The organism is Streptomyces sp. NBC_00057, from assembly GCF_045041165.1.
GTDB lineage: Bacteria > Actinomycetota > Actinomycetes > Streptomycetales > Streptomycetaceae > Streptomyces.
This window is the reverse complement of sequence record NZ_CP108256.1, coordinates 512,920-569,810: the sequence shown is the minus strand read 5'-3', so window position 1 is coordinate 569,810 and position 56,891 is coordinate 512,920. Positions and strand designations below refer to the sequence as shown.

The following is a 56,891-nucleotide window of genomic DNA, read 5'->3' as shown; positions in this document are numbered from 1 at the left end:
GTCGAGCCGATGTACGACCACGAACGGGCCGCACTGCTGGCCGGACTCGACAGGCCGTAGCCGCGCCCTTGCGGGACGGCTACGGGCCGGCTTCGGGTTCTACGGGCGGGCGTTCAGGGGCAGGGCGGGCAGGCCAGATCAGGTCGGATCAGGTCGGGTCGGGTCACATGAGCTTCCGGCGGCCGGTCTCCTTTTTGAGACGGCCCACGTTGATCGGCTGGAGGATGACGGTGATCGCGCCGACCGAGAAGTGCTGCACCGGAGCGCCGGTGTTTCGCCCGTGGAAACTGTGCGGCAGCGCCTGCCCGTTGGTCGGGTCCGTGCCCGCCGTATACATGTCGACGATGCCCTCGTGCCCCTGGCGGGCCTTTGCGTCGGTGCCGTCCGCGGCCTGCTCCACGGTGATGCGGTCATCGCCGTCCACGGCGACCACGGCCGCCACGTGGTAGGGCCACCCGCTGGTGTTGGCGGGCAGCTCGTAATCCTCGTCCCACGCGGTCTCCACGATGGCGAACGCCTGTCCGGGGTCCGGCCGTTCCTCGCCGTTCGCGTGCGGGCCGCCGGGCCTGGCATGCGCGTAGGCCAGGGCGCCCTCCACGTTTTCCCTTTCGCCCAAGCCGAACTGGCCGCCGCCCAAGGCGAATTCGCTGGCATCCTGCCCCAGGGCCAGTCGCTGCTGGTGCATGATCTCCTCGGCGGTGTGGGCACAGTCCGCGAGGAAGGTCGTCGACGGCTCGTACTCCGCGTACGTGCGCCCCCCGATGTCCCCGCTCTGCCCGGTCGGCGTGCAGTACCGAGGCGCTGGGGCGTCCTCCGCAACCCAGATAACGGTGGTGTCCGCCCCGGGAGTGACGGTCATGAGGTAGAGGCGGTTCTGCGAGACCCGTGCGGGCCCCAACTCCACGGTGGTGACCTGGGAAAAGCGCTGGAGGACCGTCGCGTCGGTGCCGCGCGCCGTGCTCCGGGCCATGGCGTCGGCTTCCCGCTGTACGGGGGCACCTTGGGGGCCCTGGTCGCTCTGCTCGGGCGTCCGCCTCATCACCCGGACCGCGTTGGCCTCGGCCTCGCGCTCGAAGCGGTCGCCGGGGTCGGAGACGCTCAGTCCCGACCCGTTGTCCGTACCGGCCACCGGACCCTGGCGCTGCTGGATGACGTGCGTCAGCTCATGGGCGAGGGTGTGCTTGTCGCCGCCCCCGTCGCCGATGACGACATGGCTGCCGGAGGTGTAGGCACGGGCACCCACCTCGGCGGCGGAGTCGCGGGCCGCGGAGTCGGTGTGCAGGCGGACGTCGGAGAAGTCGGCGCCGAGGCGGGATTCCATTTCCTGGCGCAGCGGTTCGTCCAGCGGCTTGCCCGGCGCGCGCAGCACGTCGTGCACGGTGGAGCGCTGCACCGGCTCCGCCGTGGGCTGCTGGTGGCCGCAGCCTGCGCCGTGCTGGTGCCGGTCCCGCTGGAGCATACGGACGACGGCCTCGTTGCCGACGGTGCGCTGCAGCTCGAGAAGCGCATCGGGCACCCGACTGCTCGGGGCCTCCCCCGGCCGCGCGGCCGTGCTCTTGACGGGGCGCTGCGGCTGCTTTTCGTTCTTTTTCGGCTCTTGCGCGTGCATGGACTTCCGCTCGTAGGGCTGGCAGTTTCGCTGTGCTCTCCCTACCTACCTGGTGCAGCGGTCGCGGATAAGGGGTGTACGGGCACCATGCGGTAGCCCGTATGGGCAGCGCGTCCGCCTGGCGGGTATAACCGGATCGCCGCCGGCACGCCGTACTACTTCGGCAAACACAAGCGGCACGGCATGAATATCCAAGCCCTCACCGACCCGTTCGGGCGGCTGCTGTGGGCCTCGCCCGCACTCCCCGGGGCGACCCACGAGGTGACCGCCGCCCGCACCCACGGCGTCATCGACGCGCTCGTTGGTATGGAACTCAAGTGCTGGGCCGACAAGGCGTACCAGGGTGCCGGCCGCCCGATCCGAGTACCCTTCCGAGGCCGCCGGCTCAAGTGGTGGAAGCGCCGGCACAACAGCACCCACGCCGAGATCCGCTGCCTTGGCGAACAGGCCATGGCCACCCTCAAAGGCTGGCGAGTCCTGCGAAAGCTCCGCTGCAGCACAACCGCATCACCGACCTCGTCAAGGCCGTCCTCTTCCTTCACCGCGCATCAACGTGAGGATGGAAACGGCTCACAGATAAACCGTGCCCGGGAGCTGGGTACTGCAAGTTCCGGCCGGTGTTCAGCGTGGCGAGGAGGTGGGCGGGCCAGCGCACTGTCAGTGCAGGCGGGGTCATGTGCCCGTGCACTCTCGGAACAGCACGGGGATGCGGCCGGAGCTACCGTCCTTGGGGCAGGTCGGCGACATCGGGAATGAGGTCAGCAATGCTCTGGAACAGGAACAATCCTCGGTTCAATTCCACCGGGCTACGCGCCTCGATCGGAGTACTGACGGGGGCCGCCCTGCTCGTCGGCGTGGCCGCGTCTCCGGCCTCCGCGGACCGGGCCGAGTCGTCCTGGAAGCTGGTCGGCAAGGCGGCCCGCGCCAAGGACACGCCTGACAAGCTGTCGTACGCGGGCACCACGTACGGCGTGGTCGACGGCCTCGACGACCACATCTGGTGGAACTATGACGACGGCGACTACCGGCAGCACCCGGTGCCTAACACGACCTACGTCGCGCCGGTCATCGTCTCCATCCGCGGCCGCATCACCATCTTCCACACCGGGACCGACGGTGGCAGTCGGCGTGGGAAGGCTCGACGATCCGCTCTTCACTGCTCTCGATGTCTCGCTCCCAAGCACCGTGACGTGGTCCAAGTTCCCCGGCGACGCGCTCTGCGAGTCCAGCGTCGAGATCGCCCGCGGCGGCTCGGTCACCATCACCGAACAGCCCGGCGACCCCGAATACGCCCAGCAGGCCCACGAGGCCGTCGCCTGCCTTGGCACCGACGGCTATGCCTGGATCAGCCAGTCCAGCGATTTCGGGCGGACCTGGGAGGGCTGGCACCGCCCAACCGACGGCGTGGGCGCCTCCGGCTCCGCTCCCTCTCTCAACGCCAACGGAAGCACCATCGACTTGCGCTTGCGGTGGAACTACTACGGCGACAGCCGCTTCCCCGACAACGCCGTCGTGGAGAAGTCGCTCTACTGGTACTCCAGCCGGACTTCGGTGTATGCCCAGGTCAACGGCTTGGGTGTGGGGATTGTAGTGGGGTGGCATCGAGTGCGGGGCGGGTTCGCCCGGCCTGTCCCGCGAAGGATCGAGACCGGCATCCCGGTCTACTTCGCCGACCCGCACAGCCCCTGGCAGCGCGGCACCAACGAGAACACGAACGGCCTGTTGCGCCAATACTTCCCGAAGGGAACTGACCTTTCTCGATGGGCGGCTGAGGATATCGAGGCGGTCGCTGCCACGCTCAACAGCCGGCCCCGGAAGAGCCTCGGTTGGAAGACGCCCGCCGAGGCCCTCAACGACCATCTACTATCGATGAAATAAGCCGGTGTTGCATCCACTGGTTGAACCTGGTCAGTACTGCTCGAAGGACTTCGCGAAGGTCTGCCGCGAGCTCGGCGTGACCCGATCGCGCGGGGCCGTCGGCACCTCGGCGGACAACGCCGCCGCCGAGGCGTTCAACGCGAGCCTGAAGCGGGAGACGCTCCAGGGCGCGAAGCGCCGGCCGGGAGCTCGCGCGGCCCGGCTCGCGGTGTTCCGGTGGATCAACCGCTACAACACCTGGAGGCGGCACTCCGCCCTCGACCACATGACCCCGATCGCCTACGAGCAGAGATCAGTTACCCTGGCCACGGCCGCATAGCACCCGGTGTCCACGCTCCCGGGGGAAGCCCCGTGTCCCTGGCAGTCGGCGAACCGGGCCGCCCGCTCGGGCGAATCCTGCCAGGCCCGGCAGGCCTCCGCGTCCCGGAAACGGTGGACGAGGAACCAGGGGCGTCGCCACCGAAAGGGAGTGAAGAGTCCGTATCCCCGGTGGCCGGGGAAGGTGGCCGCGCTGTCGAGGATGCCCTTCGCCCACGAATCGGAGGCGGCTTCGTGACCGGGCTCCACCCGGCGGGCCATCACAAGGGTCACCTCGCCGGTGCCGGCGGGGACATTGGTGTGCTCAAGGCTGACCGTGGTCGCACATACTCCTCGTGATCACACCGCGCCCGTCCACACTTTGCGCCTGGCTCGGTCAGCTCGAGCTGTCTGTTCGGTGGTGTCAGCGTCCCAGCTGGGCGTCGAGCCACGTGAGGACCTCGGGGGTCACGGGGTCGGTGATGTCCGTGAACTCCTGGTGCTTCTTGAGGAACTTGGCCACGTACGGGCAGACGGGGACGATCCGCATCCCGGAGGCGCGGACGTCGGTCAGGGCCTGCTCGACGAGGATCGCGGCGAGTCCCTGGCCGGCGTGGGCGTCGTCGATCTCGGTGTGGAAGAAGACCCGCCGGTCGTCGCGGTCGCGGTAGGCGGTCAGGCCGGCGCGCTTGTCGTCGACGAGGATCTCGTAGCGGTGGCGGGCGTCGACGCGTCGGACGAGGGGGGTGGTGGTCGGCTCGCTCATGACGGTCCTTTCGGTGGGGGGTTCAGTGGTGGGAGGGGTTCTTGCGGGGTGCGATGACGGCGTTCGGCAGGGCGGGGGCGGTCAGCCGGTCGCCGGGGTAGCCGTCGACGCTGCCGAAACGGTCGGAGGCCCGCTCCCATTCCTCCCGCGCCTCGACGATGTCCTGGTGGCTGCGGCCGATGAAGTTCCACCACATGACGATCTCTTCCCCGAACGGCGTGCCGCCGAGCAGGACCGCTCGTGCGCGGTGGTCGGAGGCGTTGGTGAGGGTGAGCGTCGTCCGCCCCGTGGCCACGTAGCCGAGTTCGGCGGGGTGGAGGACCGTGCCGGCGAGGTGGACGTTGCCTTCGTCGACGAGCAGGCCGTGTTCGAAGGCCGGGTCGACGTCGAGGGTGACGGTGGCGCCGGGGTCGAGGAGGAGTTCGGCGCCGAGGAGTGGGGTGAAGGTGCGGATGGGGGAGGTCGCGCCGGCCAGTGTGCCCAGGAAGACCCTGAGTTCGGCGCCGTCGACGCGGAGCGGCTCAGGGGCGTGGTGCTGGAAGTCGCGGGGGGCGTGGCGGTGTTCGTCGGGGAGGGCAAGCCAGAGCTGGACGCCGTGCAGGACGGCGGTGTCGGGTGTGGAGACCTCCGTGTGGCTGATGCCGTGTCCGCCGGTCATGAGGTTGATCTCTCCGGGCCGTACGAAGGCATGGGTGCCCAGGCTGTCGCGGTGCTCGATCTCGCCGGTGAAGAGCCAGCTCACGGTCTGCAGTCCGGTGTGCGGGTGAGGGGCGACGTCCATGCCGCCGGAGTCGGCGACCAGGTCGGGGCCGTAGTGGTCGGCGAAGCACCAGGCCCCGATGAGCGTCCGGGCCCGCTGGGGCAGTGTGCGGCGTACGGTCATGGCGCGCGGGCCGCCCAGCGGGACGTCCCGGGCCGTGAGGACCTCGACCTCCGTGTCACCCATCTCCCGACCCCTCCCAATGTAGTTTTGATTTCAACAATTATGGAGGATGATAGCCGTGACGACAACGCCCGGCAACAGACGAAGGAGTACAGGGTGAGCGAGACGGCACAGGTCACGGCAGCCCTCCGGTCCACCGGACGGATCCACCTCGACAAGCAGAGCCCCACCGCGTACCAGGCACTGGTGAAGACGGCCGACGTCGTCCGTACCACCGCCGCCGATGCGGGTCTCGACCGGATCCTGGTCGAGCTGGTCAACCTCCGCGTCTCCCAGCTCAACGGCTGCGCCTACTGCCTCGACGTGCACACCCGGGCCGCGCTGCGGGCCGGTGAGACCACCCGGCGCCTCGGCGTGCTCGCCGCCTGGCGCGACACCGAACTCTTCACCGCCCGCGAGCGCGCCGCCCTCGCTCTCGCCGAGGCCACCACCCACCCCGCCGACGCCCTCGCCCAGGAGCGGGCGTACGCCGAGGCCCACGAGGCGCTGAGCGACGACGAGCTGTCCGCGGTGATCTGGGTGGCCATCGCCATCAACGCCTTCAACCGGGTCTCGATCCTGAGCAAGCACCCGGTACGGGAGAATCCCTCCCGCTGAAGCGCATGACCCGGCTCACGGCGCGGCGGCCCATCCCGCACCCGGGACCGAGAGTCGCCACAGAACGGCCGCGCCCGTGGCGAGCAGTGCCAGCGCCACCGCCAGGACGAGGGAGATCCCGATCTTCAGGAGTACGGCTCCGGCGAGGGCGCTGAGGAACATCGCCAGCACGGACAGGATCCGTCGGCCGGGCCGGGCCGGGGCGCCGCTCCGCCGACCGGGCCGGAGTCGGCGGCGAGCCCGGTGAGGGTGAGGGTGAGCACGGTCGTCGTCAGGTCGGGGACGCCGAGCCGCCGGGCGACCGCGTTCTGCAGCCCCATCGCGAGGCCGAGGAGCACGATCAGGGTGTACTGGACGGTGGTCCCCACCTTGTCGTGCCCCGCGACGGTCGTGCCGAGCGCCCCGGCGAACAGCACCGCCTGTACGGCCATGGCCGAGGCGAGCAACCGGCCTCGGTGCACGGCGATCCGGACGCCGAAGCGGCCGCCGGCCAGCGCACCGGTGAGAAAGGCCACCAGGGAGACGACGGAGGCGAGTGCGGACAGGCCGTCGGCTCCCGCCAGGGCGAAGCCGAGGAAGACCACGTTGCCCGTCATGTTGGCGACGAAGACATGTCCGAGCCCCAGAAAGCTCACCGCGTCCACCAGACCGGTCACCACCGTGAGGGCCAGCATCAGCGGCGGCAGCGGGCCGTGCCGGTCCAGGAGGCGCTGACCAACGTACGCAAGCACGCCCCCGGCGCCACCGCGGCGGTTCACATCTGCCACGAGGGCGGCGCCGTCCGTGTCACAGTCACCAATACCGCACCGACCCGGCCCGCTCTCCCTCTGCCCAGTGCGCACTACGGCCTGGTCGGCCTGCGTCAGCGCGCCGCGCTCCTCGGCGGCACTGTCACGTCCGGCCCGACGGCCGACGGCGGCTACGAACTGCGCCTGGAGCTTCCAGCCATGGGCACGTCGTGACCAGGTGGCACGACCTGTAAGCATTGGCATTGACGGACTGCTCGGGACCGCTGGTCATCGTAGCCTGGAAGGGGTTACCTCACGCTCCAGCCGCCATCTCGACCTGGGCTTGTCCGTCCCCTCTGCTGCGTCGCTCCATGATGCGGGGCTGTTCACGGGCCTGATCCAGCGGTGTGCTGGCCGGGCCGGACGGTGTCAGTCGGGGAGTGTGAGGCGAAAGGTGGTGTGTCCGGGGCTGCTGGTGACGGTGGCGGTTCCGCCGTGGGCGGTGATGACGGCGTGGACGATGGAGAGGCCCAGACCGGTGCTCCCCGTGCTACGGGAGCGGGCGTGGTCGGCGCGGACGAAGCGGCCGAAGATTTCGGGCTGGAGCTCTTCGGGGATGCCGGGCCCGTTGTCGCTCACGACCACGGAGACGCTGGTCTGATCGGTGGTGAGGGTGATGGCCACGTTGGTGCCGGGCGGGGTGTGGGTTCGGGCGTTGGCGAGGAGGTTGCCGATGGCCTGTTGGAGGCGGTGGGCGTCGCCGGTGACGGTGACGGGTTCTTCGGGGAGGTCGAGGAGCCAGTGGTGGGCGGGACCTGCGGCGCGTGCGTCGTCCGTCGCGTTCAGGATCAGCAGGGTCAGGTCGACCGGTTCGTGGTCGAGGGGGCGTCCGGCATCGAGGCGGGCGAGGAGGAGCAGGTCGTCGACGAGACGGGTCATGCGCTGTGATTCGCCGTTGATCCGTTCCAGAGCGTGGCGGACTTCGGCGGGGACGGGGCCGTGGTGGCGCAGGGCGAGTTCGGCGTGGCCTCGGATGTTGGCGACGGGGGTGCGCAGTTCGTGGCTGGCGTCGGCGGCGAAGTGCCGCAGGCGTTCCTCGCTGGCTTGGCGGCGGGTGAGGGCGTCCTCGACGTGGCCGAGCATGTGGTTGAGGGCGGTGCCGACCTGGCCGACCTCGGTGCGCGGGTCGGTGTCGGGAAGGGGCCCGGGCATGGCGACCTCGCCGCTGGCGAGCGGCAGCCCGGCGACCTCCGCCGCCCGGGCGGTGACTTTCTGAAGGGGGCGCAGGGAGATCCGCACCCAGAGGGCTGCGGCGGTGCCGGTGGCCACGAGGGCGGCGCCGAACAGGACGGCTTCGACTGCTTCGAGGCGGTGCACGGTCTCTTCGACCGGGTGCAGGGGCAGGCCGGTGATCAGGATGTCCTGGTCGTCGCCCTCGACTGCCGTGACGCGGTACTTGCCCAGAGCGGAGAGGAGGATGCTGTGTCCGTGTCCGTCAGCGGGGATCCCCGCCAGGGCGCGCCGGTCCCCGGGGGTGAGCGGGAGGGAGCGGTGGGTGGCTTGATCGACGACGGCTGCCTGGGTGACGGTGCCGTTCAGGAGGCGGGCACCGAAGGTCGCCTCGGCCTGACCGCGGGTGTCGGGGCGGTTGTCGGCGTCGGGCGTGGCTTCGTGTTCGAGGCTGGCGGCGAACCGGCCGCCGGAGGCGGAGAGCTGTTCGTCGAGACGCCCCATCAGGAAGCCGCGCAGGGCGAGGGCGGTGGTGATGCCGACGGCGAGGCAGGCGAGGGCGAGCAGCGCGACGAGTCCGGCGGTGAGCTGGCCTCGCAGGGTGCGCGGCGGCGGAGGCCTCATGGGGCTTCCGGCTTGAGGACGTAGCCGACGCCGCGCACGGTGTGGATCAGTGGGGTGCGTCCGGCGTCGATCTTCTTGCGCAGGTAGCTGATGTAGAGCTCGACGATGTGGGCGCGTCCGCCGAAGTCGTAGGCCCAGACGCGGTCGAGGATCTGGTCCTTGGACAGGACCCGGCGCGGGTTGCGCATGAGGAAGCGCAGGAGTTCGAACTCGGTCCGGGACAGATCGACGGTGGCCCCGCCGCGGCTGACCTCCCTGGCTTCCTCGTCCATGCTGAGGTCCCCGACGGTGAGCCGGTTCGTGCCCGGCTCGGCGGTCATGCCGGCCCGCCGGAGCAGCCCGCGCAGCCGGGCCAGGACTTCTTCCAGGCTGTAGGGCTTGGTGACGTAGTCGTCGCCGCCCGCGGAGATGCCGGCGATGCGGTCCTCGACGGCGTCGCGGGCCGTCAGGAACAGCACGCACACGCGGGGTGCCTCACGCCGCAGGGCGCGGAGGATCTGCAGGCCGTCGAGGTCGGGCAGCATCCAGTCCAGGACCACCGCGTCGGGCCGGAAGGCGCGGGCGGTCGTGAGCGCGGTCGCGCCGTCGGCGGCGGTGCGGACCTGCCAGCCCTCGCCGGTCATGACTCCGGCCAGGACGTCGGTGACGTCGGGTTCGTCGTCGACGACGAGGATCCGCACGGGTTCTCCGTCGGGGCGGTGCAGAAGCGAGGTGGTACGCGGCTCGTTCATGGTTCCTTCAGCATCCCCCGGCCCGGGCCGGGGCGGGGCGAGCCGTGTCTCTGAGTTTCCTCTGAATCTGCGCTGAGGGTGGCCGACGGGGCGGTTTCAGAAGGTACTCAGAAGTTGGGCTGTGAGGCTGGCCGCCCATCGCCGGAGCGAGTCCCATCCGGAGGAGCCCCATGACTACCACGTTCACCGGCACCTGTGCGAGCCGCGGGATGCGCCACCGGCGCCCGCGTCACAGCGCCGTGCCCTTCCTGGCTCCGCTGGTGATCTGGGCCGGCGCCGCTGGTGTGCTCGCACTGTGGTGGAGCGACACGACGTCGGTCGTCGGCCCGGCGGGCTGGCTCACCGACGCGGGGCGCATCACCGGGCTCCTGGCCGGCTACGCCTGCGCGGTCCTGCTGGCGCTCATGGCCCGCGTGCCGCTCCTGGACCACACCATCGGCACCGACCGCCTCGCCCGCTGGCACGCCTGGGGCGGCCGCTGCACCGTGTCCCTGGCCCTCGCCCACACCCTGCTGATCATCTGGGGATACTCGCTGACCTCCCACACGAACGTGGTGAGTCAGACCTCCGCGCTCGTGCTGCACTACCCCGGCCTCCTCAAGGGCACGGCCGGGTTCCTGCTGTTCCTGGCCACCGGAATCCTCTCGGCCCGCGCGGCGCGCCGCAGGCTGAGTTACGAGACCTGGCACTACCTGCACTTTGCCACCTACCTGGCGGTCTTCCTCACCTTCGGCCACCAGCTCTCCAACGGAGCCGACTTCGTGGGCAACCGCTCCGCGCAGGCGGCCTGGTACACACTTTTCCTCGGCGTCGCCGCGCTGGTCGCGTGGTACCGGTTCGCCGTCCCACTGCGGCGCGGACTGCGCCACCGCCTGCGCGTTACGGCGGTCCGTCCCGAGGCACCCGGCGTGGTCTCCGTCCACCTCACCGGCGAGCACCTGGACGAGCTGGGCGGCCGGCCGGGACAGTTCCTGCGCTGGCGCTTCCTGGCCCGCGGACTGTGGTGGACCGCCAACCCCTACTCCCTCTCCGCCCCCGCGCACCCGCACCACCTGCGCATCACGGTCAAGACCGCCGGCGGCCACAGCGCCGCGCTCGCCCGCCTGGCACCCGGCACCCGCGTGTGGGCCGAGGGACCGTACGGAGGCCTTACCGCGAACCGCCGCACCGCCCCCAAGGTCCTGCTCCTGGCAGGCGGCGTCGGCATCACCCCCCTGCGCACGCTCTTCGAGACACTGCCGGGTCAGGTCACCTTCGTCTACCGGGCCCGCCGCCCCGCCGACCTCGCCCTGCGCGCTGAACTCGACGCGATCGCCGCCCACCGACGGGCCACCGTGCACTACGTCGTCGACGAACCGGCCGCATACTCCTCACCGCTCACCGCCCGGGGCCTGACCGCCCTGGTGCCGGATCTCGCCGCGCACGACGTCTATCTCTGCGGCCCTCCCGGCATGACACACGCCGCGATCCAGGCCCTGCGCGATGCCGGCGTCCCGGCACGACGCATCCACCACGAGTCGTTCGCGTTCTGAGGAGAACCACCATGCGCCGAGCCGTCCTAGCCACCACCGGGATCAGCTCCCTCGTCGTCACGCTGCTCGCCCTCAAACCCCACCAGCCTCCCGCCCTCGCCGGGATGACCCCCCGTTCCCCCGCCGTCTCCTCGGCCCCGCATACCACCGCCGGCACCGCGCCGGGCACGCCCACCGGAACGGGCACGTTCACCGGGGATCCCATCGACACCCGGTACGGGACCGTGCAGGTCGCCGCCACCCTCACCCAGGGAAAGATCACCTCGATCAAGGTCCTCCAGGCCCCGGACCGCAACGGCCGCGACCAGGAGATTGCCTCCTACGCCCTGCCCCGCCTCACCCAGGAAGCGATCGGCGCCCAGAGCGCGCACATCGACGCCGTCTCCGGCGCCAGCTACACCAGCCAGGGCTACATCCAGTCCCTGCAGAGCGCCCTGGACCAGGCCCATGCCTGACACCGCACACGGACTGCGCCACGCCGAGCACGTCATGGGCACCGTCTTCTCCTTCGACATCCGGGACAAGCCGACCCCCGCCATCCACCGCGCCCTCGCCGAGGCCGTGCAAAACCTCCACCGGGTCGACGCTGTGTTCTCCACCTACCGGCCCGACAGCCACATCAGCCGCCTCGACCGCGGCGAGATCCGTCTTGAGGACTGCCCGCCCGAAGTCCACGAAGTCCTGTCCCTCTGCGCACAGGCCACCCATGCCAGCGACGGCTGGTTCAGCATCGTCCCCGCGGGGACCCTCGACCCCTCAGGGCTCGTCAAAGGCTGGGCCACCGAAGCCGCATCCCAACTCCTCTACGACGCGGGCGCGCACCACACCTGCGTCAACGGCGGCGGCGACCTCCAGCTCCGCGGCAAGGCAGCCCCCGGCACCCCGTGGCGCATCGGCATCGCCCACCCTCTGCGCCCCGGCGAACTGGCCACCGTCATCACTGCCCACCACGACCTGGCCGTCGCCACCTCAGGTACCGCCGAACGCGGCGCCCACATCCTCAACCCGCACCGTGGCACACCCGCCACAGCGTTCGCCTCCCTCACCCTCGTCGGGCCCCGCCTGACGCTGACCGACACCTACGCCACCGCCGCGTTCGCCAGAGGCGACGGCGCGCAGGACTGGGTAGAAGCACTGGACGGCTACGAAGCCCACGCGGTCCTGCCCGACGGCCAGGAATGGCGCACACCAGGATTCCGCCGGTATGGGTCATGAGACGGGAAACGGCCTCATTGCCGGCCGCAGGGAACGGGCGCCCCCGCATCACGCCGCAGCTTGCCCCACCGAAGGTGCCGCACGAGCAAACGGAAGAGCGCCTGGGCCCTGGCCGACTGCGGGAGATTCCGAGAGTGACAATTGTGGGTGGGTGCCGTGCTGGTCGGTTCATGGAGTCAGGTCGCGAGGTCCTGCCCATGGACCGGGTGCCGAGCCGGCGGGAGACGACGATGAACTCGATCCGTGTCGGACAAGTTGTCGGGGTAGCACTGCGGATGCACTGGAGCGTGCCGCTGCTGGTGGTCTGTTCGCGTACGGTCTTGGCCGCCACGCTGCAGGGCTGTTCACGGACCTGATCCAGCGGTGTGCTGGCCGGGCCGGACGGTGTTGAAGCTAGTCAGCAGTTCCGTGGTGTCCTGAAGATGGGGATGCAGCTTTGCCAAGACGTTGCCATCTTTGATGCCCAACGTGATGAGGGCGTCGTTGAGGAAGACGGCATGCAGACCGAGGGCGTCCTTGGTGATTTCGTCGAGGAGCAAAGCACAGACGGCCTCTTCGGACGCACGATCCCGCGCTGTCGGTGAACCGAAGCGTCTCGCGGGGGACGGGCCGCTGTCAACGTCGTTTCCCGGTAGGCGAGTTCATTTCTGGTGGTGGCGGGGACCGCGTACGACGACGACGGGACACGAGGCGTGCTGGACGCAGTGCTGGCTGACCGAGCCGAGCAGTGCCTCGGCGAATCCGCCGTGGCCTCGGTTGCCCACGACGAGCAGCCGTGCCCCGGCAGCGGCATCCAGCAAGACGGCGGCTGGGTGCCCTTGGGCAGAGCGGGGACGGATCTCGACGGGTTGTTCCGGCCCGAGGACCTCGTCGATCACCTGGTCGAGGAGCTTGCGCGCCTGCTCCTGGTAGTCGGCCGGCTTCGTGTCCGCCGGCGGTGCCAGGCCGTACCAGCTCGTCGGGAACTCCCAGGCGAAGATCGCGTCGACCACACCATCCATCAGCTCAGCCTGGTCGGCCGCCCACCGCAGTGCAGTCTTCGACGGCTCGGAGCCGTCGACGCCCACCACGATCCGCAGAGCGGACGTTGCGTTGTTACTCATTCGCCCACCTGCCCGGACGGCCGCATCGCGGTGCTCTCCAACGCGGGCGACGACGTGGAGGCAAGGCAAAGGGGGCCGCCCATGGACCCGCCATCGAGTTGATCACCACTGGGACGACCACCACGGGATGAGCGGCAGGAGCTGGTTCGGCATGTCGATGGACATGCTCCTCGTCCCGGCTCGGCGTCCTGTTCCTCCGCACCCTGGACTACTCCACCACCCGGCCCTCGCCGCCGCCCCACGCGGGCCCTTCCTACCAGGACGGCATGGAGGACCAGACCGGCGCCCTCGGCCTGGACCTCAACGCACTCGTACTGTCCAAGACACGGCACATGCACGCCGCGGTCAACCAACTGCGTGCGGACGGGGCCAACGTCCATGACAAGGACGTCACCCGCCTCTCACCGTTCGTGCGGCACCACATCAACATGCTCGGCCCCTACTACTTCCACCCGCCCGACCTCCCCGGCGGCCTGCGTTCCCTGCGCGACCGGGACATGCCCGAGGCTGAGTGACGCATCTCCACCCGGCCGTGCAGCCGGTGGTGGTCAGCGGGGCCGTCCCATCCGGGACGGTGCGGGTGCGTACCGGGCGATCAGCGGCGACGGCACGCTGCGTAATCACTCGAAAGGATGACGTGAAAGGGCGGGGGTGCACGCAGGCGGGTCGCATGGGAGGGGCGCTTCCCCCAAGGAGCCCCGGAGGAGGACAACATGTTCCGCCACTCAATACGCACGCTTCTCGTCAGCCTGTGCACACTCACCGTAGTATCGCAGGCCGCCACAGCCGTGGCCCTTGCCATACCGGCCGAGCCGCACACGGCGGTGCCCGCCACCTGGGCACTGCGCCAGCAGACGCTCTCCGACCTCACCACCGCTATGAAGGGAGAGGCGTTCGCCTACGCCTCCTACAGCCTCTACGGCGCTCAAGCCGACCGCGAGGCCCACCCGGCCATTGGCAAGCTCTTCCGCACCACGGCGCAGACCGAGCTGAACGAGCACCTGCACCAAGCGGCCACCCTGGCCGGCATGGTCGGCACGAACGCGGCCAACCTGCGCCAGGCCATCAACGGCGAGACCTACGAGCACCAGGTCATGTACCGCGGCTTCGCCGACCAGGCCCGCAAGGACGGAGACCTTGAGGCCGCCAAGCTGTTCACCGAGATCGCCGCGGACGAGGGCCGTCACCGCGACGCCTACCGCACGGCGCTGACGGTCGTGACCACCGGCCGCGGCACTATCCCGGCGCCGCCGAAGGCGGACACGGTGTCGGTGCCCGCCGGCCTGCCGAAGGTGAGGGCTGCCCGCACGAAGGCCAACCTCGACACCGCCATGCACGGCGAGGCGCTCGCCCACGCCAAGTACATGCTCTTCGCCGCCCGCGCGCGGCAGACTGGCAACCCCGCGCTGGCCCGCCTGTTCGACGGTACAGCCGGGGTGGAGCTGCGCGAGCACTTCGCCGGCGAAGCGGCCCTGGCCGGCCTGGTCCGCACGACGAAGGACAACCTGCGCAAGGCCATCAGCGGGGAGCGCAACGAAGCGACCAACGTGTACCCGGGGTTCGCCACGCGGGCCGCCGCCGTCGGCGACACCGCCGCCGCCCGCTACTTCCGCGACACCGCCGCGGACGAGGCCAAGCACGCAGCCGCCTTCCAGCAGGCGCTCAACCAACTGCGCTGACCCCCCCCGGGCTCAGCCGTGAGACCGGCCGGACACAAGGCAAGAACGTCCGGCCGGTCGACGCGCCACATGGGCCGACCGGGCTGCCACCGGCGCGACTGTTGCCGCGTCACCCTCTGCCACCGGGCCCGCTTGTTGAGAAAGAGCCATGCCAGAGCGCCTTTGCACCCGATTCACCGATCCGGTACACGTCAATGACCGCACCGACGGCCACGACCAGGGCGATCACCAGCGCCGCGACGCGCACCGAAACGGAAGAGGCAGCCGAGCCACGGCGGACGCCTCACCCTCGGTGGGGTTGTCGGCCGCACCGCTGCGCTCACGCTCCCGGCGAGGGCCGGCGCGGCCGAGCAGCAGCCAGACGGGCGACCATCAGCACGAACAGGGCGATCGCCCACGGAGTGAGACCGGAGCCCATCTCGGCGTGCTCTTCCAGCAGCACACTCTCCTGCACCCGCTCCTCCAGCCACTCGCCGGATTCGGTGGTCAGCACCACCAAAGCAAGAGTGATCAGCCCCAGTACCGGCAGCACCCAGCTGAGCCGGCGCGCTGCCGAAGGCCTCAACGCACAGACGACGAGCGCCAACGCCGTCAGTGGGACCAGCACCACTGCGCCGTGAACGAAGAGGGGACGGCCGGGAAGGCCGTTGATCAGCCCGACATTCACGGGACCGGGTATGCGTGAAGGGCATATCCGGGTCAATGTATTTAATTTCGGGCATTGTGTGGCAGATGTTTCCGCGTGCAGGGGCGTGCGCGCGTATGGAGCAGTGCCCGGAGTTCTCCTCTTCCTGGGAGAAATGCAGTCGCAAGACGGTGTGAAGTCCGTGAGGCACGAGCGCAGATCGTTGAGGTGATCGACGGCGAGGCTGCCGCAGGCGGGCCCGGCGCCTCGCAGCGGGGGGATTCGATCACCGGTGTCGTTGGCGCTGCTGACGGACCGGTTGCCTGTCCGCCGCAACGGGCGGCCACGGCCATCGGCGCGGGGGACGCCTCTCCAAGGCTGACACCGTGGCGCTGCTGTGCCGGGGCGCGGGCACAGCTGCATGTGCGGTTCGCATCACGCACCGCTGATGTCGGTGAGCGTCGGCACGGCTCACCGTCGCGTTTCGACGGCCCGCACCGCGCGGTGGCGCTCGGTTTCCAGATCAGTCACGGGCGGCTGATCGCCTGGAGTCCTTCGGTGTCCTCGGCTTCCAGGAGGAACCGCCCGGCGCGGCCTTGATCCGCGCACTGGTCCGCACCGGCGCGGAGCTGGTGGTCGTGGAGTGGGAGGAACTGTCTCTGGAGGACGGGGTCGGCGTACTGCTGCGGTACACCGACCCGGGGGTGCCGTGGTGACCCCCCGTCGCCCGGCCGGAGTTGCGATGGCGGGTTCGGTGCCTGTGGGGACGCGTGTGTGTATCAGTCCGCCCGGTCTTTGCGCAGGAATCGGCGCAGCTGCCGCAGTGGCCACGTGTTGATCACATCTTGCGGGGTGAGCCATCCGCGTTGTGCCGTGCCGATTCCGTAGCGGAGGTACGCGAGCTGCGGAATCGAGTGGGCATCGGTGTCGATGGCGAACTTCGCTCCGTGGCTCCTGGCCCGGAGGATGTCCTCGTCGCCCAGATCGAGGCGTTCGGGCTGGGCGTTGATCTCCAAGGCGGTGCCTGTGCGGGCGCAGGCGGCGAACACCTCGTCGAGGTCGGCGTCGAGGCCTGGCCGTTTGCCGATCAGACGGGTGGTGGGGTGGCCGATGACGTTGATGTGGGGGTTCTCGCAGGCACGTACGATCCGCCGGGTCATCGCCTCCCGGCTGAGGTTGAAGTGGGAGTGCACCGAGGCCACGCAGATGTCGAAGTCTTGGAGGAACTTGCTGGGCCAGTCCACTTCCCCGTCCGGGCCGATGTTGAGCTCGGTGCCGTGCAGCAGCCGCATCCGGCGGTGCCGGCCGTCCAGTGACCGCACGTGTTCGCGCTGGGCGAGGATCTTCTCGTCGGTCATGCGCTGCATGTACAGGTTCGGTGCGTGGTCGGTGATCGCGTAGTACGTGTATCCGCGCTCGGCGGCCGCTGCCACCATCTCCTCCAGCGGGGCGAGGCCGTCGGTGAGGTCGGTGTGGGTGTGCAGGTCACCGCGGATGTCCCGTTCGGTCACCACGTCGGGCAGCTCGCCGCGCAGGCCGGCTTCGATCTCCCCTCGGTCCTCGCGCAGCGTGGGCGGGATCCAGGGCAGGCCGAGCCTGGCATACACCTCGTCCTCGGAACAGGAGGCGACCCGCTTTCCGCCCTCGGTTTCGAACAGGCCGTACTCGGAGAGCTTGAGCCCCAGATGGACGGCGATCGTCCGGGTGCGGATGTTGTGCGCCTTCGAGCCGGTGAAGTACTGCAGGCCGGCGCCCCACGAGTCCGGTCGCACCACGCGCAGGTCGACCTGGAGGCCCTTGACGGTACGGATCGAGGTCTTCGTCTGGCCGTGTGCGATGACCTCGGCGGTGGAGGGCAGTTCGATGAGCGCGTCCATGAAGGGCGCAGACCGGTCGGCAGCGACGAGGATGTCGATGTCGCCGATGGTTTCCTTCATGCGGCGCAGCGATCCGGCGTATGCACAGTTCTCACAGCCGGTGATCCGGGAGAGTTCTGTGACGATGTCCTCGGCGGGCTCCATGGCCGTGCTCAGCAGGATCCTCTCTCCGGCCTGCTGCATGAGGGCGATACCGTGCAGGATGTTCTCCTCGGTCTTCTCCCCGAAGCCCTTCAATTCGCGCAGCCTCTCCGCCTTGATGGCCTCGGCCAGCTCGCCCACCGAGGAGATGTGGAGATCCTTGTAGAGTGCCATCGCCTTCTTGGGGCCGAGCGTGGGGATGGCGATGAGCTGCCGTACCCCTGCGGGAATCCGGGCCCGCCTCTCCTCGACCACTGTGACCTTGCCGGTGCGGAAGTACTCGATGACCTTCTCGGTGATCGACCTGCCCACACCTGGGATCTCCTTCAGACCCTTGATGTCGAGGTGGGAGACATCGGCGGGATAGCCGCCGATCGCGCGGGCGGCCTTTTCGTAGGCGCGCGCTTTAAACGCGTCGCCTCCGGTGATGGTGATGAGGTCCGCGTACTCCTGAAGGAGTGCCTCGACCTCCTCGTTGGGCCGGACCACGTCTCCCAGTCTAGGAACCGACCCGTCCGACATGCCAGTTGAGGGCATGTGCCCGGCGCCACTGCGACCGGGCGAAGGCGGTCGCACCTCAACGTGCCCTCCAGGCCCCTCCAGCGCGCGAAGTCGTGGGCCCGAGAGTGTACTGAAAGTCAGGAGGATCCACGCGGCGGCGTCTGAGGCGTGCCCGTGATCAACGATGACGTGGTGCGCACACCGCGTGTCACTCCCGATCAGTCGGCCGGGTCGAGACCCGTGACCCGGAGGTTGCCCCCACAGTGCCGGTGTCCCTCCGCGCCGACCCGCGGCACTGCCATGGGGGTGGGATCTGTGCGCTCACATCGTCCCGACGGTACGAGGCGGGGCGGTGGTCGGAGCGGGACGGCTGCGCGTCAGGTGATGGTTTGAGCAGGGGAGAGAGCTGTGCGGGCGACGTTCGTTCTGGGACGGATCGCCGGGGTCCGGGTTGGCGTGCACTGGAGCGTCCTGCTCATCTTCGGCATCATCACGCTCGGCCTGTCACAGGGCCGCCTTCCGGAGACGTATCCAGGGCGTGCCTGGGCGGTGTACTGGGCCGCCGGCCTGTGCACTGCCGTGGTCTTCTTCGCCTCCCTCCTCGCACATGAGCTGGCGCACGCCGTCGTGGCCCGGCGCAACGGGGTCGAGGTGGACGACATCGTCCTGTGGCTGCTGGGCGGAGCTGCCCGGCTCAAGGCCGAGGCGTCCAGCCCCGGCGCGGAGCTGAGGATCGCCGGCGTAGGCCCGCTCGTCAGCCTCCTTCTGGGTGGGCTGTTCACACTCGGGGCCTGGCTGCTCAACCTGGCGTCCGTGTCCGGGATCGTAGTGGAGATGGTGGCGTGGCTGGCAGGCATCAATGTGCTGCTCGCGGCCTTCAACGCGGTGCCCGCCGCCCCTCTCGACGGGGGCAGGCTGCTGCGCGCGTTCCTGTGGTGGCGCACGGGAGACCGGCTGCGGGCGACAGCCGGCGCGACAGCGGCGGGGCGGGTCTTCGGGTGGCTGCTCGTGATGCTCGGGCTGATCGCGTTCATGAGGACCGGCGCGTTCGGCGGTCTTTGGCTGGCACTGATCGGCTGGTTCCTCATCGCGGCCGCCACCGCCGAGGGACGGCAGGCCCAGCTGCGCGGCGTGCTCGCCGGTGTCCCGGTGCGGGACGCCATGACGCTCGAACCTCTCACGGTTTCCGCCAACACCACGGTCGCCGGCTTCCTTACCGGTTCGCGCTACCGCTACCGGCATTCGGCGTTCCCAGTGACCGACGACGGGGCCCTGGTCGGGCTGGTGACCCTCGACAGCGCCAGAAAGGTGCCACAGGCCGAGGCCCATGCCGTGACGGTGAGCGAGGTGATGGTGCCTCTGTCGCAGACCACCGTCGTGGAGCCGGACGCGCCGCTGGCGGATCTGCTGCCGCGCATGGAACCGGGCGCCGAACACCGGGTCCTGGTCGTGGATCACGGCAGGCTCGTCGGAATCGTCTCGCTCTCGGACGTCAGCCGCATGGTGACATGGCTGATGAACACCGCCCCCGGGCGGCGCGGCGGTCTGTGAACGTGGCCCGGCACCGTCGGACGGGCCGCGGCGGGCAGACGTCCGCCCGGATCCGGTCGCCCCACCGCCGGACGTCGGCGCGGGGTGTGAGGCCGCGGTCGGCGGCCATCAGTCGAAGGGTCGAACGCAGTTCAGCCTGGCTTTGTCTGCCGCAGTTTCCCAGGAGGGCTATCCAGGGCCGCGCCGCGCAAGTCGTGCGACGGTGCCCGCGACACACTTCGCAGGAGGACTCCGGATGGCTGCGGGCAACCCTGGACCGGTTGATTCACTGATTCGGCCCCGCACCGACTGTGAGCCCGACGGCATACGCACCTTCAGGCCATTGCACGGAGTATCGGACACGACCGAAGCGGCCCATTCACCCGAGGATCTCGTGCGGGCCGTTCGAGCGGCCGGCATCAGCGACGAGCGCCTGCTCCAGGCCGTACCAGCGACGCCCCGAGCGGCATTCGTCCCAGCCGACCACCAAGCGCACGCCTACCATGACGTGCCCATTTCGATCGGGCACGGACAGGTGACCACGCAGCCCTCGCTCTCGGCCATGATGATCGGGGGCCTTGATTTGAGCGGGGACGAGCACGTCCTTGAGATCGGTACTGGGCTCGGTTTCCAGACCGCGCTACTGGCCCGGTTGGCCGCCGATGTCGTGAGAGCATCGAGAGGTGGCCGGACATCGCACATCAGGCACGGCGCAACCTCGCTCGGCAGGGCATTCGGAATGTTGAGCTGTGCGTCGGGCACGGCAGCGGCGGCGTGCCGGACCGCGCTCCGTACCACGCGGTCATCGTGTCCGCCGCGTTCCCGGAGGTTCCTGCGCTGCTGGCCGACCAACTGCGCTGCGGTGGCCGCCTCGTACAGCCCATCGGGCCGGGCGGCCGGGAGCAGGTCGTGTCCTTCCTGCGCACCGCGACGGGGCTGGAGCGCCGGCGGGTACTTACGCCCGCGCATTTCGTACGCCTGCAAGGATGGTACGGCTTCCCCTCCTGAGCCCTGCGGATCGCGCCGGACTGGCGGCAATCCGGCGGCTTCTGCGACATGAGGAGGGGCACGGTCAGCACCCCACGGGCGGGGTTGCGTTCACGCCGACGCCGATGTGACATCGGGAAGCGCGGCGGCACGGCCACAGCGTGCCGGTGCCGGCCGAGCGCCAGCCGACGTCAGCTCCGTGGGGCCCGAAGAGCGGCCTCGGCCCCATCGTTCGCTTCGAACCCGTCAAAGCCGTCAGAATTCGCCTGCCGGGGTGGCGTTCAGAGCCCATTCGCACCAGCAGCGTTTCCCGGGATGGGAGGTCCGCGGCCCGCTGGTCCGTTGCAAGACCTTCACCGACCCCGCCTCTGTGCGGCCATCGTCGACCGCCTCGCCTTCAACGGCACCATCATCTCAACGGCACCATCATCGAAACCGGCACCGACTCCTACCGGCTCGCCGGCACCCGGGCGCGCGCGAAATACCCTGTCAAAGCAGGACAGGTCCCGTCGAGCACGGCTTCACGCGTGCTCGCCTGCGTAACAAGCACCAGCGAAGGGGCGAGGATGGAGGTACGGGGCGCACGCGTCGCCCACCGTACCTCCGGGACGAGGAGGTCGGATCGTGTTCTTCATGGATCGTCGTGATGCCGGCCGGCAACTGGCCGCCCGGCTGGCGCACCTCAAGGGGGCTGAGGTGGTGGTGCTTGGCCTGCCCCGCGGAGGGGTTCCGGTTGCCGCAGAGGTCGCCGAGGCGCTGGGCGCGCCGCTGGATGTCTGCCTGGTGCGGAAGCTGGGCGTGCCCTTCCAGCCGGAGCTGGGAATGGGAGCGATCGGCGAGGGCGGGGTACGCGTGATCAACGATGACGTGGTGCGCACGGCGCACATCACCCCGGATGAGCTGGCTGAGGTCGAGGCCCGTGAGCGGGAGGTGCTGGAGAGACGTGCTCAGCGGTACCGGGGCGGGTGGGAACCGATCGGGCTGGAGGGCCGTACGGTGCTGGTGGTCGATGACGGGGTGGCCACGGGATCCACGGCGCGCGCGGCCTGCCGGGTCGCCCGCGCCCGCGGGGCTGCACGGATCGTGCTCGCCGTCCCCGTGGCACCTCACGACTGGATCGCACGGCTCGGCGAGGAGGCCGACGAACTGATATGCCTGCACGCCCCGCGGAACTTCTTTGCGGTCGGACAGTTCTACACAATCGACTTCTGCCAGGTCGACGACGATGAGGTTGTCGCCTGTCTGGAAGAGGCGGCCGCCCGCCCGGTGAGCACCCGCCGGACTGAGTCGCGTCACGCCGTGCTCGAGGATCGGGAGGTGGAGGTGCGGGCTGGTGCGGTGGTGCTGCGTGGGCAGTTGACGGTGCCCGAGGGCGCGAGCGGGGTCGTGGTGTTCGCGCACGGCAGTGGCAGCAGTCGGCACAGCCCGCGCAACCGGTTCGTGGCCGCCGGACTGAATCGGGCCGGGCTGGGCACTCTGCTGTTCGACCTGCTCACCGAGGAGGAAGAGATCGACCGGGTCAACGTGTTCGACACCGGACTGCTGGCCCGGCGTCTGGTGGACGCCACCGGCTGGTTGCTCGGACAGGCGGAGGCCGAAGGGCTCGCTGTCGGGTACTTCGGCGCCAGCACCGGCGCGGCAGCCGCGTTGTGGGCGGCCGCCGAGCCGGGTGCGCGGATCGCCGCGGTCGTCTCGCGGGGCGGCAGGCCCGACCTGGCCGGGCCACGGCTGTCGGCGGTGACGGCGCCCACGCTGCTGATCGTCGGGGGCCACGACCAGCTGGTGCTCGACCTCAATCGCGAGGCGCAAGCTCGGTTGCGCTGCGAGAACCGGCTCGCGGTCGTCCCCGGCGCCACCCATCTCTTCGAGGAACCCGGTGCCCTGGAGAAGGTCACCGATCTGGCCCGTGGCTGGTTCACCGACCACATGAACCCGGTTCCCCATGCGGCGGCCTGAGGCTGAACGCGTGCTCCGGTCACAGGCGGGTGCTCAGGTGCAGCAGCACGATCCCTATGCCTCTGCCTCGCGCCGTAGCGCTCCGTAAGTCAACCCCGGAGAGCAGCATCGTCCGAACCGCAGGACGGCCAACGGGGCACCACCACGGCCCCTTCCATGTCAGTGCCCGCCGACGCTCGGATATGTCGCCCGACCCGGGGCCGCATCAGCCGGTGGGCCGACGTGCGGATCGTACGTGAACAGGAGGGTGCGGAAGTAGCCGTGTGGGTCCGGGTCCCAGCAGTCGCGAGGGCCGCCGCTCCGGGTACGGTCGGGTGGCCCCGCTGCTCGCCGATGTCGTCAACCGCCTGTCCGACACACGGCATCGATCTCGCCGGAGGCGAAGCGGCGGTCGAGGATCTCCTCTGGCGTTTCCCTCGGTGTTTTCTGGGGGTCCGTGGCGTCGTGGCGACCAGCCGAGTGCTGCGTCAGGCGCAAGACTGCCCACGCCGCAAGGCCGATCAACGCGACCCACAGCAGGGGCGTCAGGGCCATCCAGGCCCAGCCACCGTTCCAGTACATCACCGTGGCTCACCTCCTGCGGACTCTTCCACTCTCCACGCGTACCGGTGGTGTGCCAGTGCCCATTGGCCTCGCTCCTCGGGCCGTTCGGGCCCTCTGGTGTCCACACGGTGGCTGTTCGGTCCCTCGCCGGTCCCCCGAGCCGGGGGCGGGTCCGGTCAGCCGTATCCTGCCGGGCCGTACAGCGGCAGCCGTGACCTGGTCATCGACCTTCTCGCAGCGAGAGCACAAGTGGTGGTTCCTCTTCGCCGGCGTGCGTACGGGATATGAAGAATCCACACTGGCTTCAAGGAGGACCGATTCGGGGCGTGCCCGAACCCATGGGCTCTGCCCGCGTAGATCCTGAGGCTCGAAGGAGACGGCCATGACCATTGCACGGGAGATCATGCACGCCGGTGCAAACTGCATCCAGGAGAACGAGACGCTGGAGGACGCGGCGCGCCGGATGAGTGAGCTGGACGTCGGAGCCCTCCCGGTCTGCGGGCCGGACGACAGGCTCCACGGGATCATCACCGACCGCGACATCGTGGTGAAGTGTCTCGCCAAGGGCAAGGACCCGAAGAGCATGACCGCGGGCATGCTCGAGCAGGGCAAGCCGATCAGCATTGACGCCGGGGCCGACACGGATGACGTTCTGCGGACCATGGAGGAGCACAAGATCCGGCGGCTGCCGGTCATCGAGAACCATCGCCTGGTCGGCATGATCAGCGAGGCGGACCTCGCACGTCGCCTACCGGAGGAGCAGGTGGGCCACTTCGTCGAGGCCATTTGCGCCGCGAAGTGACCACCGGTGGCGACGCCCCGGTCCTGCCCGAAGAGACGGCCCTCGGGTACGTCCCAGTGGTGAGTGTTCAGTCCCCGCACCCTCACCGACGATGCCAGTAACAGCCGCAGTCCCAGGACGGGGCCCACGACTCACAGCCGAACGATCACGAGGTGGTGTGCACGGACGAACGAGCAGAGGTGCGGGGGAAGCCCCTGTGACCGGAATCGAGGTCGACGGCACCGGCATCGACGTGCCCGAGGGAGCGTCCCGGCTCGCGGCCGTGCGGATCGCCCGGATCGAGCTCCCCGCGCTCTGCTCCGACGACCGGCTCAGCCCGGCCGGTTCCTGCCGTACACGTCTCGTACGGCCGACGGCCGGATCGCGGCCGCCTGCGTGACCCCGGCCGCAGCCGGCGTCCGCGTTGAGTCCGCCACCGACGATCTGCGGCAACTGCGCTGAGAGCCGGTGGAGTTCATCGCCTCCGCCCTGCTGTCCCGACGCGGCGCCGCCCTCGGTCATGCCGGACTGGTCTCCTTCGACCAGCGCGTGACACCCGAGGAAGTGCTGAGGCACATCTGGCAGTTCGCCGCCGCCGAAAGCTGCGGCGCCTGCTCACCCTGCCGCGTGGGTTCGCGCCGCGGCCTGGAATTGTCGTCCGCCGGCACTCCGCCCGGACATGAGCGGCGACTGTCGCATGTCACGGCCGAAGCGAGCCTGTGCGCCTTCGGGCGGCGGATCCCACCTGCCGTGCACAGCCTCGCCTGCGCCTACGGAGGCCGACTGGCGAAATGGAACCCAGGCAGCGAGGTCGGCGGTGGTCAGCGGCACGTCCAGCGCGTCGGGGGCGAGGAGACCACCCAAGGCCCCGCCGACCTGGAGAGCGGTCGGTTCGGATCCGCAGACCGCCGCCCAGCTCGGTGACGATATGCCCTACCGGGATGCCGAGCTCGACTTCGTACGCGCCGGGCCGGGCGAACCGCTCGGTCAGGCATACCAGCTTCGTCCCGGTTTCGTTGAGTGCCCCGCGCCGGGCGTACGCTTCACCGCCCCAGGAGACGGTCCACACCACGCCCCTGCGGACCCCGCACGCGAAGCACGCCAGAGCCGAACCTTCCAGCACCCGCTCCGGATCCGCCTCCATCAACAGCCGGTGGGCGTGCGAGCCGCCTCGGAGCGGATCAGCGCCGCCTGCTCCCTCCCTGGACACCCGCGAGACCGGCAGGGGCGGCTCCAGCTCAGTCGCCAGCTCCGCCACACGGCCGGCGGGCACACCTGTGACGGCTGCCGCCCGGAGTGCCGGTGGGGCGGAATCTGGCCGTCTGTCGTTTCCTGTCCTGTCGGGGCCGTCCGTCAGCCCGCATGGGCCGACTGGCCCTTGGCGCCGGCCTCAGCAGCGGAAGACTGGGAACGTAGGTCGGCTCGGCCAGAGTGAGGAGCCCACCATGACTGAGCGCGAGAACATCGCGGCAGGGGCCGAAGCCCGCCGCGCGGTGCCGGGGAAAGCATGGAGGCCCGACGAACCACTGCGGCAGGACATGCTGTTGCGCTACCTTGGCACGGTGGCCAGGGTGTCCGCCAAGCAGGCGGCGGCACGGCGCCCGACTGCACCCGAGTCGGCTCCATCGGGGCGGGCGAAGGAGTCTGCAGAGCCGGTGTCCGGTGTCGAACCCGCGCCTCTACTGGTCCGTGACGTCATGGATGTACCGGCCGCATCGGTGCACGGCGACATGCCGTTCCTGGACATCGCCCGGAGCCTGACTCGTGAACACGTCGGGTCCCTGCCGGTGGTCGACGCCGACGACCGGGTGATGGGTGTGGTGTCGGAGTCCGACCTGCTGGCGAAGGCCGCGGTCGAGGCGTCCGGATACGAACCCGGCCCGATCGGCCGGCTGAGGGAACGGCGGCTGCACGACAAGGCCCGTGCCGAGACCGCCGAGACGCTGATGACCACTCCCGCCGTCACCGTGTTCCCTGATTCGACCGTGGCCGAAGCCACCTGGCTCGTGTCCCTGTCGCGTCTCAAGCGCCTGCCGGTGACGGACCATGAGGGCCGCCTGATCGGTGTCGTGCACAGGAACGCACTGCTCAACGCGCTGATACGCGATGATGCCGGGATTCGCGAGGAGATTGAGTCGAGGATCCTCGCCGAAGACTTCCCGGCTGCGCGGAACACCGTCGAGGTCACCGTGCGCAACGGCGTGGTGGACGTCAGTGGCCGGATGGCGGAAGCCGATGTCCCGTGTCTCCTCGCGGATATCAAGGACATCGACGACGTGACCGAAGTGATCGATCACCTGAACCCTGTCACAGGGTGACGCCGGAGTCACGACTTCCGTCGGGAGGCACGCGGTCCACGCACTCGTTGTCCGGGCTCTTGCTCGACCGAGTACCCGAGCTGTCGCCCAGCGTGATGGTGATCTTGGGAGGGACTTCGAGTGTGTTCTTGACGGTGCAGTGCGAGATCACCGCCCGGAACGCCCCGGCTGGGGCGGGGACAGTTGGATGTCCACGGAGATGGTCAGCGAACCGACCCGCGCCGGGCGCTCGGAAGCCATCGTGTAGTCGGCCACGCGCAGTCCCTTCCGGGGGATGCCGTGCCGGACACGGCTCCGACGACGCGGCCTTCGGACGAAAGCACCGGCAGGGCGCTGGTCCGCCACTGTGTCCACCGCGGTGCAGTGTGAGCCGGGTGCCGGCCATGATCTCGACTTCGCTGCCGACCGGGACGGGGTCGAAGAACCTGACGGTGGTGTCGACGTCGGTTTCGTCATAGAGCGGTCTGGCGGGCCGGTGTTTGGACCAGCCGTGTTCGTTGGCGTGCTGGGCCGCCTCCATCTGGAGGCGCGCGCTGTCACGGAGCACGATCTCTGCGAGCCGGGCGGTGTGGGCGCTGGCCAGGATCGGTCCCCGGAAGCCGTGTCGAACCAGTCGGGGCAGATAGCCGCAGTGGTCCAGGTGGGCATGGGTGATGACCACGGCGTGGATGGACGAGGCGTCACACGGCAGCTTCGCCCAGTTGCGGCGGCGCAGGTCCGCGAAGCCTTGGAAGAGGCCGCAGTCAAGGAGGACCCGGGCATGGTCGCTCTCGATGAGGAACTTGCTGCCGGTGACGGTCCGGACGCCGCCGAGAAAGCGCAGCAGCGCGGGTCTCGACGCGGGTGCGGCCGGGTGTGGTTCTGCCTCGGACATCGCCGCCCCCTTACTTCGGTGGGTAGCAGCCAGCCGTCTTCACCATCACACCCCGGCCCTGGGGCGGGATGGGCCCGGCAGGCCCCGGCGGGGACCGACCGGCCCATGCGGGGTGGGCACGCGCCGGGTCAGCCTGAGGGGGAACCTCACCGGAGGAGACACAGGAAGAGGGGCGACGTCGTGAAGGCACTCGTTTTCCAGGGCCCGGGGCAGACCGCATGGCAGGACGTTCCGGACCCCGCGGTCAGGGACGCTGCCGACGCCATCATCCGCGTCGACGTCGTCACCATCTGCGGTACCGACCTGCACATCATCAAGGGCGACGTGCCCGAGGTGACTCCCGGCCGGGTGTTGGGGCACGAAGCCGTCGGCACCGTGGTCGAGGCCGGGGCCGACGTCCGTACGGTCCGTCCCGGTGACCGTGTCCTGATCTCGTGCATATCCGCGTGCGGCCGCTGCCGCTTCTGCCGGGAAGGCCACTACGGGCAGTGCCGTGGCGGTGGCGGCTGGGTGCTCGGTCACACCATCGACGGCACTCAGGCCGAATACGTGCGGGTGCCTTTCGCCGACCTGTCCGTGCACTCTCTGCCGACCTCTGTCGACAACTATGACGGCGTGCTGCTTGCCGACATCTTCCCGACCTCCTACGAGGTCGGTGTGCTGAACGGCGGCGTCCGGCCCGGCGACACCGTCGTCGTGGTCGGCTCCGGCCCTATCGGACTGGCCGCCATCGTCTGCGCGGGTCTCTACAGCCCCGGACGTGTCGTCGCCGTCGACCTCGCCGAATCCCGGCTGGCCGCCGCGCGCTCCCTGGGCGCGGATGCGACAGCGAGCGCGGCTGAGGAACCGGAACAACTCGTCGAGGACCTCACCGAGGGTCTCGGTGCCGACGTCGTCATCGAAGCCGTCGGTGTGCCCGAGGCTTTCGAGATGTGCACCCGCATGGTCCGGCCCGGGGGCCGTATCGCGAACATCGGCGTCCATGGCAAGCCGGCAACGCTGCACCTGGAAGACCTGTGGGCCAAGAACGTCACCATCACCACGGGGCTGGTCGACACGTACTCCACGCCCATGTTGCTGCGCATGATGGCCGCCGGGCGGCTGTCTTCGTCCCCATTGATCACCCACCGCTTCGAACTGGGACAGATGGACGAGGCCTACGACGTGTTCTCCCGTGCCGGGGACACCGGTGCCCTCAAGGTGGCGCTGGGGGGATCGCAGCACAGCGAGATCATCGCCCCGGCTCAGCCGTGAGCCCAAGGGGGCGTGAAGACCATGAGCAGGACCATTCTCGGACCCACCGCCATCGAGGGGTCCGCCGGGCCTGTCGATCCGGCGCCGATGCTCGTCATGACGCCCGTGCCTGAAGAGCACGCCGCAGGGTCCGTGATCGACCCACGCGTACGGAACACGGGCTCACTGTGGACGAAGGGTGATTGCCACCGGGGAAGAAAGGAACGCGTGTTCATGAAAACGCTGGGTACCAACCCCTCCGACGCGGTGGTCGTCGACGGTGCTCATGTCGGGTCGGAAACACGGCTTCGCCGCCCTGCGGGACCGCTCGTCGATGGCCGCTCCCCGGCCCCCGACGCCGAACCGCACCGGTGTGCCCATGGCCGGGACGCCAGGTGGCCGGACCGCGCCTTTGCGACCGAGGATTGCTGTGGAGAGTGGTCATGAGCACAGCATGGACCTGGGACTTCAGCGGCTACGATCCCAAGAGGGAGCGGACGATCGAGGCCCTGTGCGCACTCGGCAATGGCAGGTTCGCCACCCGGGGGGCCGCGCCCGAGTCGCCCGCCGACACGGTCCACTATCCAGGGACTTACGCAGCCGGGTGTTCCAACTGGCTCTCCTCGGACGTCGCAGGAAAGCGGGTCGGTAACGAGGAAATGGTCAATCTGCCCGACTGGTCGCGCCTGCGTTACCGCTGTCTGCCCGACGACGGACCGGCAGGGGAGTGGCTCACACCCGATGACCCGAGTCTGCGGCGCTACAGGGTCTCTCTCGATCTGAGGGGCGGCATTCTCACTCGTCGCTTGTTCTTCCAGGACGGCCTCGGCCGCCGAATCAGTGTCACCCACACCAGGCTCGTCCACATGGGCGACCCGTATCTCGCCGCCCAGAGGACCACGTTCCGTGGGTACGGCTGGAGCGGGGCCATCGAGGTCGAGTCCATCATCGACGGTAACGTCACCAACGCCGGTGTCGAGCGATACCGCGGTCTGAACGGACGCCATCTCACCGGCCACTGTGCCGGAGTCGAAGCGGAGGGCGTGGCCTGGCTGTCCTGCCGAACTCGTTCGTCCCGTATCCGGATCGCCATCGCAGTCAGAACGTCGTCGCGGCCCCTCGTCGCAGTGGGGGCGAGTTGCACGGAGACCGGAACGGTCCAGAGATTCAGGCTGCCGGTCTCCCGCGGGCGTTCCGCGGCCGTCGTGAAGTGCGCCGCGTTGTACACATCCCAGGACCGCCCGCTGAGTGAGCCTCTCTCGCTTGCCGTCGAGCATGTATCACACGCGGCGGCGTTCGCGACGCAGCTCGCTTCCCACCGCGTCGCTTGGGAACGTCTGTGGAGCCAGGGTGAACTGAATGTGCCTGGCGAATCGGGCCGCATCCTTCGGCTCCATCTCTTCCACGTCCTGCAGACGCTTTCCCCGCACACGGCCGAGCTGGACGTCGGAGTGCCTGCCAGGGGCCTGCACGGTGAGGCGTACCGAGGGCATGTCTTCTGGGATGAGTTGTTCGTGCTGCCGTACATCACCCTGCACTTCCCGGAGGTGGCGCGGAGCCTTCTCATGTACCGGCACCGTCGCCTGCCGGCTGCCCGCACCGCAGCCCGGCGGGCGGGCTTTCGAGGAGCGATGTTCCCCTGGCAGAGCGGTAGTTCAGGCGTTGAGGAGACGCAAACGCTGCATCTCAACCCCCGATCGGACCGTTGGCTGCCCGACCACTCGCACTTGCAGCACCACGTCGGATCGGCCATCGCCTGGAACGTGTGGCGGTACGGGCACAGCACCGGCGACACCGGGTTCGTCCAAGGCCCAGGGGCAGAACTGTTGCTCGAAATCGCCCGCTACTGGGGCGCCGTCGCCACGTATGACGCCGATCGCGACCGCTACCGCATCCGCGGTGTGCTGGGCCCGGACGAGTACCACGACGCCTACCCCGAGGCCGCTGCTCCCGGGATCGACGACAACGCGTACACCAATGTGACTGCCGCCTGGGCGATCGCACGCGCACTTGAGCTGTTCGACGGGCTGCCTGCGGCCCGGCGGCGGGAGCTGGCTGAGCAACTCGGCCTGGACGACGAGACGCTGAATCGCTGGGAGGACATCTCCCGCCGGGTGTACGTGCCGTTCCACGGCGGTGTCATCAGCCAGTTCGAGGGCTACGGCGAACTGGCAGAACTGGACTGGGACGCCTACCGCTCCCGCTACTGCGACATCCGCCGCCTCGACCGGATCCTGGAGTCCGAGGGGGACACGGTCAACCGCTATCAGGCATCCAAGCAGGCCGACGCACTCATGCTCGGCTATCTCTTCCGCCCAGTCGAGCTGCAGGAACTCTTCGACCGTCTCGAATACCGGCTCGATGACGAAGTGTGGCGTACGACCGTCAACTACTACCTGACTCGTACCAGTCACGGATCGACCCTCAGCAGCCTGGTGCACGGCTGGGTCCTCGCTCGCGAGAAAGGTCCGGACGCCTGGCGGTACTGCGAGGAAGCCCTGCTCAGCGACGTGACGGACATTCAGGGCGGCACCACCGGCGAAGGCATCCACCTCGGTGCCATGGCCGGCACCCTTGATCTCATCGAAAGGGGCGTCACAGGTCTGGAAGCAGGCCCGGACGGACTCCGCATCGACCCCATCGCGCTCCGGGAGGTGCCTCGCTGCTCGTTCACGTTCTGTTACCGCGGGCACCGGGACATCCGCGTGCAGCTCCTTCCGGGCCGGTTGGGGATTCGCGTGCCCGACTCGCGACTCATTGCCCCTCTGTCGGTGTGTCTGCCCGGCGAGCGGATGGTGACCGTGGCCGCGGGGGAGCAACGTTGGTTCCGTGTGCCGCTGTGGTGACCCCTTGCGGATTTTGTGCGGTCCGTCGTGACGACGATGGTCGGCACAGCGCGCGCCTGACGGCCGCGAGCCCGAGAATGGAGTAGCCCCAGCAGGTTCCGGAGGTGCATGGCGTGAATGCCGTACACGGACAGCAACGAACCTCGATCGTGGACCCTGAACGCTCAGCCAAGCCCGATCGCCTCTTCGACAGGGAGGACGAATGGGCAGCCTTGATGTCATTCTCGACCGATCCGCATCCGGGAACGGGCTTGGGTGTCGTCATGGGGCGGCCCCGCCAGGGCAAGACGCTCCTGCTGGAGTCGGTGGCACGAGCCACGGGAGGGTTCTATTTCTGCGGACAGGAAGCCACCGAAGCCGAGTCCTTGCGCAGGGTGGGCGAGGAGTATGCGCGATACCGGCAGGTCGCACAGCCCAGCCACTGGCGTGATTGGAAGGAAGGAATCGATGCCTTGCTGGCGCTGGGTGACGCCAGGCCACTGCCCGTCATCATCGACTCGTTCCCTGACCTCGTTGCGGCGAGCCCAGCCTTGCCGTCCGTCATCCACGGCGCCCTCCGGCACGTCGACCGACCGCCTCTGGAAAGCCGTGCGCGATTGCTGCTCGGTGGTGAGACCGCACCGGTCATGACCCGGCTGTTCGCACAGTCTTCGCCGTTGCACGCCCTCGCCGCTCTGAAGCTCGACATCCAGCCCCTGAACTTCCGCAGGGCGGCGCAACTGTGGGGCATCGACGACCCGAGGCTCGCCTTCCTCGTCTACACGGTCGTAGGCGGGACGCCCGCCTACCGGTACGACTACGTGGGTGACGACGTTCCCGTCGATCGTGACGACTTCGATGCCTGGGTCTGCCGCACCATCCTGAATCCGTGCACGCCGCTGTTCCACGAGGCTCGCCACCTCCTCGACGAGGAGACCGGGCCCTGGAGCCACGGGGCTTGTCACTCCGTACTCGCCGCCCTGGCCAAAGGCTGCACGACCCACGGCGAAATAGCCACCTTCCTGGGACAGCAGCTCACTGATGCCTTGCGCGCCCTTGCCCTCCTCCGCGACCACGGTCTGCTCCGATCGCAGACGGACGGACTGCAGCCGGGGATCACACGCCATAGCATCACGGACCCGCTCCTCGCGTTCGAGCACGCCGTGGCGCGCCCGCGCAGGGCCGCTCTTGAGCAGAGCGAAGCCGAGACTGTGTGGGAAGACGCGCGAACGGATTTCAACTCTCTCGTCGCCGGACCTCGGTTTGCCCAGATTTGCAGGGAGTGGGCGGCCTGCTTCGCCGCCCCGGCCGCCTTCGGTGCCGAACATGTCACGGCGTCGTACGGCTCCCTCAGCGACCCGTCGGCGAAGGCCGGGCTCGATGCCGAGGTCGTGGTCCGCCGACGGGACAGCCACATGAGCGGCCCCCTTCTGTCGGTGGGGCTCGCACGATGGCATACCGGCATTGACATCCACCATCTGCAACGCCTGCGGCGCATCCTGGACGGACTCGGCTCCCGTGAGGATGTCAGCCGCGTCCACCTGGCTCTCTACGGTGCTTCGGGGTTCAGCCCCGAATTGCATGCGGCGCATGCGCGTGGCGAGGTCATGCTCGTTGATCTTGAACGCCTGTACGGGGACGCTCAGCGGACGCCGTCGCGATGACTTCGCACTTCGGTAATCACCCTTCTGGGCCGGCCCTGGCCATGGGCCGATCGGTCCCTCCCCGGTACGGCCCACTCGGCCCCGTGCTCCTGGCCCCCTCGGTGCTGCGGCGGTGATACCCCCGGGAACGATCGTGGAAGCCGGACGCTTTTTCCGGCTCCGCCTCCCGAAGAGTTGACAACGATGCAGCGCATTCGGATCCGGATACGGCCGAGGCGGCCGCACAAGCCCGCGCAGCTGGATCTGCGTACCCCCTCCGGTCGGCCGATGCCCTACTGAAGCCCGCGGCCACCGCACACAAGGCGGAGAACATCATGGCAACCACTCGACGCGTCGTACCGTTCGCAGAGCTCGGCCGGCAGGATGTCGGCCGGGTCGGTGGCAAGAATGCCTCTCTGGGAGAGATGACCGCACATCTGGCAGCTGCGGGCGTGCGGGTGCCTCCTGGTTTCGCGACGACGGCGGATGCGTACAGGGAGTTGCTCGACAGCCACGGACTGCGTGCGCGGATCGAAGCGCAGATCGGACGCCTGCACGAAGGAGCAGTACTGGACGAGGTGGGGGCGGCGATCCGGTCGGTGATCATGGCCGAGCCGCTGCCCGCCGGACTGCGGACCGAACTCGTCTTCGCGTACGAGCAGCTCGCGCGCGACCAGGGCCGTGACGATCCCGAGGTTGCCGTGCGAAGCAGCGCCACCGCCGAGGACTTGCCTGAGGCGAGTTTCGCCGGCCAGCAGGAGACCTACCTGAATGTGCGCGGGCCTGCCCAGCTGTTGCAGTCCTGCCACCGCTGCTATGCCTCCCTGTTCACCGACCGCGCGATCGACTACCGCGAGCGGATGGGCTTCGACCACATTTCGGTCGCTCTTTCCGTCGGCGTCCAGATCATGGTCCGCTCGGACCTTGCGGGCGCCGGCGTGATCTTCACTCTCGATCCGGAGAGCGGCTTCCCCGAGGTCATCGTGGTCAGCGCGGCTTGGGGCCTGGGTGAGACCGTCGTCAGTGGCCAGGTCGACCCCGACGAGCACACGGTCTTCAAGCCGAGCCTGAAGGACCCGGCACTGGATCCCGTGATCGACGTACGGATCGGAGCGAAGCGGAAGAAGGCGGTCTATGCGGAGCACGGACTCACCCGGACCGTCGACACGACCGGCGAGGAGCGCTCGCAACGTGTCCTGACAGACACGGAAGTCCGGCTGCTGGCCGAATGGGCGATGACCGTCGAGGAGCACTACGGATGCCCCATGGACCTGGAATGGGCCAAGGACGGGCTGACCGGAGAGCTGGCGATTGTCCAGGCCCGCCCCGAAACCGTCCAGTCCCGCCGCCGTACGACGACGTTGCGTCGCTGCCGCCTGACCGTCACCCCGGGGCAGAGCCTCATCGAGGGCACAGCGGTCGGCGAGGCCATCGGTTCCGGCCCCGCCATTGTCCTCGACTCTCCTGTGGATCTCGACCGCTTCCCGACCGGCGGGGTGCTTGTCACCGGCATCACCGACCCCGACTGGGAACCGGTCATGAAGCGGGCCTCTGCGATCGTCACCGACCATGGCGGCCGGACCTCGCACGCTGCCATCGTCAGCCGCGAACTCGGCGTCCCCGCCGTCGTCGGCACCGGCCGGGCCACCGAGGTACTGCGCAACGGCCAGAACGCGACCGTCTCCTGCGCCGAGGGAGCCCGCGGCCAGGTCTACGCGGGACTGCTGGCCTACGAGGAGCGCGAGACCGATCTCACTGAACTCCCTGCTACCCGGACCCGCGTGATGCTCAATCTCGCCGACCCGTCCGCCGCCTTCCGCTGGTGGCGCCTGCCCGCCGACGGCGTCGGGCTCGCGCGCCTGGAGTTCATCGTCGCCCACCAGGTCAAGGCCCACCCCATGGCGCTGCTGCACCCCGAGCGAGTGAACCAGCATGACCTCTGCGTCATCGACCGGCTCACCGAGGGCCACCTCGACCGCGGTCAGTACTTCGTCGACCGACTGGCCTACGGCGTGGCACGCATCGCCGCATCCCGCTGGCCCGCCCCGGTCGTCGTAAGGACCAGCGACTTCAAGACCAACGAGTATGCGCGGCTGCTGGGCGGCCGGGCCTTCGAACCGGTCGAGGCGAATCCCATGATCGGCTGGCGCGGCGCGAGCCGCTACTACAGCGAGGGCTACCGCGAAGGATTCGCCCTGGAATGCCGGGCACTGCGCCGGGTTCGCGACGAGATGGGCCTGACAAACGTCATCGTCATGATCCCCTTCTGCCGCACTCTCGAAGAGGCCGACCGGGTTCTGGACGTCATGGCGGAGCAGGGGCTGCGCCGGGGCGAGAACGGCCTCAAGGTGTACGTCATGGCGGAGATCCCCTCCAACGTCATCCTGGCCGAGGACTTCGCCGAGCGTTTTGACGGTTTTTCCGTCGGGAGCAACGACCTGACCCAGCTCACTCTGGGCGTGGACAGGGACTCCGAAGCCCTCGCCCATGTCTTCGACGAGACCAACCCCGCAGTCACGCGCAGCATCCAGAGCCTTGTCCCTCGCGCCCAGTCCGTCGGTCGCACGGTCGGCCTCTGCGGCCAGCGCCCCAGCGACGACCCCGCCTTCACGGAATTCCTGGTGAAGACCGGCATCGACTCGATCTCAGTGGCACCGGACAGCTTCGCCGTGGTGAAGCAGCACGTGGCTGCTGCCGAACTCAACCTGCACGGGGAGGGCCGAACGGCCCCATCCGGGACCCGACAGCCCCAAGCGGGCCTGTCGTCCAGCGACTGAAAATGAACTGGACACTGCAGAATGGCGCCGCCAAGGCGCTGGAGACCGACGGAGTACACCATGTCCGGAACACAGATGGAGCGCAGGCGCAGCCTCTTTCCCGACCTCGTCGACTGGTTCGGAACCGACTTCCCCCGCTTCCCGATGTGGCGGCCGATGCCCCACGTCCACCCGATTCCGATCGAGGTGACCAGCCAGGAAGGGGAGTACACGCTGCGCGCCGAGCTTCCCGGGATGGACCCCGCGAAGGACATCAACATCACGGTCGAGGGCGACACTCTCACCGTCAGCGCCGAACACGCCGAAAGCAAGGAGGAGAAGGACCACTCGGAGTTCCGTTACGGCTCCTTCCACCGCACCGTTCGCCTGCCGGCTCAGATTCCGCCCGACGGAGTCGAAGCAGAGTACGAGGATGGCATCCTCACCGTGCGCGTGGCGATGGAACCCGAGGTGGCAGACACGGCACGCAGCATCCCTGTAAAGAGGGCCAAAGCCAATGGCGACGGCGAGTCATGACGATCGGCAGGTCTCTTCGCGAGGATGGCCTCGGCGCCGTCGTGGTCCCCGCTGGCGATGCGAACGACGTGCGGCGCCGCGGCCAGGGAGAGCACGACGAACGGGGTGGCGATACCACCGTTCAGACCGCTCTCGACATTGATGAGCCGACGGATCCGCGCGGGCACCACTGGATTGACCATCATCGTGGCGCCGAGACCGATGCACATCGGCAGTCCGAGCAACAGAAGCCGTACGCACAGGGCGAGTTTCGGGCGCAGGGCTCGGAATGACAGCCGCGCGGCGTCTGTGAAGAGCACCCAGGCACGAACGCTACGGGGGCGGTGAGTTCGACGCGCGCCAGTCGCTGCGAGTACAGACCCCAGAGAAAGAGCGGAAGCAGGATCAGCGAGAAGGTTCCATCCACCCTGGACTCCGTATTCGAGGCCGCATCGTCCGCGAAGGCCCGATTCTCGACGGGTGCGGCGTAATGAGGATCCAGCTGGCGGGAATGACTGCAGCTTGCACCCGACCGGTGAATGCACCGGCGATGCACGGCCGTACGCCATTGGCTGCCGGGAGGAGACGGACTCGGGGGTGCGGCGCTGCGGGACCTTATTCGTGAGCGACGACGGCGACGGGCGCGGTGGAGTGATGGAGGATCGCGTGAGTGATCGGACCGATATGCGTGCCGATCGAGGACCGACGGATGCGACGGCCTACGACTATGGGGCCTGCCTCGGAACCTGTCTCCAGGAGTTGCTCGGAGGCGTGTCCGACTCGGGGGATTCGTTTCCTCCATAAGCCTGGAGGCGACGTTCGCGGGTCGGTAACGAACTCGCGTATGCGTAGACGCGTCAGGCCTTCTTCTACCGTTGGGTGTCCGTTCGTACATCGACCGGCAGGTCGTCCTGCTCGTAGTCGAGCCGATTGATCACTTCCACGACTCCATCGACGCTCCGGCACAGACGCAGGACGACGGGGACGAGGCTGTGCCGACTCACGGTGCCGCTGAGAGTCACGAGGCCGTCCGCAACCTCGACTGTCAGCGACGAGGGACTGAGCCGGAGCGTGTGCGTCAGGACGTCTTCGAGGATCTCCTCTTGAATTGCGTGGTCCCTGCGCAGGAAGAGTTGCAGGAGGTCGCTGCGGCTCAGGACCCCCATCAGCCGGCCTTCGCTGTCGACGACGGGGAGCCTCTTGACCTTGTGCTTCTCCATGACGCGGGCGGCACGGACGGCGCTCCACCCGGGAGCCGCGGTGATCGCCGGGTGGCTCATGAGATCGACGGCGGCGTTCGCGCCGCTCCTGGAGTCGCGCATGCGGAGCAGGTCGGCTTCGGAAACGACACCCACGGGGCATCCGTTCTCGTCCACGACAGGTACCGCGGTGACGCCGAATTCGTCGAGGAGCCGGGCGATCTCCTTGAACGTGGTGCCGCGCTGGACGCTGACGGCCGTGGGTGTCATGAGGTCGGAGACGCTGCGATGCCTCATGGTCGCTTCCTCCACGCGCGAACTTCGGCGTCGAACCGGGCCGTCACGTCCACGACTCCCGGCACCGTGCGCGCGACACGCACCAGCACGTCACTGAGTGACGGGTCGGGGATGGCGCCGTTCAAGTGGACGATGCCGTCGACCACGTGGACGTACACAGTTGCCGAGCCCTCCGGGACGAGCTGAGTCATGATCAGCTCGCGCAGCTCCTGGGCGATGTCCTCGTCCGGGCGGAGATAGATCTTCAGCAGATCACCTCGGCTGACCACGCCCACGAGGCGTCCGTCGTCGTCAACGACCGGCAGCCGCTTGAGGTGGCCGCGGGCCATCAGCCGAGCGGCACCCGCGATGCCCGCACTCCGTGGCACCGTCACGGCGGGTACGGTCATCAGCTGACCTGCGGAGACAGCGCGGGACTCGTCCCCGCCTTGTGCCTTGAGCAAAAGGTCTGCCTCGGAGACCACGCCGACGACCCGTCCCTCGTCCGACACGACAGGCAGAGCGCTGATACGCCATTGCCGCATGGTCTCAACGATGTCCTTGAACGGAGCTCCGCGGTTGACCGTGATGACGGCGTGCGTCATCACGTCGTCGACGATACGCAGATGTTTCATGGTTCCTCCAAGAACAAAGAGGCCCTGTACCTCCGAGCGTCGGTTTCGTCGTCGGCCGGCGGTAGGACCACCCGGGGTCCGCCGGGGACTGTTCGGCCCTGTTGCCCTGGCACGAACGGTGCTTTCGTGAATGTGGCGGAAGGAGACATTGCGAGGATGGAGAAGCGGCTGATGGCCGCGCACCGCACAATCGGGAACCGCGAGAAGCGGTTGGCTCCTTCCGTCCCCTGGTGTGAGCGCTCAGCGGTTGCCGGCGTCACGAGCCGGATCGAGATCCGGCGACAGGTCGTCCACGGCGTATGAGAGGGACTGGTCGACGCTGACGACGCCGTCGGCGGAGAGGCACAGGAGGTCGATGATCGGAATGATTGAACGCTCCTCCACTCTTCCGCTCAGGGTGACGACTCCTTCCTGAACGGTCACTGTCACGCCCCCGGGTGTCATCCGGAGGGTCCGGCCCAGTACCTCGTCAACGATTTCATCGCGTATGGCATCGTCGTGGCGGAGCATGGGGCGCAGCAAGTCGGAGCGGCTGACGATGCCTACAAGCGTGCCGGTTTCATCGATGACCGGAAGGCGTTTGACGCCCCGTTCGTGCAGGAAGCGAGCGGTCTCGACGATGCCCCACTCGGGCCTGGCAGTCAGCACGGGGGTGGACATGAGATCACCGGCGGTGCGGGCGTCCATGATGCGGTGGTTCACGGCCGCCGTCCCGCGGAATTGGTCACGGCCCTCTGCGTCCGGCAGGCCGGCCTGCCTGCGGAGCAGGTCGGCCTCGGAGACGATGCCGATGGGATGGTGGTGGGTGTCCACGACGGGCAGGGCGGAGACGTCGTTGTAGGCGAGGCTCCAGGCGACCGTCTTGAGCGACGCTTCGGGGCTGGCCGTGGCCACGTCCCGGGTCATGACTTCGGCGACAGTGCGGTGCATCATGGTCCGATTTCCCTTCGTGCAGGGGCGTCACTCGTGGGCGGCAACGGCCACGGGTGACGGCGTGATGCAAGACGGCATGGGCCACCGGCCCGAGATGGGCAATCAGAGGGAGCGGCGCGGGTGCCGGTCGCCGGGTGGTGATCTCCAGATGTGGGTGCCCGGCGGTGTACCTCCTTCAAGGCCTCGGCGAACGCCTCATCGGCCCATCGGTCCGCCCTCTCGCGCTCCAGTCGCGGCACGGCGGGGCTGATGGGCCAGCCGATGACGTGGATGAGGCTCAGCGACGCCTTCCGCAAGGACGCCTCCTGAGCGCCCCGGACTGCGGCCGCCGGGCTCTCTGGGGAGCCGTCGACGCCGACCGTCACGCGGTGCTTCATGGTGGAACCTCCTGCGCGTCGCAGGTCTGCGCTCTGTTCTCAGCCTGGCCTGCGAGGCAGGAGCGGAGGAGGGGCCATGCGGCCCCTTGCGGGGCCGACCAGCCCCGTCTGGCTAGGTGGTGGGCGTGCGCGAGGCGACGTAGTCCGCGCAGCTGTTCAAGGTGTTCAGCGAGGCATAGTCCGTCTCAGGAAGGGGAAGGCCCGTGCGCCCGCTCAGTGCCTCGACGAAGTTCAGGAAGTCCAGCGAATCCATCTCCAGGCTCTTCCGGAAGCTTTCGTCGGGTGAGAGAGCGGCGAGGTCGGCGCCCGGCACCACGTCCGTCAGGACTTGCTTGATCAATTCCAAAGCCTCATCACGGGTCACAGTTCCTCCGGTCGTTGGAGCAGTCGGTCGAGTGCCGTCAGGAAGCGCGCGCCGGTTGCACCGTCACTTGCACGGTGATCGGCGGAGAGCGTGGCTGTCACGGTCGGGTGCACCGTGAGCATCCCGTCCACGGCCACAGGACGCTCGACGACACACCCCAGTCCGACGAGCGCGACCTGCGGTGGGTAGATCACCCCGAACACAGTCTCCACGCCCTGGTCGCCGAGGTTCGTCACCGTAAGCGTGGGGTCGGCTGTCTCCGAGGCACGCAGACGCCCGCCGCGGGCCCGTGAGACCAGGTCCCTGAGGGCCTCCATCAGCTCCGGCAGGGACAGAGTGTCGGCGTTCGCCAGTGCCGGTGCCGTCAGCCCGCCACCGCGCAGGGACACGGCGATGCCGAGCCGAACACCACCGGCCGGGACGAAGGCACCATGCTTCCAGTAGCCGTTCAGCTCCGTCACCTGCCGTGCGGCCAGTGCGACGGACTTCAGCAGCAAAGCCGCAGGCACGAGCCGTTCCCCCACGGGTCTGTTCGCATTCCGATTGAGCATCCACGTCGTGGCGGCCGCGAGATCGACCGTCGTGGACAGGTAGTAGTGGGGAATGTCGCGGTTGGCGCGTGTCATCAGCGCAGAGATCGCCGAACGCGCGGTCGATCCCCCCGCGGTGAGGGTATCGGGCCTGGACCTTACTGATGGGCGAACCGGGGGCGGGGCCGACGTGGGCGTGGGCGGCGGTCCTGGCGCTGGTGGGAGGGGTTCGTGCGCACGGTGCGAATGATCCCCCGCCGCAACACGCACGTCGTCGGCTTTGACTGTGCCGTTTCGCCCGGTTCCCCGGACCCTGTCCAGATCGACGTCCAACGACCGAGCCAGACGGCGGGCGAGTGGCGATGCCGGCACGCGGTGCCGCGGCTGGGATGCCGACTTCTCGACATCGGCGCGGGTGATCTGACCCCCCCTGCCCGAACCGTGCACGGTGGACAGGTCTACGTCCTTCTTCTGCGCCAAGTGCCTCACCAAAGGGGTCGACACGGCGTCGCCGACTGGGGTGACTGCACGAACGGAGGCCGCGTGGAAGCCGGGAGACGGCGCGGTCGGCCGTTGCGCAAGGATGTGGGCAGTGGGCTCGGCCGCGAGGCCGATGACTGCCATGGGCGTGCCGACCGGCACCGTGGTGCCCGGGGCGACCAGGAGAGCACTGACGGTGCCTGAGTCGAAACACTCGACCTCGATGGTTGATTTGGCCGTTTCCACGACCGCGACAACGTCCCCCTTCGTGACGGTGTCGCCCGGGCTGACCAGCCATTCGACCAGAGTACCTTCGTCCATGTCCGCGCCCAGGGAAGGCATGGTGAATTCGGTCATGTCAGCTCACCGCCAGATGCACCGCGTCCACGATCGACGAGGGTTGGGGCAGCGCTGCCTCTTCGAGTTGCCGGGCATAGGGAATGGGCACTTCTGCGCTGCATACGCGCTGCACCGGAGCGTCAAGCTCATAGAACGCCTGTTCGGTAATGCGGGCCGAAACCTCCGCGGCGAGACTGCCGCTGCGCCATGCCTCGTCCACAACCACAGCCCGGTGCGTGCGGCCCACGGATTCCATGATGGTTGCATCGTCGAGGGGGCGCAGGGCACGCAGGTCGAGGACTTCCGTACTGATGCCGTCTGCCGAAAGGAGATCCGCGGCGGCCATGGCCTTCGGCAGCGATCCACCGTAGGTGATGAGGGAGACATCCTTGCCGGGCCTGCGTACTGCTGCACTGTCGAGGTCGACGGCCTCGATGGTGGGATCCAGGACGCCCGCGGCGTTGTACAGGCTGCCGTGCTCGAAGATCAGTACCGGGTCCGGGTCGGCGAGGGCAGCTGCCAGCATGTGCCGCGCGTCGTCCAAGGTCGCCGGGGCGAGCACGCGAATCCCGGGGATGTGGGCGTACCAGCCTTCCAGGCTGTGGGAGTGCTGGGCGCCGAGCTGCCGTCCCGCTCCTGTGGTCATGCGGATCACCACAGGCACGCTCAGCTGCCCGCCGGACATGTGCAGCAGAGTGGCCGCGTTGTTGAGGATCTGATCCAGCGCGAGGAGGCTGAAGTTGACGGTCATGATCTCGACCACTGGCCGCATCCCGCCGAGCGCGGCACCGATGCCCGCGCCGACGAACGCGGACTCCGACAGGGGAGTGTCCCGGATCCGGTCGGGCCCGAACTCTTCCAGGAGCCCCAGGCTGACGCCGAAGCACCCGCCGTATCTGCCGACGTCCTCACCCATGAGGAAAACCCGCTCGTCGTGCAGTGCTTCGCGCAGTGCTTCGCGGAGCGCTTCCCGGTAGGTGGTCGGTGGGGGAGCCTTTGTGGATGCCCGGCGCGCGTTCATGTGGTGCTCCCCGGTTCACTCGTCACGTAGCGGAGCAGGTCCGCGACGGGCTCCGCCGGCGCGTCCTCCGCAGACTGAACGGCCCGCTCGATCACATCGAGCACGTCCTGCTCCAGCTGTTCCATCGCCCGGTCACCGAGCTGGCCTTCGGAACGCATCCGGTCCGCCAGCCCTTGGAGCGGGTCGCGTCCCTTCCACTGCTCGATTTCGGACTTGGCACGGTAACGGTCCGGGTCGTACATGGAATGAGCACGGAACCGGTAGGTCTGCGCTTCGAGGAAGTGCGGTCCGTTGTCCGCCCGTATGGACTCCGCGGCCCGACGAGCGGCGGCTTCGACGGCGAGCACGTCCATGCCGTCGACGGTCCAGGCGGGCATGCCGTAGGAAGAAGCGCGCATTGCGAGGTTGGTCTGTGCGTGTTCACGAGCCAGGCTTGTTCCCATCGCGTACAGATTGTTCTCACAGACCAGCAGCAGGGGCAGCCGCCACAGTGCCGCGAGGTTGGCCGTCTCGTGGAACTCTCCTTCCGCGAAGGCGCCGTCACCGAAGAAGCAGCAGGTGACGCGAGCGCTGCCGCGCATCCGGTCGGCAAGTGCGAGCCCGGCCGCCAAAGGCAGCCCACCGGCCACAATCGCGTTGCCACCGTAGAAACGGCGGTCTGCATCGAACAGGTGCATCGAACCGCCGTGTCCACGGCTGCAACCGGTGACCTTTCCGTACATCTCGGCCATCACCGCGTCGGCGGGCACGCCACGGGCCAGAGCATGCCCGTGCTCGCGGTAGGTGGACACCACGGCGTCCTCCTGGCGCAAAGCCTCGTTCACGCCAACGGCGACGGCCTCCTCACCGATGTAGAGGTGGACGAATCCTCGGATCTTCGCGCTGCTGTAGAGCTCGACGCACCGTTCTTCGAATCGGCGGATGACGAGCATCTCCCGGAGGAGGGAAAGACGGTGATCGGATGCGGTCGCGCTGTGGGCAGTGGTGGTGGACGCCTTCTTGCGCGCGCCCTTGCGCGCTGCCGGACGGGCTCGTCCGTCGGTCCGTGCGGTGGTGCTGCTCATCGTCGTGCCTTCTCTCGCAAGTGCGTCATCCCAGGCTCTCGACCGTGGACAGGTCTCCTTCGGGCAGCCCCATTTCGCGGGCACGCAGCACCCGACGCATGACTTTGCCGCTGCGGGTCCTGGGAAGGTTCTGCTCGAACTCGATCTCCCTGGGAGCCACGGCGGGCCCCAGTCGCCGCCGTGCGAACGCCAGAAGTTCTCGCTTCAGGTGCGTGTCGGGTGCGTGGCCCGGCCGCAGCGACACGTATGCCTTGACGACCGCTCCCACGACAGGATCCGGACGGCCGATGACGCCCGCCTCGGCGACAGCGGGGTGCTCCATGAGCGCACTCTCCACCTCGAACGGACCGATCAGGTGCCCTGCCGACTTGATGACGTCATCGGCGCGGCCCACGAACCAGAACCAACCGTCCTGGTCCCGCTTCGCGAGATCGCCAGTGAGGTACCAGCCGTCCGCGAAGCATGCCGCGTAGCGAGCTTCTTCGTGCAGATAGCCCCGGAACATGGACGGCCAGCCCGGACGCAGTGCCAGCTCTCCCTCGATGCCCGGTTCGCCGATCACGTGCACGTGTCCGTCGGTGACCTCGGCGCGGCCGTCCTCGCCACGTGCGAGAAGACCGGCCTCGACTCCGGGCAGGGGGCGCCCCATGGAGCCCGGGCGGATGTCGCTGGAGGCAAAGTTGGCGATCATGATGGCGCCCGTCTCCGTCTGCCACCAGTTGTCATGGATCGGCAGGCCGAGGACGTCCTGCCCCCAGAGGACGGCTTCGGGGTTCAGCGGCTCGCCCACGCTGGCGATGAAGCGGAGGGCCGACAAGTCGTACGGCCCGGGGAGCTGCCTGGTTCCGTTCCGAGGGGTGGCGCGCATCAGCATGCGGATCGCGGTCGGCGCCGTGTACCAGACCGTGACCTTCTGGTTGTCCAGGATGCGGTACCAGCGGTGCACGTCGAAATCGCCCTCGTCCACCACGAGGGTCACCCCGTGCGTGAGCGGAGCGATGATCCCGTACGAGGTTCCAGTCACCCATCCGGGATCCGCCGTACACCAGTAGACGTCGCCCGGGCGAAGGTCGAGTGCGAAGGCCACCGTCGCATGATGAGCTACGACGGCCTCGTGCACGTGGACCGCGCCCTTGGGAGTCCCGGTTGTGCCGCTGGTGAAATGGAGCAGAGCCATATCCCCCGGATCGGTGGGAGGAACGGTGTATTCCTGCGACGCCTGCTTCATGACCTCGGCGAACGAAACCGTTCCCGGCGGCGGATCCTTGACGGGGCCGACGAGCAGCACGCGGTCCAAGCGCGGGAGGCGGTGCCTGTTCTCCTCCACCTTGCGCCAGTAGAGCTCCTCCGTGGTGACAAGAACCCGGGCGTCGCCCAGTTCCAGCCGCTGGCGCACGGGCTCAGGGCCGAACGCGGAGAACAGCGGGCACAGCACGCGGGCGCTGCGCAGCGTGCCCAGCACCGTCGCGTAGAGCTCCGGGCAACGGCCCAGGAGCGTGAACACCATCTCCTGCCGAGCCACCCCCATGGCCGTGAGTGCGTTGGCGAAGCGCCCTGTGAGACAGGCGAGCTCGCCATAACTGATATGGGTCACCGTGTCGTCCGCTGCGACGCAGCGCAACGCCTCCCGCCCGCCAAGGCCTGCGGCCACCTGGCGGTCCACGGCTTCGTATCCCATGTTCAGCCCGCCACCGGGCAACCCGGCCAGCCGCGACCGAGCCTCGTCCCAGGTGAATTCGGCGCGGATCCGCTCATAATCCTGGAGTTCGAAGGCGCCGCCGGGCCTGGGCTGCTTGTGGATGATGCGATGGTCCATGGCCGGGTCCTTGTCCTCGCACTGGAATCCTGAAGGAGATACTGCGGCGCATCGCCATGAGCGGCGATGGCAGCAGCGCGTCCTCACGGCTCTGCGGACAGTCTGTGCGTGGTCCACTGCGAGGAGCTGGGTACGGGGCCTTCCACGGGTGCGGACACATGGCTCACGACCGCGACCACCCCGTCGAGCTGTTCGGCAAGGCAGGTCAGGATCGCGATCTGGTTCTGGCTCTCCAGTTGGCCTTCCAGGGTGACAACGCCGTCCACTACATGGACGGTGACCACGTCTGCTCTGAGCCCCATGGTGCCCATGAGCACGTCCTCGATGAGGCGTCGTCGTATCTCCGCGTCGGGGCGCAGAAAGAGGCGTAGCAGGTCGCGGCGCGTGACGATGCCGACGAGTCTGTCCTCGTCGTCCACGACCGGGAGCCGCTCCACGCCACTGCGCATCATCAGCCGGGCGGCGTCCGGCGCGGTCTCGTCCGCGTGGACGGTCACCGCCGGTGTCGACATGACTTCGGCAGCGGTGAACTCCGCGCCGGACGAGACTGCGGTCCCGGTGGCGGTGTCAGGGACGTCGCCCGTCATGAGGTGCTTCGCCGCCTGTCGGTTCAGCAGGTCGCTCTCGGAGACGACGCCGACGACCCGGTCCTCGTCGTCGAGCACGGGCAGTCCGCTGATGTTGTGCTGGGCGAGCAGCTTCGCGACCTCCTTGAAGGAGGTGACCGGGACGACCGAGACGACCTCGTCGGTCATCAGGTCTCCCACTTTGATGCGCTTCATGGAGGCGCCTCCTGCCGTCTCGCAGGGACCCGCACGGACGCGGCGCCCGCAGGTTGTTCAGGGACCACGATCCGCCGGGCTGTACTGAGAGGAGGAGGGCCGAATGGGTCGTGGCCGGGACCGGTCGGACCCGGACCGGGCGTTCGGGCACCTGTGCACGGCAGGATTTTCTCGACAGGGTCCATTGGCCCCCCGGGCGGTCCTGAGCGGCCCTCTCCCCGCAGGGGCCCGTGGTGCCAGCGTGAGAGCTGACCCTTCAGTGGCCCTCGGTGAGGAGGAACCATGAAAGGCACCACCGGCAGCCCGGAACTGGGCTCCGTCATCGTCGGTGTCGACGGCTCCGAGCCGGCCCGCCGGGCGGCGCTGTGGGCAGCGGCCGAGGCCGCGCGCCGTGACAGCCCGCTGCGCATCGTCTACGCGGCTGACACGGACGGCCGGGTTCTCTACCTCTCTGCAGAGAGCATCGAGCGCGTTCGCAGCGCGGGCCACGAACTGCTGCGGGAAACCGCCGCTGCCGTCGCGGAACAGTATTCCGGTCTGCACGTCACCACGGAGTTCAGCCGCAGTGCACCTGTCCCGAGCCTGCACCGGACCGCCGGCCTGCGCGGCACCGTCGTGGTGGGCAACCGCGGTCTCGGCGGGTTCAAGAACCTCATGCTCGGCTCCGTCGGCCTGAAGCTCGCCGCCGGCGCCACGACGCCCGTCGTCGTGGTCAGGGGCGCTGACAACGGGACCGAGACCGGAGTGGTGCTCGCCGCGGTCCGTGACGAGCACGACGTCGAATGCGCCCGGTATGCGGCGCGCGAAGCCGAGATCCGGAAGGCCTCGCTGCGGCTGCTGAACGTGTGGAACATTCTCGAATCCGCCGGACTCGCTGTGACCATGCTCGACGATGTCGAAGCGATCGCCGGTGAACACGTCCATCACCTGATCGCCGTGAGGGACCGGATGCGCGAGGAATTCCCGGACCTGAACGTGCAGGCGGATGCCGAGAAGAGCCTGACCGTCGCCGGGGTCCTGGCGGAGGCGTCGCGCCACGCGGATCTGCTGGTGATGGGCGGACGGCGGTCGCCCGGTTACATCGGACCCACCCTCGGGCGGGCGACGCACAGCCTTCTGCACCACGCGCACTGCCCCGTGCAGCTCATTCCGCGGCACGGTTCCGGGCACGGGAGTGAGTCGTGATGGGCACCGACGAACACCGTGAACTCGTCATCGGTATCGACCCGGCCAGGAACTGGCACCTGTCATTGGCCTGGGCGGCCGACGAGGCGCATCGACGCGGGCTGGAGCTCCGGCTCGTCGTGGCCGTACCCCCATCGCACGACAGGCATCACGGCGATGACAGCCCACGCAGAAAGGACATGCTCCAAGCAGGGGCGGACGCTCTCCAGGAGGGGGCCGACTGGGCCCGGGCGCGCCATCCGCAACTGCAGCCGGTCACCGATCTGCTCAACGGATTCCCGGCCCCCGTGATGGGCGCGTTGTCCGCGCGGGCCCGCATGGTCGTTCTCGGATCCCGGCATCTGAGCCGTACGGCGGAGTACTTCAGCGCCGGCTCCCTCGTCGTCCCCGTCACGGCCCAGGCGCGCTGTCCCGTGGTGGTCGTGGGCGATGCGGAGCACATCACTCAGGAACCCACTTATCTGGTCGTGGGAATCGACGGCAGTGAGCCCTCGAAGGCGGCGCTGGGGCTGGCGTTCGAGGAGGCCGACCTCCGCGGAGCCGCGCTCCGCGCCGTCTCGGTCTGGCAGCCACCCGTAGTCATGTTCCAGGACGAGGAGGTTGCCGTGCAGGCTCAGCGGCGCATGCTCTCCGAGGCCACGGCGGGCTGGTCGTCGAAGTACCCGGACGTGCACCTGACGCACGAGGTGCCGACCGGACATCCGGTGGAGGAGCTGGCAGCTGCGTCCGAACACGCCCTGGCCGTCGTCGTGGGCCGCCGTGGCCGGGGCGGCTACACGGGCATGCGGCTCGGCTCCGTCGTCCACGGACTGCTGCACCGGGCACACTGCCCGGTGATCACAGTTCCCCTTGTGTGAACTCCGCGGTGACGACCACCCCGCCCGGGGAGAGGCAGCCCGGACAGGAGCTCCGCGGGCTGGCTGCGCCGGAGGCCGAGCGGCGTCTGGCCGAGCACGGCCCCAACGAGGTGGCGGAGGTGCCCAGCGCGCCTTTGCACACCCGCGTTCTTGCACAGCTTCGCGATCCTCTGATCATGGTGCTGCTGGGTGCGGCACTGCTGACGATCGTGATCGGTGACCACCCGGATGCGGTGGTCATCGGTCTGGTGATCGTCTTCAACACAACGGTGGGGGTCGCACAGGAGATCCGTGCCGACCATGCAGTGGCGGCCCTGTCGACTATGTCGGCCCCGAGCGCTCGCGTGCTGCGTGACGGCACCGCACGTGAGGTCGCCGCAGCTGTTGTGGTGCCCGGCGACGTATTGCTTCTCGGCGAGGGCGACATCGTCGCTGCCGACGCCGAGCTCATCGAAGCATCCGCTCTTCTCATCGACGAGTCCATGCTCACCGGGGAGTCGCTTCCCGTGGACAAGGACGCCGGGTCGCTGCTGAGCGCAGGGACTGTCGTGATGCGCGGACGAGGCGTCGCGACGGTCACGGCAACCGGCGCCGCCAGCGCGCTCGGCCGTATCGCCGCACTGCTCGACGGCACGCGCGAGCCGACACCACTGCAGCACCGTCTGGCCTCCCTGGGCCGCATCCTGGCCGCCGCCACCCTGGGACTGTGCCTGGTGGTCTTTGCCCTCGGACTCGCACGCGGCCTGCCGGCCGGAACCATGGCCGTGACGGCAATCAGCCTGGCCGTCGCGGCGGTTCCCGAGTCCTTGCCGGCCGTCGTGACCCTCGCGCTGGCACTGGGCGCCCGTCGCATGGCGGCCCGGCACGCACTCGTACGCAGGCTCCCCGCCGTGGAGACGCTCGGCTCCGTGACCGTTCTGGCCACAGACAAGACGGGCACCCTCACCGAAGGCCGCATGGTCGTCCAACACGTATGGACACCGTCGGTCGCAGCGGACATCTTCGGAGTGGGATACGAACCGCAAGGGGACGTCCAGGTCGACGGCAGGCAGCCGACGCCTGCCGAACTCGGTCCCGTACGGGACCTGCTGACGGTGGCGTCGTTGTGCAACGACGCCACTCTGCGGCCACCTCAGGGCCGCGCCGCCGATGAGGACCGGTGGACTGCGATCGGTGACCCCATGGAAGCCGCGCTCCTGGCAGCTGCGGCCAAAGCGGGCTGTGCGGATCAGGCGGAGATCAGGCGGCTGTACCCCAGGACGTGGGAAGCGCCGTTCGACAGCCTGCGCAAGCGCATGACCACGGTGCACCGAATGGCTTCGGGCGATCTGCTGGTGTGCTTGAAAGGGGCGCCGGAAGTGGTGCTCGACGCGACAGTCCTCGCCGATCGCAAGGACGTACTGATGGGCGCGAGGCAGCAGGCGGCGATCCTTGCTTCCCGTGGCTTCCGGGTCCTCGCAGTCGCGTCCACCGAATGTCGGAACGAACCGAGCAGCGTGGCCACGGTTGAGACGGGCCTGCGACTGCTGGGCCTCGTCGCCATCAGCGATCCCCCGAAATCCGCGGCGGCTACCACACTCGCCGCCTGCCGCGCAGCAGGGATTACGCCAGTCCTCATCACGGGCGACCACCCGGCCACGGCGCGCGCGGTCGCCGCTCGCGTGGGGCTCGTCGGCGAAGACGGCGGTGACGAAGAGGTGCTCAGTGGCCCCGATCTGGCAGCGGGTCGCATTGCCGACCTCACCGCGGCGCGGGTGTTCGCCCGAACAGAACCGCAGCAGAAACTGGACATCGTCGATGCCTGGCGTGCCCGAGGGGCGGTCACGGCGATGACCGGCGACGGCGTCAATGACGGCCCGGCCCTGCGCCGAGCCGATATCGGTGTGGCGATGGGGAAGCGGGGGACGGAGGTCGCGCGTCAGGCGGCCGACCTCGTCCTCACCGACGACAATCTGTCGACCGTGGTCGCGGCCGTCGAGGAGGGCCGGCGCGTCTACGACAACATCCGGCGCTTCCTGGTCTACGGCCTGGCCGGCGGTACCGCGGAGATCCTCGTCATGCTGGCCGGTCCCCTTCTCGGGCTTCCGCTGCCGCTCAGGGCCGGACAGATCCTGTGGATCAATCTGCTGACTCACGGCCTGACGGGTGTGGCCATGGGCGCCGAGCCTGCGGCCCCGGACGCCATGCGCAGACCACCGAGGCCATCCGGCCAGCACATCCTCGGCGCCGGAGCCTGGCAGCGTCTCCTCGTGCTGGCCGCGGTCGTCACGGCGGTCTGTCTCGCCGCAGGTGTTGTCGCACGCGCCTGGGACCTTCCGTGGCAGAGCGTCTTGTTCCTGTCGCTGCTCGGCGCGCAGCTCGGCGTCGTCCTGGGCCTGCGGACGCGTCTGTTGACCCGGCAGAACCTCTTCCTCCCCCTGGCTGTGCTCGTGTCCGCCCTGCTGGCGCTGGCGGCGCTGTACGCTCCGCCGCTGCGGTCGGTCCTGGAGACCGAGCCGCTCGGTTGGTCCGGGGCCGCTCTTGCGGTGGCCGCCCTCATGAGCGGCTACCTGGCCGCTCGGATCACACGAAACGCATTCCGGGAAAGGAAGGCCATGAAGGCGAAGTCATGAGACTGGTGCGAGTTTGTCAAGAACCCGCGTGACGAGGCACCCTGCGCACTCGGTTGCCGTCGGTCCAGCCTCTGCGGCGGTCAGCAGCGCGGGCCGGGCGAGAGCGAACACCGACACCTGGCCCACAGGGCGGGAGTCGACCAGCCCGCACTCGCACGGACAGGCCAGGTGCTTGAACACCATCGACTGCGCCAGGCCGGACTGGTCGACCGGGTCCACCACGCCCACCGCGAGCTGCCGCACGATCTTCAACCGGGCCGGGTCACCAGCGACCGGAACAAGGTGGCGGTCGGCGCCGGCTCGACACGCCGGGTGAGTGAATCGTCACCGCCCTGGAGCGATGGCAGCGTGGAGCGAGGTGCTTTGGCGTTCAGTGAGGGCCGACACGGTACGGCCGCATCATCTCGTTGTCCTCGTGTTCGAGCATGTGGCAGTGCCACACATACTGTCCCGCCCGGTCGAAGGTGGCCCTGACCCGGGTGATGGCGTGCGGATAGGCGATCACCGTGTCCTTGAAACCGCTCTCCCAGGGCTCTGGAGGTCTTGCGCTGTGCCCGGTGCTCTGCCGGTCGACGACCTGGAACTGAACCTCGTGGATGTGGATCGGGTGGGCATCGGTGGTGGAGTTGTGTATTTCCCAGATCTCGGTCGCCCCGAGTGCCGGGTTCTCCGTGATGGGATCGGCCCATCCCATGGGGGTCGGGTTTCCGTGCCGGTCCACGGTGCCGAGCATCACCACGCGGGGGCCCACGCCCCGCAGGACCGCGGAGTTCTGCTCCAGCAAGGAGACCTGCCGCGTGTGGCTCGCTGGACCCAGTGGTTCGAACGGCGGAAGGGTGAGGTGGGCGGGGGGTACGGTCCTGTCCGGCGTGGCGAGCGGTCGTGCCACCGTGAATTTCATGACCTGTCCAGTGGTCCCGGGGGCCGCCGGCCGGAAGTCTGTGCCCGCTCTCCCACCCCTGAACGGCTCGTCGGGGCCCTCGTTGATGAGGTACAGATCAGTGCCGACCGGGATCGAGGTGAAGTCGACGATGACGTCGGCGCGTTCGGCGGGGGCGGTGAGCAGTTGGTCGCGCTGCACGGGTGCGGGCAGGAAGCCTCCCTCCGAACCGATCTGCCAGAAGGGGAGCACCGGGTCTGCGGGACGAGGGGCCATCGGGTCTGTGACGATCTTCAGGATCAGGAAGCGTGCGTTGCAGCCGTTGAGGAACCGCAGGCGGTAGCGGCGCGGCTCGACGGAGAGAGCGGGCCAGGTACGGCCGTTGGTCACCATCGTGTTGCCGAAGAACTCCGGGTTCCAGATGGGGGAGATGTCACTGCCGGGGATGTAGGGACCGGTGAAGTGGTCGAAGGATGCGCGGCTCGCCGGGTAGAACAGGCTGCCGTCGGTGGAGAACGACCGGTCCTGGATGACGACCGGGATCTCGTAGTAGTGCTTTCCCGGGGGGTCACCGAGTTTCGGCGCCGGCCCCGGAAGTACACCGCTCGGAAGGTCGGCGGGCCCGCCGCGCAGGAGGTAGAAGCCTGCCAGCCCCGCGTAGACGTTCAGTCGAGTGACCCCCAGGGCATGGTCATGGAACCAGGAGGTGGCGGCACGCTCCTGGTTGGCGTACTGGAATATGGCGGTTCCTGGCTCCCAGGCCGCATCGAACTGGTTCTCGAATATCGTCTTGAACTGTTCATAGAAGGAGCCCACCCGTGCGTATCCGTCGGGGATGTCGGATGCACGGGGTAGATACCACGCCTCGGGGTAGCCGTCGCTCTCCTGCGTGTTGTGCCCCCCGTGCAGGTGGGTCACGATCGGCACGGGCCCGGTATAGGCGCCGGGTGTCGAGGTGAAGGCCGGCCGCGTATCGCGCCGTGAAATGCCGCCTTCAGGGTTGGCCCAGTGCAGTGTGGGGTCTACCGGCAGCAGGTGCGGCAGATGGTTGCCGTGGCGGTCGAGCAGCTGGTTCACCCACGTGACCCGTATGGCCCGGCCGAAGGTCGCCTCGACGGTGCATGCAGGATAGGAGAAGCTTCCCGGATGCCGGGTCGACCCGTACCCCCACACCGTTGTGGCCGGCATACCGGCTGGCAGGATCTGCTGCCGCAACTGCCGAACACCGATCGTGTAGTGATCGACGCGTCCTGCCTCGTCCTTCTCGGCCCAGGGCATGACCGGCGGGATGGCGAGCTCGGTGACGTACTTGTCGACGTGCGTCGGGTCCAGGACGCGGCTGGGGACCCCCGGCCAGGCCGGCGTGGAGGCAGACCCGGCCGGGAGGAAGAGGCAGGTTCCGCCGGCTAGGCCGGCCTTGATGAATTGGCGCCTTGTGGCCATCTGAGTCCTCCTGGACACGGCCCCCCATCGGATGCAGTCCCAGAAACCGTTCCAGTGTTTCCGACACAACGAAGAAGAGCCACTCGGAACGTCGCGGGCCGAGATCTTCGTGCAGGCGCAGCGTTTCGGCTCGCCCGGATCTCCACGCCGTGGCGTTCACGGTGCATGGCCTACGACTGTGGCGACAGTCGGCTTGTTCAAGGAGACTGGAACGGCCCGGCCGGGTTTCAGCAGCAGCGCAGTCACGACACTGCCCCCGCAGCGTAGAGGTCGAGTGTCCACTCCGCCGGAGGAACTTCACCCACAGTCGATACCCCTGCTGGGTCGCGACCGCCCGCACGGCGGAGCCGGACCCGCCGCTGTGGGACGCAGTGCCTGGAGGGCACTTCAGACAAGCTCCATGCGCACGTCCACGACGCCTTCGACCGCGCGAATAGCCCGAGCCAGCAGTGGCACCAGGGCACGGTCCTGAAGGGGGCCTTGCAGGGTGACGACACCATCCAGCACAGAGAATTCCACCCGGACCGGGGGAGAGAGTTCGGCGACAACAGCGGATCGGATCTCCTCGTCGATCTCCTCGTCCGGGCGCAGAAACACCTTCAACAGGTCGCTGCGGCTCACGACGCCCTCCAGCATGCCGAGGTCGTTCACGACGGGCAGTCGTTTCACTCGCCTGCGCGCCATGATGCGGGCGGCCTCGGCGAGCGTGGCATCGGGGTGGACGGTGACGGCCGGACTCGACATCAGCCCCTCGGCCAGCACCGCGTCGGCTTTGGACGCCTCCTCCAGTTGGCCGGGCAGCTTCGGGTCGTCCTGCCGGAATTCCTCCTTCGGTAGCAGGTCCGCCTCGGAGACGACCCCGACGACGCGGCCCTCGCCTTCGAGGACCGGCACGGCGCTGACTTTCCACTGGTGCATCAGCTCGACGATCTCCTTGTACGAGGCCTCGCGGCCGATGGCCACGGCCGTGTGGGTCATGACGTCGCTGACGGTGTACCGGGATGCAGCCATGGGGTGCTCCTCGGGCGTGACTCTTGGGTGGTGGCAGGGCGGCGTGCTCACACAAACCCGCCGCTGCCATGAGGGGCGTAGAGATCGAGCAGACGGATCCGAGTGGCCTGCAACCGGTGGGCGAGCACCTGCCCGACCCAATGGCCGATGGCCGAACCGAATGCGGGATCTGCGTCCATCATCATGCGTACGGTCGCCGCGTCGAACTCATGGGTACGGACAGGCGTCATCGCCTCTGCTCCGAGGTGCCAGACGTAGGGCTCGAACAGCCAGGCCCAGCCGACCAGTTCGCCGGAGCCGAGGCTCTCGATCGCTGCCGGGGAACTGCCCGGTACGCGGATGTCCAGCGTGACGGTGCCCGAGCGCAGGATCCAGAAGCGGTCTGCGCGGTCCCCTTCTTGGAAGAGGCGGACTCCCTCCGCGAAATTGACCTCCTGTCCGATCTGCATCAGGCGGGCACGGTACTGGGCAGGCAGAGCTGCGGTGATGCGAGTCGGAGAAGCGCTCATCGGTGTCCTCCTCTGTGGCCTCCGGTTTCAGCATCGCCGGACGGCCGGTTCATGGACATGGGCCGACCGGCCCCCTGCCGCGGTCCCGTCCGGCCCTGGGTGGGCAGGCTCTGCGATCTCAGAGCACTTGACGGATCCGTCGGCCGAGCCACTCCTTGCGCCCGATCGCGAGATCGGATCAGACGGCTCCGTGAGCGCCACCCTCCACGACCGGGTGTCCGTGGGCGGCCAGGACACATCGGGCGCATTTGGAGGCGACGGAGGTCTGGTGGTTGAGCTGGTTGAGTACGTAGGTTTCGACGATCTGGGCCTGTGGGAGGGGTGCAGTGATTTCCAGCAGGGGTTCTCCGGCCAGCACGACGTGCCCTTCGGGTACTGCCCGGACTTCGCCGCTGAATTCCAGGCCGAGCAGCGGTGCCAGATCCTCGGGCTGTCGTCCCATCACAGAGGCGAAGACATTCACGTCGTCTGCGTCTACACGATAGGCGGAGAGGAAATCGAGGACCGAATCCAGCCCGGCACAGACAAGGAAGCCACGGTCCGGCGGCAGTTTGCGCACGAACAGACTGAACGTCGCCGAACCGGTCATTCCTTCGCTCAGATACGACTGAGCCATCGTGACCTCGTAGAGGTCGGTGCTCGTGGCATTCGACATCGACGGCACCTTCCTCCCCGTCGTGTCATCCCTTCCGGGACTGCCGCCCGGCCTCCGCGCGTTCGCGCCGCACCACCCCCTGCACTCCTCCCTCCACTATCGGCCTCCTGTGTCTTGTGGGCCAGCCGGACGCCGGGGCGGCAACCAGCACCGTCGAGTCTCTTCTGCCGCTGCCGAAGAGCATGTCGTGCGTGTGGACCAGCCGGACCACGAAGGGGGCCGAACGTTCCGTATCCGGGCCGAACCGGTCCTCACGCACGGCCCGCTCCAGTGAAACTGTGAGGGCAGGTACTTCTTACCCGGTCGAGTGGAAGGCGGTGGAAATGATGGAGCTGCCCCTGGTCTCGGGTGTGGACGGATCGGAGACCAGCCTGCGGGCGGTCGACTGGGCCGTCGACGAGGCGGCTCTTCATGGGCTGCCGCTGCGGCTGGTGTACGCGTCGAGGCGGGAGCAGTACGAGGGCGCCGCGCCGGCGCTCAGCCTCGGCCGTCCTTCGGAACAGGCGCTCGCCGACAGCATCGCCGAAACCGCCGCTGAGCGTGCCCGCCGCCGCCATCCGGACGTCGACGTCTCGGTCGAGGTGACGCCCGAGGACGCGGTGATCGCCCTTCTGCACGAAGGGCACAACGCCGAGGCACTGATCACCGGGGCCCGTGGCCGTGGCGGGCTCACCGGACTTCTGCTCGGCTCGGTCAGTCTCGCCGTAGCCGCGCGGGCCCCTTGTCCCGTCATCGTCGTGCGCGGTGACAAGGCCGGTATCGAAGGCACGCATGGGCGGATCCTCGTGGGTGTCGGGGAATCGGAGGGAGGAGAGGCGGCGGTCCGGTTCGCCTTCCGTGAGGCCGGGGCAAGGGGCTGCGTCCTGGATGCCGTACATGCCTGGCGCTGTCCCGCGCACAACCGTGCCGACCCCCGGCGTACTGCCAGTGAGCACCTGTACCACAAGGAACGTGCGGCGACCCTGATCGACGAAGCCGTGGCCGAGTTCGTACGCGATCACCCGACGGTCCGGCTGCACTCGGCGGCGGTCGAGGAAACGGCTGCAAAAGTGCTGGTCCAGCGCTCGGCTGCCGCGGACCTGATCGTCGTCGGAGCGCATCGCCGCCGCGGCCACCTCGGACTCCAGCTCGGCCGAGTCGCTCATACCCTGCTCCACCACGCCGACTGTCCGGTGGCCGTCGTACCTCTGGGGGCCTTGTGGTGTGAGACCCCTCGCCTCACTTCCTGAGTTGCGATGCGTGGTCGGGGACGTACGTCTGAAGGTTCCTCGGCGGCCGTTGGTACCCGGTGGCCGGAGGTCGTCGAGGCAGTTCGATCACCGGCGGAGCGACTGCCTCGTACGGCACGGTCGACAGCAGATGGGCGATCATGTTCAGCCGGGCCCGGCGCTTGTCGTCGCTCTCGACGACGTACCACGGAGCCTCCGAGATGTCGGTATGGACGAACATCTCGTCCTTCGCCCGCGAATAGGCCTCCCAGCGGGTGATCGATTCCAGGTCCATCGGCGAGAGCTTCCACCGGCGGGTGGGATCCTGCAGTCGGCGTCGGAACCGCTCCTCCTGCACCGCGTCACTCACCGAGAACCAGTACTTGCGCAACAGAATGCCGTCCTCCACCAGCATCCGCTCGAAGATCGGGCACTGGCGAAGGAACCGCTGGTATTCCTCCATGGTGCAAAAACCCATGACGCGCTCGACGCCCGCACGGTTGTACCAGCTCCGGTCGAGCAGGACCACTTCCCCCGCGGCTGGAAGATGCTCGACATAGCGCTGGAAATACCACTGGCCGCGCTCGCGCTCGGTGGGCCGCGGCAGCGCGACGATACGCGCCAACCGGGGATTGAGGTGTTCGGTGACGCGCTTGATCGTGCTCCCCTTGCCCGCC

The 56,891-nt window shown here is 68.7% G+C and carries 49 protein-coding genes and 10 pseudogenes (1 of these 59 running past the window's edge); 29 read left to right on the top strand and 30 right to left on the bottom strand.

The window, feature by feature from the left end:
- Positions 1–163: 163 nt before the first annotated feature.
- Entirely contained in the window at positions 164–1,609 is a 1,446-nt protein-coding gene (locus OG953_RS02920; RefSeq protein WP_405682307.1) for a DUF4157 domain-containing protein, read from the bottom strand.
- Between the two features lie 129 nt (positions 1,610–1,738).
- On the opposite strand from OG953_RS02920, the pseudogene OG953_RS02915 reads away from it, so the two are divergent.
- From OG953_RS02915 to OG953_RS02905, 3 pseudogenes are all read left to right on the top strand, one after another.
- A pseudogene (locus OG953_RS02915) lies at positions 1,739–2,166 on the top strand (transposase family protein); the annotation flags it as partial.
- A gap of 1,084 nt (positions 2,167–3,250) precedes the next feature.
- Positions 3,251–3,487 (top strand): annotated as a pseudogene (locus tag OG953_RS02910) (IS30 family transposase); the annotation flags it as partial.
- Between the two features lie 31 nt (positions 3,488–3,518).
- Positions 3,519–3,806 (top strand): annotated as a pseudogene (locus tag OG953_RS02905) (integrase core domain-containing protein); the annotation flags it as partial.
- Here OG953_RS02905 and OG953_RS02900 read toward each other — a convergent pair.
- From OG953_RS02900 to OG953_RS02890, 3 genes are all read right to left on the bottom strand, one after another.
- Positions 3,767–4,066, bottom strand: a complete 300-nt coding sequence (locus tag OG953_RS02900; RefSeq protein WP_405682305.1) for an antibiotic biosynthesis monooxygenase — start codon at positions 4,064–4,066, stop codon at positions 3,767–3,769. The pseudogene OG953_RS02905 and the gene OG953_RS02900 sit on opposite strands and share 40 nt — an antisense overlap.
- 142 nt (positions 4,067–4,208) lie before the next feature.
- Positions 4,209–4,550 carry a GNAT family N-acetyltransferase gene (locus OG953_RS02895; RefSeq protein ID WP_405682303.1) on the bottom strand — a complete coding sequence of 114 codons (342 nt, stop codon included), beginning with the start codon at positions 4,548–4,550 and terminating at the stop codon, positions 4,209–4,211.
- A 22-nt stretch (positions 4,551–4,572) separates the two neighbouring features.
- Positions 4,573–5,496: a pirin family protein gene (locus OG953_RS02890; protein WP_405682301.1), complete on the bottom strand. Its 924-nt coding sequence runs from the start codon at positions 5,494–5,496 to the stop codon at positions 4,573–4,575.
- 93 nt (positions 5,497–5,589) lie between these two features.
- On the opposite strand from OG953_RS02890, the gene OG953_RS02885 reads away from it, so the two are divergent.
- Positions 5,590–6,090, top strand: coding sequence for a carboxymuconolactone decarboxylase family protein (locus OG953_RS02885; protein ID WP_405682299.1), 501 nt, complete (start codon positions 5,590–5,592; stop codon positions 6,088–6,090).
- A gap of 15 nt (positions 6,091–6,105) precedes the next feature.
- On the opposite strand, the pseudogene OG953_RS02880 reads toward OG953_RS02885, so the two are convergent.
- Positions 6,106–6,821, bottom strand: a pseudogene (locus OG953_RS02880) (YoaK family protein).
- On the opposite strand from OG953_RS02880, the pseudogene OG953_RS02875 reads away from it, so the two are divergent.
- Positions 6,774–7,052, top strand: a pseudogene (locus OG953_RS02875) (ATP-binding protein); the annotation flags it as partial. The pseudogenes OG953_RS02880 and OG953_RS02875 overlap by 48 nt on opposite strands.
- Before the next feature lie 195 nt (positions 7,053–7,247).
- On the opposite strand, the gene OG953_RS02870 reads toward OG953_RS02875, so the two are convergent.
- Positions 7,248–8,672 (bottom strand): sensor histidine kinase, encoded by a 1,425-nt coding sequence (locus tag OG953_RS02870; RefSeq protein WP_405682297.1) that lies wholly within the window; start codon positions 8,670–8,672, stop codon positions 7,248–7,250.
- On the bottom strand, positions 8,669–9,403 hold the full coding sequence (locus tag OG953_RS02865; RefSeq protein WP_405682295.1) for a response regulator transcription factor: 735 nt from the start codon (positions 9,401–9,403) through the stop codon (positions 8,669–8,671). The genes OG953_RS02870 and OG953_RS02865 overlap by 4 nt, the downstream gene beginning before the upstream one ends.
- A 170-nt stretch (positions 9,404–9,573) precedes the next feature.
- Here OG953_RS02865 and OG953_RS02860 point away from each other — a divergent pair, with 170 nt between their 5' ends.
- The 3 genes from OG953_RS02860 to OG953_RS02850 are packed head-to-tail and all read left to right on the top strand — an operon-like array spanning position 9,574 to position 12,150.
- Positions 9,574–10,935 carry a ferric reductase-like transmembrane domain-containing protein gene (locus tag OG953_RS02860; RefSeq protein ID WP_405682293.1) on the top strand — a complete coding sequence of 454 codons (1,362 nt, stop codon included), beginning with the start codon at positions 9,574–9,576 and terminating at the stop codon, positions 10,933–10,935.
- Between the two features lie 11 nt (positions 10,936–10,946).
- A complete protein-coding gene (locus tag OG953_RS02855) occupies positions 10,947–11,390 on the top strand; it encodes an FMN-binding protein (RefSeq protein WP_405682292.1) in 444 nt (147 codons plus the stop codon).
- Complete coding sequence (locus tag OG953_RS02850) at positions 11,383–12,150, top strand: FAD:protein FMN transferase (protein ID WP_405682290.1); 768 nt, start codon at positions 11,383–11,385, stop codon at positions 12,148–12,150. The genes OG953_RS02855 and OG953_RS02850 overlap by 8 nt, the downstream gene beginning before the upstream one ends.
- 344 nt (positions 12,151–12,494) lie before the next feature.
- On the opposite strand, the gene OG953_RS02845 is transcribed toward OG953_RS02850, so the two are convergent.
- Both OG953_RS02845 and OG953_RS02840 read right to left on the bottom strand, forming a co-directional pair.
- A complete protein-coding gene (locus OG953_RS02845; protein WP_405682288.1) occupies positions 12,495–12,689 on the bottom strand; it encodes a hypothetical protein in 195 nt (64 codons plus the stop codon).
- Positions 12,690–12,791: 102 nt separating this feature from the next.
- Positions 12,792–13,253, bottom strand: a complete 462-nt coding sequence (locus tag OG953_RS02840) for a universal stress protein (protein WP_405682286.1) — start codon at positions 13,251–13,253, stop codon at positions 12,792–12,794.
- Between the two features lie 254 nt (positions 13,254–13,507).
- Here OG953_RS02840 and OG953_RS02835 point away from each other — a divergent pair.
- Positions 13,508–13,768: pseudogene (locus tag OG953_RS02835) on the top strand (Tn3 family transposase); the annotation flags it as partial.
- Between the two features lie 198 nt (positions 13,769–13,966).
- Entirely contained in the window at positions 13,967–14,932 is a 966-nt protein-coding gene (locus OG953_RS02830) for a ferritin family protein (RefSeq protein ID WP_405682285.1), read from the top strand.
- A 319-nt stretch (positions 14,933–15,251) separates the two neighbouring features.
- Here the strand turns inward: OG953_RS02830 and OG953_RS02825 are convergent, their stop codons facing one another.
- Entirely contained in the window at positions 15,252–15,599 is a 348-nt protein-coding gene (locus OG953_RS02825; RefSeq protein WP_405682284.1) for a DUF2231 domain-containing protein, read from the bottom strand.
- 737 nt (positions 15,600–16,336) lie between these two features.
- Complete coding sequence (gene polX / locus OG953_RS02820; RefSeq protein ID WP_405682282.1) at positions 16,337–18,064, bottom strand: DNA polymerase/3'-5' exonuclease PolX; 1,728 nt, start codon at positions 18,062–18,064, stop codon at positions 16,337–16,339.
- Positions 18,065–18,484: 420 nt separating this feature from the next.
- Here polX and OG953_RS02815 point away from each other — a divergent pair, with 420 nt between their 5' ends.
- The 5 genes and pseudogenes from OG953_RS02815 to OG953_RS02795 all read left to right on the top strand — a co-directional run bounded on the left by OG953_RS02815 (position 18,485) and on the right by OG953_RS02795 (position 22,549).
- Entirely contained in the window at positions 18,485–19,627 is a 1,143-nt protein-coding gene (locus OG953_RS02815; RefSeq protein WP_405682281.1) for a site-2 protease family protein, read from the top strand.
- A 235-nt stretch (positions 19,628–19,862) separates the two neighbouring features.
- Positions 19,863–20,213, top strand: a pseudogene (locus tag OG953_RS02810) (protein-L-isoaspartate O-methyltransferase family protein); the annotation flags it as partial.
- A gap of 68 nt (positions 20,214–20,281) precedes the next feature.
- Positions 20,282–20,614 carry a protein-L-isoaspartate O-methyltransferase family protein gene (locus OG953_RS02805; RefSeq protein WP_405691587.1) on the top strand — a complete coding sequence of 111 codons (333 nt, stop codon included), beginning with the start codon at positions 20,282–20,284 and terminating at the stop codon, positions 20,612–20,614.
- A 265-nt stretch (positions 20,615–20,879) separates the two neighbouring features.
- Positions 20,880–21,078: pseudogene (locus OG953_RS02800) on the top strand (hypothetical protein); the annotation flags it as partial.
- A gap of 139 nt (positions 21,079–21,217) precedes the next feature.
- A complete protein-coding gene (locus OG953_RS02795) occupies positions 21,218–22,549 on the top strand; it encodes a phosphoribosyltransferase family protein (protein ID WP_405682280.1) in 1,332 nt (443 codons plus the stop codon).
- 339 nt (positions 22,550–22,888) lie between these two features.
- Here OG953_RS02795 and OG953_RS02790 read toward each other — a convergent pair whose 3' ends face one another.
- A complete protein-coding gene (locus tag OG953_RS02790; RefSeq protein ID WP_405682278.1) occupies positions 22,889–23,113 on the bottom strand; it encodes an SHOCT domain-containing protein in 225 nt (74 codons plus the stop codon).
- Positions 23,114–23,474: 361 nt separating this feature from the next.
- Here OG953_RS02790 and OG953_RS02785 point away from each other — a divergent pair, with 361 nt between their 5' ends.
- From OG953_RS02785 to OG953_RS02770, 4 genes are all read left to right on the top strand, one after another.
- Positions 23,475–23,894: a CBS domain-containing protein gene (locus tag OG953_RS02785; RefSeq protein ID WP_405682277.1), complete on the top strand. Its 420-nt coding sequence runs from the start codon at positions 23,475–23,477 to the stop codon at positions 23,892–23,894.
- Between the two features lie 196 nt (positions 23,895–24,090).
- Complete coding sequence (locus tag OG953_RS02780) at positions 24,091–24,273, top strand: 2Fe-2S iron-sulfur cluster-binding protein (protein ID WP_405682276.1); 183 nt, start codon at positions 24,091–24,093, stop codon at positions 24,271–24,273.
- Positions 24,274–24,341: 68 nt separating this feature from the next.
- On the top strand, positions 24,342–24,797 hold the full coding sequence (locus tag OG953_RS02775; RefSeq protein WP_405682274.1) for an NADH-ubiquinone oxidoreductase-F iron-sulfur binding region domain-containing protein: 456 nt from the start codon (positions 24,342–24,344) through the stop codon (positions 24,795–24,797).
- Between the two features lie 521 nt (positions 24,798–25,318).
- Positions 25,319–26,191, top strand: coding sequence for a CBS domain-containing protein (locus OG953_RS02770; RefSeq protein WP_405682273.1), 873 nt, complete (start codon positions 25,319–25,321; stop codon positions 26,189–26,191).
- On the opposite strand, the gene OG953_RS02765 is transcribed toward OG953_RS02770, so the two are convergent.
- Positions 26,181–27,065, bottom strand: a complete 885-nt coding sequence (locus tag OG953_RS02765) for an MBL fold metallo-hydrolase (protein WP_405682272.1) — start codon at positions 27,063–27,065, stop codon at positions 26,181–26,183. The genes OG953_RS02770 and OG953_RS02765 overlap by 11 nt on opposite strands.
- Positions 27,066–27,245: 180 nt before the next feature.
- Here OG953_RS02765 and OG953_RS02760 point away from each other — a divergent pair, with 180 nt between their 5' ends.
- From OG953_RS02760 to OG953_RS02735, 6 genes are all read left to right on the top strand, one after another.
- Complete coding sequence (locus tag OG953_RS02760) at positions 27,246–28,319, top strand: zinc-dependent alcohol dehydrogenase family protein (RefSeq protein WP_405682271.1); 1,074 nt, start codon at positions 27,246–27,248, stop codon at positions 28,317–28,319.
- A gap of 422 nt (positions 28,320–28,741) precedes the next feature.
- Complete coding sequence (locus OG953_RS02755) at positions 28,742–31,144, top strand: glycoside hydrolase family 65 protein (RefSeq protein ID WP_405682270.1); 2,403 nt, start codon at positions 28,742–28,744, stop codon at positions 31,142–31,144.
- Positions 31,145–31,359: 215 nt separating this feature from the next.
- Positions 31,360–32,787, top strand: coding sequence for an ATP-binding protein (locus tag OG953_RS02750; protein WP_405682268.1), 1,428 nt, complete (start codon positions 31,360–31,362; stop codon positions 32,785–32,787).
- 314 nt (positions 32,788–33,101) lie between these two features.
- A complete protein-coding gene (ppsA, locus tag OG953_RS02745; protein ID WP_405682267.1) occupies positions 33,102–35,543 on the top strand; it encodes a phosphoenolpyruvate synthase in 2,442 nt (813 codons plus the stop codon).
- Between the two features lie 60 nt (positions 35,544–35,603).
- On the top strand, positions 35,604–36,059 hold the full coding sequence (locus OG953_RS02740; protein WP_405682265.1) for an Hsp20/alpha crystallin family protein: 456 nt from the start codon (positions 35,604–35,606) through the stop codon (positions 36,057–36,059).
- Positions 36,056–36,331 carry a hypothetical protein gene (locus OG953_RS02735; RefSeq protein ID WP_405682264.1) on the top strand — a complete coding sequence of 92 codons (276 nt, stop codon included), beginning with the start codon at positions 36,056–36,058 and terminating at the stop codon, positions 36,329–36,331. The genes OG953_RS02740 and OG953_RS02735 overlap by 4 nt, the downstream gene beginning before the upstream one ends.
- 576 nt (positions 36,332–36,907) lie before the next feature.
- Here the strand turns inward: OG953_RS02735 and OG953_RS02730 are convergent.
- The 11 genes and pseudogenes from OG953_RS02730 to OG953_RS02680 all read right to left on the bottom strand — a co-directional run bounded on the left by OG953_RS02730 (position 36,908) and on the right by OG953_RS02680 (position 45,854).
- Positions 36,908–37,534 carry a CBS domain-containing protein gene (locus tag OG953_RS02730; RefSeq protein ID WP_405682263.1) on the bottom strand — a complete coding sequence of 209 codons (627 nt, stop codon included), beginning with the start codon at positions 37,532–37,534 and terminating at the stop codon, positions 36,908–36,910.
- Positions 37,531–38,148: a CBS domain-containing protein gene (locus OG953_RS02725; RefSeq protein WP_405682261.1), complete on the bottom strand. Its 618-nt coding sequence runs from the start codon at positions 38,146–38,148 to the stop codon at positions 37,531–37,533. The genes OG953_RS02730 and OG953_RS02725 overlap by 4 nt, the downstream gene beginning before the upstream one ends.
- Before the next feature lie 240 nt (positions 38,149–38,388).
- A complete protein-coding gene (locus OG953_RS02720; protein ID WP_405682260.1) occupies positions 38,389–39,081 on the bottom strand; it encodes a CBS domain-containing protein in 693 nt (230 codons plus the stop codon).
- Entirely contained in the window at positions 39,078–39,458 is a 381-nt protein-coding gene (locus tag OG953_RS02715) for a universal stress protein (RefSeq protein WP_405682258.1), read from the bottom strand. The genes OG953_RS02720 and OG953_RS02715 overlap by 4 nt, the downstream gene beginning before the upstream one ends.
- A 112-nt stretch (positions 39,459–39,570) precedes the next feature.
- Positions 39,571–39,798 carry an acyl carrier protein gene (locus OG953_RS02710; protein WP_405682257.1) on the bottom strand — a complete coding sequence of 76 codons (228 nt, stop codon included), beginning with the start codon at positions 39,796–39,798 and terminating at the stop codon, positions 39,571–39,573.
- A gap of 20 nt (positions 39,799–39,818) precedes the next feature.
- Positions 39,819–40,448: a 2-oxo acid dehydrogenase subunit E2 gene (locus OG953_RS02705; RefSeq protein WP_405691585.1), complete on the bottom strand. Its 630-nt coding sequence runs from the start codon at positions 40,446–40,448 to the stop codon at positions 39,819–39,821.
- A gap of 180 nt (positions 40,449–40,628) precedes the next feature.
- Positions 40,629–41,174: pseudogene (locus OG953_RS02700) on the bottom strand (E3 binding domain-containing protein); the annotation flags it as partial.
- 16 nt (positions 41,175–41,190) lie between these two features.
- Positions 41,191–42,192, bottom strand: coding sequence for an alpha-ketoacid dehydrogenase subunit beta (locus tag OG953_RS02695; RefSeq protein WP_405682256.1), 1,002 nt, complete (start codon positions 42,190–42,192; stop codon positions 41,191–41,193).
- Positions 42,189–43,256, bottom strand: coding sequence for a pyruvate dehydrogenase (acetyl-transferring) E1 component subunit alpha (gene pdhA / locus OG953_RS02690; protein WP_405682255.1), 1,068 nt, complete (start codon positions 43,254–43,256; stop codon positions 42,189–42,191). Before pdhA ends, OG953_RS02695 begins: the two co-directional genes overlap by 4 nt.
- A 25-nt stretch (positions 43,257–43,281) precedes the next feature.
- A complete protein-coding gene (gene acsA / locus OG953_RS02685) occupies positions 43,282–45,072 on the bottom strand; it encodes an acetate--CoA ligase (RefSeq protein WP_405682254.1) in 1,791 nt (596 codons plus the stop codon).
- Between the two features lie 83 nt (positions 45,073–45,155).
- Entirely contained in the window at positions 45,156–45,854 is a 699-nt protein-coding gene (locus tag OG953_RS02680) for a CBS domain-containing protein (RefSeq protein ID WP_405682253.1), read from the bottom strand.
- 282 nt (positions 45,855–46,136) lie between these two features.
- On the opposite strand from OG953_RS02680, the gene OG953_RS02675 reads away from it, so the two are divergent.
- From OG953_RS02675 to OG953_RS02665, 3 genes are read left to right on the top strand one after another with little or no spacing between them, the layout of a single operon-like run.
- Entirely contained in the window at positions 46,137–47,039 is a 903-nt protein-coding gene (locus OG953_RS02675; RefSeq protein ID WP_405682252.1) for a universal stress protein, read from the top strand.
- Complete coding sequence (locus OG953_RS02670; protein ID WP_405682250.1) at positions 47,039–47,896, top strand: universal stress protein; 858 nt, start codon at positions 47,039–47,041, stop codon at positions 47,894–47,896. Before OG953_RS02675 ends, OG953_RS02670 begins: the two co-directional genes overlap by 1 nt.
- Entirely contained in the window at positions 47,893–50,508 is a 2,616-nt protein-coding gene (locus OG953_RS02665; protein WP_405682248.1) for a cation-translocating P-type ATPase, read from the top strand. Before OG953_RS02670 ends, OG953_RS02665 begins: the two co-directional genes overlap by 4 nt.
- Here the strand turns inward: OG953_RS02665 and OG953_RS02660 are convergent.
- The 5 genes and pseudogenes from OG953_RS02660 to OG953_RS02640 all read right to left on the bottom strand — a co-directional run.
- The gene (locus tag OG953_RS02660) at positions 50,503–50,760 is read right to left on the bottom strand and encodes a hypothetical protein (protein WP_405682246.1); all 258 of its coding nucleotides are present in this window, start codon (positions 50,758–50,760) and stop codon (positions 50,503–50,505) included. The genes OG953_RS02665 and OG953_RS02660 overlap by 6 nt on opposite strands.
- Positions 50,761–50,878: 118 nt before the next feature.
- Positions 50,879–52,831, bottom strand: coding sequence for a multicopper oxidase family protein (locus OG953_RS02655; protein ID WP_405682244.1), 1,953 nt, complete (start codon positions 52,829–52,831; stop codon positions 50,879–50,881).
- A 387-nt stretch (positions 52,832–53,218) separates the two neighbouring features.
- Positions 53,219–53,842, bottom strand: coding sequence for a CBS domain-containing protein (locus OG953_RS02650; protein ID WP_405682243.1), 624 nt, complete (start codon positions 53,840–53,842; stop codon positions 53,219–53,221).
- A gap of 47 nt (positions 53,843–53,889) precedes the next feature.
- Positions 53,890–54,351, bottom strand: a complete 462-nt coding sequence (locus OG953_RS02645) for a cyclic nucleotide-binding domain-containing protein (protein ID WP_405682241.1) — start codon at positions 54,349–54,351, stop codon at positions 53,890–53,892.
- Between the two features lie 202 nt (positions 54,352–54,553).
- Positions 54,554–55,006, bottom strand: a pseudogene (locus OG953_RS02640) (nicotinate phosphoribosyltransferase); the annotation flags it as partial.
- A 326-nt stretch (positions 55,007–55,332) separates the two neighbouring features.
- On the opposite strand from OG953_RS02640, the gene OG953_RS02635 reads away from it, so the two are divergent.
- Positions 55,333–56,235 carry a universal stress protein gene (locus OG953_RS02635; protein WP_405691584.1) on the top strand — a complete coding sequence of 301 codons (903 nt, stop codon included), beginning with the start codon at positions 55,333–55,335 and terminating at the stop codon, positions 56,233–56,235.
- On the opposite strand, the gene ppk2 is transcribed toward OG953_RS02635, so the two are convergent.
- A protein-coding gene (gene ppk2, locus OG953_RS02630; RefSeq protein ID WP_405682240.1) for a polyphosphate kinase 2 crosses the window boundary here: on the bottom strand, positions 56,225–56,891 show its 3' portion. Its footprint extends 155 nt past the window's final position; the window shows 667 of its 822 coding nt (coding positions 156–822); its start codon lies beyond the right edge, outside the window; it ends in the stop codon at positions 56,225–56,227. The genes OG953_RS02635 and ppk2 overlap by 11 nt on opposite strands.

Bases quoted from the DNA above. Each gene is read 5' to 3' on its own strand.
- OG953_RS02830 (WP_405682285.1), top strand. From the start codon at position 13,967: ATGTTCCGCCACTCAATACGCACGCTTCTCGTCAGCCTGTGCACACTC.
- OG953_RS02680 (WP_405682253.1), bottom strand. From the start codon at position 45,854: ATGAAGCGCATCAAAGTGGGAGACCTGATGACCGACGAGGTCGTCTCG.
- OG953_RS02855 (WP_405682292.1), top strand. From the start codon at position 10,947: ATGCGCCGAGCCGTCCTAGCCACCACCGGGATCAGCTCCCTCGTCGTC.
- ppsA (WP_405682267.1), top strand. From the start codon at position 33,102: ATGGCAACCACTCGACGCGTCGTACCGTTCGCAGAGCTCGGCCGGCAG.
- OG953_RS02850 (WP_405682290.1), top strand. From the start codon at position 11,383: ATGCCTGACACCGCACACGGACTGCGCCACGCCGAGCACGTCATGGGC.
- OG953_RS02650 (WP_405682243.1), bottom strand. From the start codon at position 53,842: ATGGCTGCATCCCGGTACACCGTCAGCGACGTCATGACCCACACGGCC.
- OG953_RS02865 (WP_405682295.1), bottom strand. From the start codon at position 9,403: ATGAACGAGCCGCGTACCACCTCGCTTCTGCACCGCCCCGACGGAGAA.
- OG953_RS02735 (WP_405682264.1), top strand. From the start codon at position 36,056: ATGACGATCGGCAGGTCTCTTCGCGAGGATGGCCTCGGCGCCGTCGTG.
- OG953_RS02860 (WP_405682293.1), top strand. From the start codon at position 9,574: ATGACTACCACGTTCACCGGCACCTGTGCGAGCCGCGGGATGCGCCAC.
- OG953_RS02720 (WP_405682260.1), bottom strand. From the start codon at position 39,081: ATGATGCACCGCACTGTCGCCGAAGTCATGACCCGGGACGTGGCCACG.
- OG953_RS02675 (WP_405682252.1), top strand. From the start codon at position 46,137: ATGAAAGGCACCACCGGCAGCCCGGAACTGGGCTCCGTCATCGTCGGT.
- OG953_RS02890 (WP_405682301.1), bottom strand. From the start codon at position 5,496: ATGGGTGACACGGAGGTCGAGGTCCTCACGGCCCGGGACGTCCCGCTG.
- OG953_RS02900 (WP_405682305.1), bottom strand. From the start codon at position 4,066: ATGGCCCGCCGGGTGGAGCCCGGTCACGAAGCCGCCTCCGATTCGTGG.
- acsA (WP_405682254.1), bottom strand. From the start codon at position 45,072: ATGGACCATCGCATCATCCACAAGCAGCCCAGGCCCGGCGGCGCCTTC.
- OG953_RS02645 (WP_405682241.1), bottom strand. From the start codon at position 54,351: ATGAGCGCTTCTCCGACTCGCATCACCGCAGCTCTGCCTGCCCAGTAC.
- OG953_RS02725 (WP_405682261.1), bottom strand. From the start codon at position 38,148: ATGAAACATCTGCGTATCGTCGACGACGTGATGACGCACGCCGTCATC.
- OG953_RS02770 (WP_405682273.1), top strand. From the start codon at position 25,319: ATGACTGAGCGCGAGAACATCGCGGCAGGGGCCGAAGCCCGCCGCGCG.
- OG953_RS02920 (WP_405682307.1), bottom strand. From the start codon at position 1,609: ATGCACGCGCAAGAGCCGAAAAAGAACGAAAAGCAGCCGCAGCGCCCC.
- OG953_RS02655 (WP_405682244.1), bottom strand. From the start codon at position 52,831: ATGGCCACAAGGCGCCAATTCATCAAGGCCGGCCTAGCCGGCGGAACC.
- OG953_RS02635 (WP_405691584.1), top strand. From the start codon at position 55,333: ATGGAGCTGCCCCTGGTCTCGGGTGTGGACGGATCGGAGACCAGCCTG.
- OG953_RS02895 (WP_405682303.1), bottom strand. From the start codon at position 4,550: ATGAGCGAGCCGACCACCACCCCCCTCGTCCGACGCGTCGACGCCCGC.
- OG953_RS02750 (WP_405682268.1), top strand. From the start codon at position 31,360: ATGTCATTCTCGACCGATCCGCATCCGGGAACGGGCTTGGGTGTCGTC.
- OG953_RS02740 (WP_405682265.1), top strand. From the start codon at position 35,604: ATGTCCGGAACACAGATGGAGCGCAGGCGCAGCCTCTTTCCCGACCTC.
- OG953_RS02730 (WP_405682263.1), bottom strand. From the start codon at position 37,534: ATGAGGCATCGCAGCGTCTCCGACCTCATGACACCCACGGCCGTCAGC.
- OG953_RS02715 (WP_405682258.1), bottom strand. From the start codon at position 39,458: ATGAAGCACCGCGTGACGGTCGGCGTCGACGGCTCCCCAGAGAGCCCG.
- OG953_RS02705 (WP_405691585.1), bottom strand. From the start codon at position 40,448: ATGACACGCGCCAACCGCGACATTCCCCACTACTACCTGTCCACGACG.
- pdhA (WP_405682255.1), bottom strand. From the start codon at position 43,256: ATGAGCAGCACCACCGCACGGACCGACGGACGAGCCCGTCCGGCAGCG.
- OG953_RS02785 (WP_405682277.1), top strand. From the start codon at position 23,475: ATGACCATTGCACGGGAGATCATGCACGCCGGTGCAAACTGCATCCAG.
- OG953_RS02765 (WP_405682272.1), bottom strand. From the start codon at position 27,065: ATGTCCGAGGCAGAACCACACCCGGCCGCACCCGCGTCGAGACCCGCG.
- OG953_RS02670 (WP_405682250.1), top strand. From the start codon at position 47,039: ATGGGCACCGACGAACACCGTGAACTCGTCATCGGTATCGACCCGGCC.
- OG953_RS02695 (WP_405682256.1), bottom strand. From the start codon at position 42,192: ATGAACGCGCGCCGGGCATCCACAAAGGCTCCCCCACCGACCACCTAC.
- OG953_RS02870 (WP_405682297.1), bottom strand. From the start codon at position 8,672: ATGAGGCCTCCGCCGCCGCGCACCCTGCGAGGCCAGCTCACCGCCGGA.
- OG953_RS02840 (WP_405682286.1), bottom strand. From the start codon at position 13,253: ATGAGTAACAACGCAACGTCCGCTCTGCGGATCGTGGTGGGCGTCGAC.
- OG953_RS02755 (WP_405682270.1), top strand. From the start codon at position 28,742: ATGAGCACAGCATGGACCTGGGACTTCAGCGGCTACGATCCCAAGAGG.